General features: G+C 33.5%; 56 protein-coding genes and 1 riboswitch (1 of these 57 running past the window's edge). Of the genes, 43 read left to right on the plus strand and 13 right to left on the minus strand.

Annotation, left to right across the window (positions count from 1 at the left end; translation table 11 throughout):
• Window positions 1-291 precede the first annotated feature (291 nt).
• The 10 genes from Q0F04_RS02055 to Q0F04_RS02100 all read left to right on the plus strand — a co-directional run bounded on the left by Q0F04_RS02055 (window position 292) and on the right by Q0F04_RS02100 (window position 12,220).
• A complete protein-coding gene (locus Q0F04_RS02055; protein ID WP_295749707.1) occupies window positions 292-1,386 on the plus strand; it encodes an ABC transporter permease in 1,095 nt (364 codons plus the stop codon).
• Window positions 1,387-1,400: 14 nt separating this feature from the next.
• On the plus strand, window positions 1,401-2,036 hold the full coding sequence (locus Q0F04_RS02060; protein WP_295749566.1) for an ABC transporter ATP-binding protein: 636 nt from the start codon (window positions 1,401-1,403) through the stop codon (window positions 2,034-2,036).
• 1 nt (window position 2,037) lies between these two features.
• Window positions 2,038-3,402 carry an ABC transporter permease gene (locus Q0F04_RS02065; protein ID WP_295749569.1) on the plus strand — a complete coding sequence of 455 codons (1,365 nt, stop codon included), beginning with the start codon at window positions 2,038-2,040 and terminating at the stop codon, window positions 3,400-3,402.
• Window positions 3,403-3,404: 2 nt separating this feature from the next.
• Complete coding sequence (locus Q0F04_RS02070; protein WP_295564684.1) at window positions 3,405-4,046, plus strand: response regulator transcription factor; 642 nt, start codon at window positions 3,405-3,407, stop codon at window positions 4,044-4,046.
• Window positions 4,043-5,311: a HAMP domain-containing sensor histidine kinase gene (locus tag Q0F04_RS02075; protein ID WP_295749572.1), complete on the plus strand. Its 1,269-nt coding sequence runs from the start codon at window positions 4,043-4,045 to the stop codon at window positions 5,309-5,311. The genes Q0F04_RS02070 and Q0F04_RS02075 overlap by 4 nt, the downstream gene beginning before the upstream one ends.
• A 138-nt stretch (window positions 5,312-5,449) precedes the next feature.
• A complete protein-coding gene (locus Q0F04_RS02080; RefSeq protein ID WP_295749575.1) occupies window positions 5,450-6,442 on the plus strand; it encodes an IS1595 family transposase in 993 nt (330 codons plus the stop codon).
• Between the two features lie 148 nt (window positions 6,443-6,590).
• Window positions 6,591-7,187 carry a hypothetical protein gene (locus Q0F04_RS02085; RefSeq protein WP_295749577.1) on the plus strand — a complete coding sequence of 199 codons (597 nt, stop codon included), beginning with the start codon at window positions 6,591-6,593 and terminating at the stop codon, window positions 7,185-7,187.
• Window positions 7,171-8,034 (plus strand): nucleotidyl transferase AbiEii/AbiGii toxin family protein, encoded by an 864-nt coding sequence (locus Q0F04_RS02090; RefSeq protein WP_295749580.1) that lies wholly within the window; start codon window positions 7,171-7,173, stop codon window positions 8,032-8,034. The genes Q0F04_RS02085 and Q0F04_RS02090 overlap by 17 nt, the downstream gene beginning before the upstream one ends.
• Window positions 8,035-8,093: 59 nt before the next feature.
• Window positions 8,094-8,189, plus strand: a riboswitch (cyclic di-GMP riboswitch).
• An 81-nt stretch (window positions 8,190-8,270) separates the two neighbouring features.
• Window positions 8,271-10,004, plus strand: coding sequence for an extracellular solute-binding protein (locus Q0F04_RS02095; protein WP_295749583.1), 1,734 nt, complete (start codon window positions 8,271-8,273; stop codon window positions 10,002-10,004).
• Window positions 10,001-12,220, plus strand: a complete 2,220-nt coding sequence (locus Q0F04_RS02100; RefSeq protein ID WP_295749586.1) for an ATP-binding protein — start codon at window positions 10,001-10,003, stop codon at window positions 12,218-12,220. The genes Q0F04_RS02095 and Q0F04_RS02100 overlap by 4 nt, the downstream gene beginning before the upstream one ends.
• A 26-nt stretch (window positions 12,221-12,246) precedes the next feature.
• Here Q0F04_RS02100 and Q0F04_RS02105 read toward each other — a convergent pair whose 3' ends face one another.
• On the minus strand, window positions 12,247-13,134 hold the full coding sequence (locus Q0F04_RS02105) for a tetratricopeptide repeat protein (protein WP_295749589.1): 888 nt from the start codon (window positions 13,132-13,134) through the stop codon (window positions 12,247-12,249).
• Window positions 13,135-13,139: 5 nt separating this feature from the next.
• Window positions 13,140-14,267, minus strand: coding sequence for a hypothetical protein (locus Q0F04_RS02110; protein ID WP_295749592.1), 1,128 nt, complete (start codon window positions 14,265-14,267; stop codon window positions 13,140-13,142).
• A 119-nt stretch (window positions 14,268-14,386) separates the two neighbouring features.
• Here Q0F04_RS02110 and Q0F04_RS02115 point away from each other — a divergent pair, with 119 nt between their 5' ends.
• Entirely contained in the window at window positions 14,387-15,904 is a 1,518-nt protein-coding gene (locus Q0F04_RS02115; RefSeq protein WP_295749595.1) for a hypothetical protein, read from the plus strand.
• A 10-nt stretch (window positions 15,905-15,914) separates the two neighbouring features.
• Entirely contained in the window at window positions 15,915-16,847 is a 933-nt protein-coding gene (locus Q0F04_RS02120) for a hypothetical protein (protein ID WP_295749598.1), read from the plus strand.
• A gap of 56 nt (window positions 16,848-16,903) precedes the next feature.
• On the opposite strand, the gene Q0F04_RS02125 is transcribed toward Q0F04_RS02120, so the two are convergent.
• From Q0F04_RS02125 to Q0F04_RS02135, 3 genes are all read right to left on the minus strand, one after another.
• Window positions 16,904-18,076 (minus strand): amidohydrolase family protein, encoded by a 1,173-nt coding sequence (locus Q0F04_RS02125; RefSeq protein WP_295749600.1) that lies wholly within the window; start codon window positions 18,074-18,076, stop codon window positions 16,904-16,906.
• Window positions 18,073-19,233: an amidohydrolase family protein gene (locus Q0F04_RS02130; protein ID WP_295749602.1), complete on the minus strand. Its 1,161-nt coding sequence runs from the start codon at window positions 19,231-19,233 to the stop codon at window positions 18,073-18,075. Before Q0F04_RS02130 ends, Q0F04_RS02125 begins: the two co-directional genes overlap by 4 nt.
• Window positions 19,234-19,333: 100 nt before the next feature.
• Entirely contained in the window at window positions 19,334-21,421 is a 2,088-nt protein-coding gene (locus tag Q0F04_RS02135; RefSeq protein ID WP_117572022.1) for a glutamine synthetase III, read from the minus strand.
• Between the two features lie 138 nt (window positions 21,422-21,559).
• On the opposite strand from Q0F04_RS02135, the gene Q0F04_RS02140 reads away from it, so the two are divergent.
• Together Q0F04_RS02140 and Q0F04_RS02145 are read left to right on the plus strand one after the other, a co-directional pair.
• Window positions 21,560-22,225, plus strand: a complete 666-nt coding sequence (locus Q0F04_RS02140; RefSeq protein WP_295749605.1) for an Rpn family recombination-promoting nuclease/putative transposase — start codon at window positions 21,560-21,562, stop codon at window positions 22,223-22,225.
• A complete protein-coding gene (locus Q0F04_RS02145; protein WP_295749608.1) occupies window positions 22,210-22,485 on the plus strand; it encodes a hypothetical protein in 276 nt (91 codons plus the stop codon). Before Q0F04_RS02140 ends, Q0F04_RS02145 begins: the two co-directional genes overlap by 16 nt.
• Before the next feature lie 13 nt (window positions 22,486-22,498).
• On the opposite strand, the gene Q0F04_RS02150 is transcribed toward Q0F04_RS02145, so the two are convergent.
• Window positions 22,499-24,112: a CTP synthase gene (locus Q0F04_RS02150; protein ID WP_295749611.1), complete on the minus strand. Its 1,614-nt coding sequence runs from the start codon at window positions 24,110-24,112 to the stop codon at window positions 22,499-22,501.
• Between the two features lie 132 nt (window positions 24,113-24,244).
• Here Q0F04_RS02150 and Q0F04_RS02155 point away from each other — a divergent pair, with 132 nt between their 5' ends.
• From Q0F04_RS02155 to Q0F04_RS02230, 16 genes are all read left to right on the plus strand, one after another.
• Window positions 24,245-25,402 carry an AI-2E family transporter gene (locus tag Q0F04_RS02155; RefSeq protein ID WP_295749614.1) on the plus strand — a complete coding sequence of 386 codons (1,158 nt, stop codon included), beginning with the start codon at window positions 24,245-24,247 and terminating at the stop codon, window positions 25,400-25,402.
• Window positions 25,403-25,462: 60 nt separating this feature from the next.
• Window positions 25,463-25,801: an ankyrin repeat domain-containing protein gene (locus tag Q0F04_RS02160; RefSeq protein WP_117924810.1), complete on the plus strand. Its 339-nt coding sequence runs from the start codon at window positions 25,463-25,465 to the stop codon at window positions 25,799-25,801.
• A gap of 13 nt (window positions 25,802-25,814) precedes the next feature.
• Window positions 25,815-26,774, plus strand: a complete 960-nt coding sequence (locus Q0F04_RS02165; protein WP_295749619.1) for a WYL domain-containing protein — start codon at window positions 25,815-25,817, stop codon at window positions 26,772-26,774.
• Between the two features lie 33 nt (window positions 26,775-26,807).
• Window positions 26,808-28,277, plus strand: a complete 1,470-nt coding sequence (locus Q0F04_RS02170) for a DUF2779 domain-containing protein (RefSeq protein WP_295749622.1) — start codon at window positions 26,808-26,810, stop codon at window positions 28,275-28,277.
• Window positions 28,270-29,244 carry a zinc dependent phospholipase C family protein gene (locus tag Q0F04_RS02175; RefSeq protein WP_117572029.1) on the plus strand — a complete coding sequence of 325 codons (975 nt, stop codon included), beginning with the start codon at window positions 28,270-28,272 and terminating at the stop codon, window positions 29,242-29,244. Before Q0F04_RS02170 ends, Q0F04_RS02175 begins: the two co-directional genes overlap by 8 nt.
• 251 nt (window positions 29,245-29,495) lie before the next feature.
• The gene (efp, locus tag Q0F04_RS02180; protein WP_117572030.1) at window positions 29,496-30,056 is read left to right on the plus strand and encodes an elongation factor P; all 561 of its coding nucleotides are present in this window, start codon (window positions 29,496-29,498) and stop codon (window positions 30,054-30,056) included.
• Window positions 30,057-30,122: 66 nt separating this feature from the next.
• Window positions 30,123-30,887 (plus strand): hypothetical protein, encoded by a 765-nt coding sequence (locus Q0F04_RS02185; protein ID WP_117572031.1) that lies wholly within the window; start codon window positions 30,123-30,125, stop codon window positions 30,885-30,887.
• Between the two features lie 11 nt (window positions 30,888-30,898).
• On the plus strand, window positions 30,899-31,549 hold the full coding sequence (gene cmk / locus Q0F04_RS02190) for a (d)CMP kinase (RefSeq protein ID WP_117572032.1): 651 nt from the start codon (window positions 30,899-30,901) through the stop codon (window positions 31,547-31,549).
• A 20-nt stretch (window positions 31,550-31,569) separates the two neighbouring features.
• Window positions 31,570-32,874, plus strand: coding sequence for a ribosome biogenesis GTPase Der (der, locus tag Q0F04_RS02195; protein WP_295749625.1), 1,305 nt, complete (start codon window positions 31,570-31,572; stop codon window positions 32,872-32,874).
• Between the two features lie 16 nt (window positions 32,875-32,890).
• The gene (locus Q0F04_RS02200; protein ID WP_295749628.1) at window positions 32,891-33,886 is read left to right on the plus strand and encodes an NAD(P)H-dependent glycerol-3-phosphate dehydrogenase; all 996 of its coding nucleotides are present in this window, start codon (window positions 32,891-32,893) and stop codon (window positions 33,884-33,886) included.
• 1 nt (window position 33,887) lies between these two features.
• Window positions 33,888-34,175 (plus strand): HU family DNA-binding protein, encoded by a 288-nt coding sequence (locus Q0F04_RS02205; RefSeq protein WP_295749630.1) that lies wholly within the window; start codon window positions 33,888-33,890, stop codon window positions 34,173-34,175.
• A 38-nt stretch (window positions 34,176-34,213) separates the two neighbouring features.
• Window positions 34,214-35,584 carry an LTA synthase family protein gene (locus Q0F04_RS02210; RefSeq protein WP_295749633.1) on the plus strand — a complete coding sequence of 457 codons (1,371 nt, stop codon included), beginning with the start codon at window positions 34,214-34,216 and terminating at the stop codon, window positions 35,582-35,584.
• Between the two features lie 161 nt (window positions 35,585-35,745).
• Window positions 35,746-36,174, plus strand: a complete 429-nt coding sequence (locus Q0F04_RS02215; protein WP_295749636.1) for a hypothetical protein — start codon at window positions 35,746-35,748, stop codon at window positions 36,172-36,174.
• Between the two features lie 70 nt (window positions 36,175-36,244).
• On the plus strand, window positions 36,245-36,571 hold the full coding sequence (locus Q0F04_RS02220; RefSeq protein ID WP_295749639.1) for a YolD-like family protein: 327 nt from the start codon (window positions 36,245-36,247) through the stop codon (window positions 36,569-36,571).
• Between the two features lie 163 nt (window positions 36,572-36,734).
• Window positions 36,735-37,055 carry a helix-turn-helix transcriptional regulator gene (locus Q0F04_RS02225; RefSeq protein WP_117572039.1) on the plus strand — a complete coding sequence of 107 codons (321 nt, stop codon included), beginning with the start codon at window positions 36,735-36,737 and terminating at the stop codon, window positions 37,053-37,055.
• Window positions 37,055-38,305: a type II toxin-antitoxin system HipA family toxin gene (locus tag Q0F04_RS02230; protein WP_295749643.1), complete on the plus strand. Its 1,251-nt coding sequence runs from the start codon at window positions 37,055-37,057 to the stop codon at window positions 38,303-38,305. The genes Q0F04_RS02225 and Q0F04_RS02230 overlap by 1 nt, the downstream gene beginning before the upstream one ends.
• Window positions 38,306-38,331: 26 nt before the next feature.
• On the opposite strand, the gene Q0F04_RS02235 is transcribed toward Q0F04_RS02230, so the two are convergent.
• A complete protein-coding gene (locus Q0F04_RS02235) occupies window positions 38,332-39,591 on the minus strand; it encodes a DNA repair protein (protein ID WP_295749644.1) in 1,260 nt (419 codons plus the stop codon).
• A 152-nt stretch (window positions 39,592-39,743) separates the two neighbouring features.
• Between Q0F04_RS02235 and Q0F04_RS02240 the strand changes: the two genes are divergently transcribed.
• The 5 genes from Q0F04_RS02240 (at window position 39,744) to Q0F04_RS02260 (ending at window position 43,901) form a co-directional block, all read left to right on the plus strand.
• A complete protein-coding gene (locus Q0F04_RS02240; RefSeq protein ID WP_295749647.1) occupies window positions 39,744-40,334 on the plus strand; it encodes a helix-turn-helix domain-containing protein in 591 nt (196 codons plus the stop codon).
• Between the two features lie 10 nt (window positions 40,335-40,344).
• Complete coding sequence (locus Q0F04_RS02245) at window positions 40,345-40,920, plus strand: histidine phosphatase family protein (RefSeq protein ID WP_295749650.1); 576 nt, start codon at window positions 40,345-40,347, stop codon at window positions 40,918-40,920.
• A gap of 43 nt (window positions 40,921-40,963) precedes the next feature.
• Complete coding sequence (locus tag Q0F04_RS02250) at window positions 40,964-41,998, plus strand: alcohol dehydrogenase (RefSeq protein WP_295749653.1); 1,035 nt, start codon at window positions 40,964-40,966, stop codon at window positions 41,996-41,998.
• 184 nt (window positions 41,999-42,182) lie between these two features.
• On the plus strand, window positions 42,183-43,037 hold the full coding sequence (locus Q0F04_RS02255) for a YitT family protein (protein WP_295749656.1): 855 nt from the start codon (window positions 42,183-42,185) through the stop codon (window positions 43,035-43,037).
• Between the two features lie 201 nt (window positions 43,038-43,238).
• Window positions 43,239-43,901, plus strand: coding sequence for a hypothetical protein (locus Q0F04_RS02260; RefSeq protein WP_295749659.1), 663 nt, complete (start codon window positions 43,239-43,241; stop codon window positions 43,899-43,901).
• Here the strand turns inward: Q0F04_RS02260 and Q0F04_RS02265 are convergent.
• On the minus strand, window positions 43,898-44,782 hold the full coding sequence (locus Q0F04_RS02265; RefSeq protein ID WP_295749662.1) for a DMT family transporter: 885 nt from the start codon (window positions 44,780-44,782) through the stop codon (window positions 43,898-43,900). The genes Q0F04_RS02260 and Q0F04_RS02265 overlap by 4 nt on opposite strands.
• A 42-nt stretch (window positions 44,783-44,824) precedes the next feature.
• Between Q0F04_RS02265 and Q0F04_RS02270 the strand changes: the two genes are divergently transcribed.
• The 5 genes from Q0F04_RS02270 to Q0F04_RS02290 all read left to right on the plus strand — a co-directional run bounded on the left by Q0F04_RS02270 (window position 44,825) and on the right by Q0F04_RS02290 (window position 48,820).
• Window positions 44,825-45,025, plus strand: a complete 201-nt coding sequence (locus Q0F04_RS02270) for a hypothetical protein (protein ID WP_295749665.1) — start codon at window positions 44,825-44,827, stop codon at window positions 45,023-45,025.
• 54 nt (window positions 45,026-45,079) lie between these two features.
• Window positions 45,080-45,361 carry a hypothetical protein gene (locus Q0F04_RS02275; protein WP_295749668.1) on the plus strand — a complete coding sequence of 94 codons (282 nt, stop codon included), beginning with the start codon at window positions 45,080-45,082 and terminating at the stop codon, window positions 45,359-45,361.
• Window positions 45,362-45,369: 8 nt separating this feature from the next.
• A complete protein-coding gene (locus Q0F04_RS02280) occupies window positions 45,370-47,109 on the plus strand; it encodes a molecular chaperone HscC (RefSeq protein ID WP_295749671.1) in 1,740 nt (579 codons plus the stop codon).
• Window positions 47,106-47,744, plus strand: coding sequence for a J domain-containing protein (locus Q0F04_RS02285; RefSeq protein WP_295749674.1), 639 nt, complete (start codon window positions 47,106-47,108; stop codon window positions 47,742-47,744). The genes Q0F04_RS02280 and Q0F04_RS02285 overlap by 4 nt, the downstream gene beginning before the upstream one ends.
• Before the next feature lie 143 nt (window positions 47,745-47,887).
• Window positions 47,888-48,820 (plus strand): ROK family glucokinase, encoded by a 933-nt coding sequence (locus tag Q0F04_RS02290; RefSeq protein ID WP_295749677.1) that lies wholly within the window; start codon window positions 47,888-47,890, stop codon window positions 48,818-48,820.
• Window positions 48,821-48,874: 54 nt separating this feature from the next.
• On the opposite strand, the gene cls is transcribed toward Q0F04_RS02290, so the two are convergent.
• On the minus strand, window positions 48,875-50,395 hold the full coding sequence (gene cls / locus Q0F04_RS02295) for a cardiolipin synthase (protein ID WP_295749680.1): 1,521 nt from the start codon (window positions 50,393-50,395) through the stop codon (window positions 48,875-48,877).
• A 465-nt stretch (window positions 50,396-50,860) separates the two neighbouring features.
• The gene (locus Q0F04_RS02300; RefSeq protein WP_295749683.1) at window positions 50,861-51,343 is read right to left on the minus strand and encodes a hypothetical protein; all 483 of its coding nucleotides are present in this window, start codon (window positions 51,341-51,343) and stop codon (window positions 50,861-50,863) included.
• A gap of 322 nt (window positions 51,344-51,665) precedes the next feature.
• Between Q0F04_RS02300 and Q0F04_RS02305 the strand changes: the two genes are divergently transcribed.
• Together Q0F04_RS02305 and Q0F04_RS02310 are read left to right on the plus strand one after the other, a co-directional pair.
• Complete coding sequence (locus Q0F04_RS02305) at window positions 51,666-52,151, plus strand: phosphohydrolase (protein WP_295749686.1); 486 nt, start codon at window positions 51,666-51,668, stop codon at window positions 52,149-52,151.
• A 7-nt stretch (window positions 52,152-52,158) separates the two neighbouring features.
• A complete protein-coding gene (locus Q0F04_RS02310) occupies window positions 52,159-52,611 on the plus strand; it encodes a hypothetical protein (RefSeq protein ID WP_295749689.1) in 453 nt (150 codons plus the stop codon).
• A gap of 67 nt (window positions 52,612-52,678) precedes the next feature.
• On the opposite strand, the gene Q0F04_RS02315 is transcribed toward Q0F04_RS02310, so the two are convergent.
• The 3 genes from Q0F04_RS02315 to Q0F04_RS02325 all read right to left on the minus strand — a co-directional run bounded on the left by Q0F04_RS02315 (window position 52,679) and on the right by Q0F04_RS02325 (window position 56,786).
• On the minus strand, window positions 52,679-53,428 hold the full coding sequence (locus Q0F04_RS02315) for a hypothetical protein (protein ID WP_295749692.1): 750 nt from the start codon (window positions 53,426-53,428) through the stop codon (window positions 52,679-52,681).
• 32 nt (window positions 53,429-53,460) lie between these two features.
• Window positions 53,461-54,123: a hypothetical protein gene (locus tag Q0F04_RS02320; RefSeq protein ID WP_295749695.1), complete on the minus strand. Its 663-nt coding sequence runs from the start codon at window positions 54,121-54,123 to the stop codon at window positions 53,461-53,463.
• Window positions 54,124-54,734: 611 nt separating this feature from the next.
• Complete coding sequence (locus Q0F04_RS02325) at window positions 54,735-56,786, minus strand: DUF6273 domain-containing protein (protein ID WP_295749698.1); 2,052 nt, start codon at window positions 56,784-56,786, stop codon at window positions 54,735-54,737.
• A gap of 358 nt (window positions 56,787-57,144) precedes the next feature.
• On the opposite strand from Q0F04_RS02325, the gene Q0F04_RS02330 reads away from it, so the two are divergent.
• On the plus strand, window positions 57,145-57,671 hold the 5' portion of the coding sequence (locus Q0F04_RS02330) for a hypothetical protein (RefSeq protein WP_295749701.1). Its footprint extends 250 nt past the window's final position; 527 of the gene's 777 nt are visible here — the first part of the coding sequence; the start codon lies at window positions 57,145-57,147; its stop codon lies off the right edge, out of view.

The raw sequence follows: 57,671 nt of genomic DNA on the forward strand, positions 1-57,671 counted from the left end.
TGAGTGTTTTTCTATACTTCAAAATGCTTGAATGTATAGTGTTTATGCGGATAATTGAAAATTAGATATAAAATTTACATTAATTATCGTAGAAAAATGTAAAAGACACTAGTTCACCCCACCAAGGATTACTAGTGTTTTTTGAAACGAATTAATTGAGAGTGATCACTGTATCCAGTGGTTTTTCTATTTGGCTTTATGCAAGAATATACTTTTTTAAATTTATGACTTTATTTCATACACATTTCATAAATGATTGCTAGTATAGTGTCGGATAAGGAGTTGGTTATTTTGATACATAATGCTTATGCATATATCACAAGAAAGAAAGTAAGAACGGGTATCTTGTTTTTGATACTTATGGTGATCTTGATCAGTCTTTATGGATGTTTGAGTATACTTTCATACAATGCACAATTGGAACGGTCTTTATATTCTGCAAGTCATAGTTCGATTGTAATACAAAAAAAAGATGGTTCTGAATTTGAACATACATCTTTTGAAAATTCAGTGTATGAATATGAATTTGTTTCTAAGTTAGAAGATGCTAAGGTCGTTTCTATTAAGCAGGGTGTAACACTGGATTCTTTACCTGAAGAATATAAGAATGTGGTTTCAGTAGTTGGAACAAATAACACTTCAAAACATGTTTTATTTCGTAGTGGCGTGTTTACTTTAACTTCCGGAAAAAATATTGATTCTAAGGATAAAAACTTTATTCTTATTCATTCGGATCTAGCTAAAAAGAATCATTTAAAAGTAGGGGATACAATATGTTTGAATTCACATACTTATACAATCAAAGGTATTTTTGAAGGTAAGAAACATGAAACATATACAGGTTTATCTTCCGATTTAAGTGAGAATACCGTATTTGTAGATTATCATTCTTTAAATTCAAATCTGGTTAATAAGATGACTGTATTTTCTAAGGATAAAACTACGTTTAAACAAGTTCAATCCTTATATCCATCAAGTGAATATGTTGTATCTAAAGATACGAATGCCTATCAATCATCTTTAGAATCTGTACAAAGTATGAAGCACATGATTCAAATTCTATCTTTTTCCATCATTGCGTGTGGACTTGTTGTGTTATCTCTGGTATTAGTTCTATGGCTAAGAGATCGCATCCATGAAATTGGTATCTTGTTGTCTATAGGTAAAAGTAAGATTGAAATTATTTTCCAGTTTGTTTTAGAACTTATCTTTATATCCATTCCTTTAGGAATTGTAGTATGTGTTATAAGTTTGGTTTTTAATCAAGTATCAAGCTTTTTGTTGAGCTATGGCTTGTTGATGAGTATTATTATCGTTTCTGTACTAATCGCGAGTCTTATGATCATGATCAAAAAGCCAAGAGAAATATTATCGAAATTGAGTTAGGAGAAAATTTACTTATGAGTATATTAGAAATAAAAGATGTAACGTATGGTTACACAAAATTAGAACATGTTTTATTTGAAGTGAATCAAAGCTTTGAGTGCGGAAAATTTTATGCGATTATTGGAAAGTCAGGTGCTGGTAAATCAACCTTATTATCTTTACTAGCCGGACTTGATGAGCCAGACTCTGGTGAAATTTTATTTGAAGGAAAAGATATTTCAAAAACGGGATATACAAATCATCGTAAGAATCATATTTGTCTAGTATTTCAAAACTACAATTTGATTGATTATTTAACACCATTAGAAAATGTACGCTTAGTCAATTCTAAAGCTTCGCCTTCCATTCTTTTAGATTTAGGGCTTGAACAATCCCAAATCAATCGTAGTGTAATGAAACTATCGGGTGGTCAGCAACAAAGAGTTGCGATTGCCCGTGCACTTGTAAGTAGCGCACCGATTATTTTAGCGGATGAGCCAACGGGAAATCTAGATAGTGATACGGCTAGTGAAATTATTGATATTTTAAAAGCTCGTGCTAAAGAAAGAAATAAGTGTGTGATTGTTGTGACACATAGTAAAGAGGTAGCAGATGCCGCTGATGTTGTATATGAATTAAAAGATAAAAAGTTAAAGAAGAGGGGGAAATAGAATGTTTAAGAATGCATTTAAATATGTAACTCGAAAAAGTGTGAAGTCAATCATTCTATTTCTTGTTGTTCTAATTATGTCAAGCCTTTGTCTAGTCGGACTATCTATTAAAGATGCGACAAACAAAGCGTCCAATACATCATTAGGCTCGATTACCAATAGTTTTACAATGGAAATCAATCGCCAAGTCAATTTTGGTACGCCTAGAGGTGCAGGCAATGTAAAAGGCAAGGATATTGAAAAGATTTGTGCTTCTAAAGACATTGATTCCTATGTGAAAAGAATCAATAGTGTAGCTGACTTAGTCGATCATGATATTGTTTTAACTTCAAATGAAAATAAGGAGCGTCTTTCTAAGTTTAAATCAACCGTGATGCTTACTGGAGTCAATGAATCAAAAAAAGAAACAAAGTTTGTATCGGGTGCCTATAAATTGGTCGAGGGTAAGCATCTAAATAGTAAAGATAAACATCAAATCTTGATGCATAAAGATTTAGCGGCAAAGAACCATTTAAAAGTGGGGGATAAGCTTTATCTACGCTCAAATATCTATGATGCAGATAATGAAAAGGGTGCGGATGAAACAGTAGAAGTAACCATTAAGGGTTTATTTGATGGTCATAATCAAGGTGGTGTTACAGCTGCACAAGAATTATATGAAAATAATCTAATCACGGATTTGGATACGGCTGCCAAAGTTTATGGCAATACACCAAAGACAGCTGTATATCAAGATGCCACATTCTTTGTAAATGGGAATAAAGACTTGGATCAAGTCATTAAAAATCTAAGAAAATTAGATATCAACTGGAATGAGTATGTCTTAGTAAAAAGTACATCGAATTATCCAGCTCTACAAAAATCAATACGTGGTATGTATAGTGTCGCAAATAAAATGTTTATTGGATCTTTGATCTTTGCGGGTATCGTTGTCACTTTATTGTTGCTTATGTGGATGAATGCAAGGAGAAAAGAAATCGCAATCTTAATGGCTTTAGGTATTTCTAAAACGAAAATCTTTATTCAATTTGTTCTAGAACTATGTATGGTAACCATTCCAGCCTATATCTTTGCGTATTTTATAGCTAGTAAAACTGCATCGAGTTTAGGTGCAAAAGTATTGAACAATGTAAGTACGGGTGTTGCCAAAGAAATTGCCAAAGAATCCGCTTCAAATCAACTTGGTGGTGGAGCTGAAGTGGATGGCTTTAATAAGATGTTGACACATATTGATGCAACTGTTGAACCAAAATATATGGTGTATGTTATTATATTTATGTCAATTGTAATGTTAGTTGCACTCGTTGTTTCTACAATGCATTTGTTAAACAAGAACTGCAAAGAATTATTAAATGAGGAAGAGTAGATATGAAAATATTGGTAGTGGAAGATGATACACTGATTCGCGAGGGATTGAGTGAATTCTTATCGGAGTCTGGATATAGTATTATTCAGGCAAAAGATGGTAAAGAGGCATTGGAAAAGTTTAATACAGATATTCATTTGGTGATATTGGACATTCAAATTCCATATATCAATGGATTGGACGTATTAAAAGAAATTCGTAAAGAAAGTGATTTGCCTGTTTTAATCTTAACGGCTTTCAGCAATGAAGAATTCAAAATTGATGCCTATACAAACTTAGCGGATGGCTATATTGAAAAACCATTTTCACTACCTGTATTAAAAGCTCGTATTGATGCGCTTCTTCAAAAACAAGATATTTTTGAATATAAAAATGTTTGTGTGAATTTCAAAAGCTATACAGCCAAAATAGATGGCAAAATGATCGATATCAATGCCAAAGAACTAGAAATCTTAAAATACCTTTTAGATAATGCAGGTATCGCATTATCTAGAGCTCAAATTCTAGATCATGTATGGAAGGAAAGTGAAGACGTTCCTTATGATCGTGTTATTGATGTATATATTAAAGAATTACGTAAGAAACTAGGTTTAGATTGTATTACGACCATTCGTAATGTGGGCTACAAATTGGAGAAATCATGAAAAACTTAAAGATATTTCCTAAAATATGTATACAAACATTCAGCGTCATCGCAATTATTGTCTTGTTTATCCATCTCTTTGTATATTTGATTTTTCCTAGAACCTATTTGGATGTAAGAAAAGAAGAAATCTATACTAAGGCCAATGAAATTACAGAAAACTTAAATGGTAAATCTGTTGACTATATTGAACAAGCTTTAGATTTTTATTCCAACACCAATGAAATCAAAGCGTTTATTAAAAAGAATACTTCATCAAATGAAGTAGAAATCAAGAATGATTTAAATGTCGACTTAAAGAGTTCTAATAACTCTTTGATTATTGAAGAAAGAGAATTAAAGCTGGATACTGGTGAAAAGATTCATCTTCAATTTGTTTCAACAGCTGATATGCAAAGCCAAGCTAAAAATCTAAGTCTACAATTTCTTCCTTACTCTTTAATTATATCCCTATGCTTTTCGGCCATTGTCTCTTTGGTGTATGCTAAATCCATTAAAAATCATGTAGTTGAAATCAAGAGTGTAACCGATCAAATGATGGCATTAGATAAGAAGGCTCGTCTAGAAATTGATTCGAGTGATGAAATTGGTCAGTTGAAGGCACAAATCAATGATTTGTATGAAACACTTCTTGATTCGATTTCAAATCTTGAATTTAAAAATAAAGAGATTTTAAGATTAGAGAAAATAAAATACGACTTTTTTAAAGGAGCGAGCCACGAATTAAAAACGCCTTTGGCAAGTCTTAAAATTATCTTAGAAAATATGAAATACAATGTGGGTAAATATAAAAATAGAGATGTTTATATTGATGACTGTATTGATTTAGTCGATCACTTAACGAAGAATATCCAACAAATCTTATCTGTATATTCCATTGAAAATCTAAAAGACGATGAAGAAGTGGTTTGTATCAAGGATGAATTAAGTAGTGTACTTCAAAAATATGATGTATTGATTCATCAAAAGGAATTGCATATTCAAAATGATCTGCAAGATGAAACAATGTATATTGGTAAGACAGCTCTAAATATAATTTTATCCAACCTAATAAGTAATGCGATCAACTACACGCATGAAAAGGATACTGTTCATATTGGAATCGAACAAGACTGGTTCTATATTCAAAACAAACAAGATTCAACCCAACCTAAAGGAAATGGTCTAGGTTTATATATTGTTCGAAATTTATTGGATAACTATAAAATTCCATATGAAAAGATTAAAGATGAAGAATTTATCTTTAAGATTCAATTGAAACATTAGATCCTTATTATGAGGATCTTTTAATTTATATTTAAAAATATTTTGTGAGTACCCATCTAACAACCCTATACACTAAATAGACATCGATATTGTCAATTTAGCAGGTACTATATCCTTGTACAAAGGATGGTGCTAGTTATGTATTACAAAAGAAACAATAAACGTTTGTCTGTTAGTGGTCGTGGAGACTATATATCTACTTCTGATTTCATTGTTCAATATTACACAAATTTAGATGCTTGTCGTAAGTTTTTCTTTGACATTAAATGGCCTACTGGCTACTATTGCGAAAAATGTGGCTGTACTCACTACTATTTTATGAAAACCAAGAACTGCTATCGTTGTGCTAACTGCAAACATGATGAAAGATTGTTATCCAATACGATCTTTCAGGATAACAAACTGCCATTAAACGTTTTATTGTACGGTTTGTTTCTAATCTTTACGGCAAGTAATGGTATTTCTAGTTTGGAACTTTCTAAAGAATTGAAGGTCAATTATAAAACAGCCTGCTTATTACAGACTAAAGCTCGTATACTTATGAAAAATTCGAATTCAAAGAAATTTTTGGATTCGAATTTTTATGAATCCGATGTAGCCTATACAGGAGCTCCATCACATAACGGAAAGCGAGGGCTTGGTACTGATAAACAGCCCTTTTTAATAGTGCTTGCAACAGAGCAAGAGAACCAATATCCATGTTTTGTAAAGATGCAGGAAGTGGCAACAGATTCAAGCAAGATTGTTGAGGAATATTTTGAGAAGTACGTAATAATGTCTAAAGAGAGAAAATTGAATACTGACGGTAAAACGACATACAACATCTTAAAGAATAGAATGGAAGTAAACAATGAAGCAATTGACTATGACAATGATAACCATCGATTATACTTTCTAAACAAGATTATATCCAATTTAAACAGTCAGTTTATTGATAGATTCCATGGTGTTACCAAAAGAATGTTGCCCTTATATTATTCTGAATTCGAATGGAGATTCAACCACAGAAGCTGCAAATCAATCCTGGATAAAATCAAGAATTATATAATGCAATCCAGCATAGCCACCCGAAAAATGATTCGTGATTCAATGGACCAATATGCCACGGCTAGAGGATTGGAAAATGCCTAGGGTTATCAGATGGGTACTCACAAAATATTTTGGAAGTTAATAATGTTTTCACATTGGATCTTTATAATAGGTCTTATAGTAGATTTATAGTTAAAATTTGTTGAATTTCACCTCATACTAACATAAAATGTTAGTGAGAGGTGAAAACATGATAGTTACATATGAAATGTTGAAGGAAAGTCTAACGGATTATAAGGCTAAAGATATTAAAATTAAACGGATGAGTGATAATAAAGAAATTATTAAGTTGACTAAAAATTTGTATGAGACAAATAAAAATGCACCTGGCTATGTTGTTGCGAATGCGATTTATTCACCATCATATTTATCATTTGATTATGCCTTAGCATATTATGGCCTTATACCTGAAGCAGTCTATACATATACAAGCGCAACTTTTGGTAAGGGTAAAAAGAAATTGTATAAAAATGATTTTGGTACTTATACATATCGAGATGTACCAGCAAATATTTATCCTTATTGTTTACAAATTTTTCAAGAACAAGATTATTCATATGTAATGGCAACACCTGAAAAAGCATTATGTGATAAGTTATATACTTTAAAAGTAGTGCGTAATAAGAAAGATATGTATGATTTATTATTTAATGATTTACGTATGGATATGGATGTCTTAAAAAAACTAGATTTTAATGTTTTATATACACTCTGTGATAACTATGGATCTACAAATATGAAATACTTAAAAAAAGTATTAGGAGATCTAGATGAAAACAATTCTTGAACAAATGGTTGAGGCGTATCAACCAAAAAACAATGAAGAAAAGCGAAATGTTGTTAAAGAAGTTATGCAAGAAATTACACTTTGTGCTTTGAGTAAAGCTGGATTCTTTGATGTGGCCGCATTTTATGGCGGTACTGCATTAAGAATATTTTATGGACTTGACCGTTTTTCTGAAGATTTAGATTTTTCATTAATGATGAAAAACAAAGACTTTGATCTTAGTACATACGTTCCGTCTTTAAAACGGATTGTACAATCATTCGGTTTAAATGTGGAGGTTGAAATTAAACATAAAACTTTAGATTCTGCCATACAATCTGCTTTTCTAAAAGGTGATACAATTGAACAATTCTTATTGTTTTATCCAAATGATTTAGTTACTGGCATAAATAAAAACGAAAAAGTGAAAATTAAATTTGAAATAGATACCATGCCTGCAAGTCTTGCCACATATGAAACAAAATATCGCTTATTACCAATGCCTTATAGTATTAAACTGTATGATGAAGCTTCCTTATTTTCTGGAAAGATACATGCGGTTATTTGTCGTTCATGGAAATCTAGAGTAAAAGGTAGGGATTTATATGATTATGTTTTCTATCTAACAAGAAATACAAAATTTAATTTGGATCATTTAAGAGAAAAATTAAACGAATCTCACTATATATCTCAAGAAGATAAATTTGATGTGGACTTTGTGAAGGCGCTATTGATCGCAAGATTTAATGAAATAGATTTTAATGATGCGAAAAAAGATGTTTTACCGTTCATTACAGATACGAGTATATTGGATATCTGGAGTAAAGAATTCTTTATCTCAATCACATCACAATTAAGTAATGTATAAAATAGATTCTTAATATTTTTTCTTGTTTTAATGTAGGTATAAATTGTATAATTAAACATATAAATTAAGAGCAAACTTATCGAAAGGTAAGGACGCAAAGCCATATGGAGCTAAAACTATGATGAATATTATAGTCATGCTAGCCGGTTGCAACATTTGTGCAATTTGTTTAGGAAGTTTCCATGTTATTTTGCGTGAACTTCCTTTTTTGTTTGAAGAAATTAGGGTAATGGATTATGAAATTCAAAAAAATATTAAGTGCAATTGTAGCACTGTCTTGTCTAACGGGTTGTGTTAGGACAAATTTTTCAAGTGAACACGAAGCTATCACAATCATGGCTCCATATTTGGATTGTGACAAATTTGAAAAACTGGTACATGAAAAGTATCCGGAAATCAATTTAAAAATTGTTTCTTATTCAGGTGCCAATACGACAACTTATTTACAGAATATGTCTGCAGCGAATGATTTGCCGGATATTTGTACACAAACTATCTATGATCCACATGTGAATGATATGAGTGATAAATTAATTGATCTATCTGGTTATGGCTTTACAGATAATTATGTGGAATCAAGATTACAGGAAGTTTCGGATAATGGTGCTATTTATATGTTGCCATCCGCCTATAGTTGTTTGGGAATCACATATAATAAAACATTGTTTGAAAAGTATGGGTGGTCTTTACCTACAAATTATGGTGAATTAGAAGAATTGTCAAAGAAAGCTAAAGAAGCTGGGGTACAATTTGCGCTATGTCAAATTGAATATCCGGGTTATGGCTTTCAATATATGTGTAATATTGCCGATACTGGTTTTTTAGGAACTTTACAAGGTAAACGGTGGCAACTTGATTATTTATCAGGTAAAGCGAATATTAGTAACACTAAAGAAATGCTTGACTGTATGGAATACATTAAGAAGTGGAAAGAATTAGGTATGTTTTCTTTAAGTAAGAATCCTCAAGATGATGATTTAACACGCCAAGAATTTATGGAAGGAAACACATTGTTTCTTTTGGGAAGTAAAAATAGCATTGGTGAAACGGACGACACAAAGGATAACTACGGCTTAATGCCATATATTTCAAAGGATGGCAGTCAAAACGTATATATTTTAAATATCTCTCGATTTCATGGCTTAAGTAAAAAATTAGAGAAGGACCCACAAAAATTGGAAGACGCATTAAAAGTCATGGGAATTTTATCTTCTGTAGAAGGAATACAGGCTTTATATGATGATTCCACATTAAAGGCTTCTATTTTACCTTTTAAAGATTGGAACGCAAAAGACACATATTATGCGGATATAGCCGACGATATTAATAAAGGCAATACGGCACCACTAATTTATGCTGGATGGGAGAACACTTTAGTGAATACAGGATATCGTATGCTGGAGTATATTCAAAATGAGGCAAGCATTGAAGATGTCATAAAACAACTTGATGTTGATCAAGAAAGTGTAGTGAATCATAAACCAGATGTAATCACGAAAACTACAGAAATGATTTCGCAAAAGAGTTGTGCAAAGTTGATTGGACAATGTTTTATGGAAGCTACTGACAGTGATGCTTCATTGATTTCATTAGGGAAATGGATACGTGGAAATAGTAAGGATCAAAATAGTGATGGTGTAAATGGAAAGCTTTATGCGCAAGACATTGCTGAACAAGATCTTTGTACGATTCTTCCTACAAGTTGGTATGGTACGATTCAAACGGTAAAGTTAACAGGTAAGGAAATTAAGGAACTTCATAAAGAAGGCTATGACAAGTATGAAACAGGTAAGACCTATCCTTATGTATTGATTAAAAATAAGAAATTAAAAGATAATCAAACCTATAAAGTGGCCATCTGTGGAGCTGATAGGGATTTAGAATTAGAAGATAGTGGTGTTGTGGGAATGGATGCAGCCAAGACCTTCTTTTCACGATATAAAACATTAAGTGAGGCCGATGCACAATGACAAAATCAGTAAAGAGAGTTGTATTTGGAAGTTTTATCACCATTTTGATCATGGTACTCGCATTTGTGCTTTTATATCAAACTTATATTCAAGATGTAATTTATAAGGAGCGATTGTCTCAGATGGAAGAAGTTACACACCAAATGTTTCATAACTTAGAAGATGTGATGGATTCTAAATGGAATGAAGTTAGTGTACAGTGCAATCGTTTATTGACAAAAGATATTCAGACATTAGATGAATTTACTTTAAATATGGAAAAGTCAAGTGAAATATCGAATTATAGCGCATCCAAAATTACACTGATAGGAGTGGATACAGATGGTAAGTATTATACAAAAGAAGGAAGTGTCGGATTACTAAGAGATTGTGACTATTTATTAGATGACTTAGACCAGATTAGCTATGTGTCTAGTTCAATGATGAGCAATTCGAGTCAAATGGTTTTTTTAAAAAAACTAGATGAACCATTATATCTTGAAAGTGATCATGGACTAGTTGTCATGAATTATTATGGAATGTATCAAGATATGAGTATGTTGAATGCATATTTTGGTTGTGATGCATATGATAAACACAATAGTGTATATGTCTTAGACAATAATGGTTTTAAGTTGTTTAATGGCAATGAGTTTGAATTGATTAAAGGACATAATGTCTTCAATGTTCTTAAAAAGATGGAATATCTTCATAATTCTTCATTCGAAGAAACACAGAAAAAATTGAATGAAACCGGATCAAGCTATTCAAATGCGATACTTGATGGAACAGAATATTTCTATGCTTTGAAACAAATGGATAATACGCAATGGACCTTATTGTTTTTGGTGCCCGCAAAATATGTAGCTACCAATACAGTCAAACTTGTCAATTTTGTGATACGATTCATCATAGTATTTTCGATTGTAGCTGCATCTTGTTACATATTCGCTATTGTATCTGTATTAAAAAAGAATCAGCGGGAAGCGATTCAAAAGGAAAGAGAAAATACGGCCAAACTTGAAACAATCAATGGTGAATTAAGACAGGCTAAACAAGCAGCAGAACAAGCTTTTGAAGTGGCGCGTGATGCGAGTCAATCGAAAAGTCTTTTCTTAGCCAATATGTCCCATGATATTCGTACGCCAATGAATGCGATCGTTGGTATGACGGCATTAATTGAGCATGATGCGGATAATGAAGAAAAAGTAAGGGAATATGCTAGAAAGATAGATGTATCTTCTAAACATTTGCTAGGCATTATAAATGATGTGTTAGATATGAGTAAAATTGAAACAGGACAAACGACATTAAATAATATGGACTTCTCTATTTCAGAAATGATACAAGAAGTGAATGCCGTGTTCCGTCCACAGACAAGTGTCAAGTATCAATCTTTTGTGATCACAAGTAAAAATATTGAGCACAAATGGGTGAACGGAGATGTCGTTCATTTAACACAAATTTTGAATAATCTATTGTCCAATGCGATCAAATATACGCATGAAGGTGGTAAGATTCAATTAATTATTGAAGAATGTGAAAGTCATTCGAATGTATATGCCAAATACCGAATCCAAGTTATTGATAATGGTATGGGCATGAGTGATGCATTTAAAGAAAAGATATTTGATGCGTTTACCCGTGAAGAAAACAGTATGACCAATAAGATTCAAGGAACTGGTCTAGGTATGGCTATCACCAAAAATTTGATTGAAGCTATGGGTGGAACAATCGATGTCGAAAGTATAAAAGGCAAGGGAAGTTGTTTTACAATTCTTTTAGATTTAAAGATTGCGAAAGAAACAACTATGAATATGCATAATAAAGAAAAACAAGATGTACATGTATTAAAAGGTATGAATTTCTTGTGCGCAGAAGATAATGTGCTTAATGCAGAAATCTTATGTGAACTTTTAAAGATTGAAGGTGCAACATGCACAATTTGTGAAGATGGACAAAAGGTTCTAGATGCATTCAAACAATCTAAACCACAAGAATATGATGTCATATTGATGGATGTTCAAATGCCAAATATGAATGGATATGAAGCTACAAAAGCTATTCGTAATTCAAATCATTCATGTGCTAAAACGATTCCAATTATCGCAATGACCGCAAATGCTTTTTCAGAAGATATTCAAAAATCTTTGGCAGCCGGTATGAATGCCCATGTATCAAAACCTGTTGAAATGAAAGTCTTGGAAAAAACAATTTTAAATATTTTGGTAAGATAAAAGACACTCGCTTGAGTGTTTTTGTTTTAATCTAACATTTCTATATAGTTCACATTTACATATTGACTATATAAAGGCTCATCATGGATCATGGCATTCTGAAAGAATTGATCGACATCTTCATAGTTTTTATCATCCATGGAGATATAGAATAAACCATCTTCATATTTGGCTTCGATAATGTGATCCTCTCCATTAATTTCTAAGGCGAGTTTACAAGGCTTTTGTAGAACGTAATATAAGTCAAATAGATCCATATAGTCTGCATCAAATTGAATGAGAGAATATAAATCAAGAACGATATGTTTCATGATAGTAAGATCACCAAAGAAATCCGAATAGATCAGTCTTTGAGACTGAAATTCTTTCGCAATCAACAACAATTGAATGGCTTGATCTTCATTGCCTTCTTCGACATAGATCTTGGCCAGTCTAGAATAGACTTCGGGAACAGGATCAAACGTATTTGTTGCACCTTGAAGTAAAGGATATAAGCCTTTGATAATTTGTACATACTTTGGATAATCCTTCTGTACATAATAGCCATTCTTATACATATCTGCTAGTTTATAGGCTGCCACGATATTTCCTTGATCACTGGCTAGCTTATAGTAGTGAAAGGCCTTCTCATAATCGGGCTGACCGACACGTCCATAATAGTAGATGTAGCCTAAACATTCATAGGCATCTACATAGTTTAATTTAGCGGCCATTAAATAATAGTCTTCCGCAAGATCGAACTGCTTTTGACCATAATACCAACCACCCAGTTCCACCATATATTCTGGATTGTTTGTTTCTTGGATTAAAAAGTCTAGGGCATGTATAAATTGAATATCATCCTCAAATTTGGGATGTACCAAATCATAATAATCATCTAGAACTTGTTTTGCACTTTCAATTGTGAATGCCATACTATCTAAACCTTCTTTACTTTCTTATATTCGATTTCAAAAATTGGAATAAAAGGCTTGTTGATCTCTTTATTCCGTGATTTCTTGCTTAAGAAACCCTCCAACATCTCTTTTATACCATTTTCAGTTAATTCATCCTCCACACAATAATATTTGGGACTATATTGCCAAACTGAATAATTATCATTATACATTTCTTCTAGCCTTGCACAATAGGGGCGTTTGCGATAATTAAATAAATATACAATTTCTTCATCTGTATTCATATCTCTTAATATGGTTCCTAGTGGATAATAATTGTAGTATTGTACATTTTTAGAAACGTAAACATCTTCTTTTAATTTCAATACTTCTTTGTTTTCTTTTTTTAACTGTTTATTCACATAGCGATTCACATTCGTGTTAAAAACATATTTTAAACTATGTGGATTTGGCTCGATTTTTCTTTCTATATCTGTATTAATGAATAGATTTAAACCTTTTAATTCAATATCACCATTTGTTTTTGAACAAACATATCCATATATTTTATCGCCTTGAATTTTTGATAAAAAGTAAAGGGAAGATTTATATTCCACTATATCTCCTATTTCAAATGTAAATTCAATGTTTTCAAATCCTTCAATATGTTGTACATCACTATTTTTCAATAATTGAATCTTTCTTTGAATTTGAATTAAATCTTTGTTTGAGACCTGTTTTAAAATTCCCTTGATATTTTGAATGGGAATTCGATACACATTGTTTAAATACAGATAGGAATCGCTAAAAGCACCTGTTTTCTTATCTTTATGTCCATCTTTTAAAGTATATTGAATCTTTGGATTCTTTTTCTTTGTGCTTCCTGCATACCCATATAAATAGTCTTTATCCTTTTTGATAATCAAATACGGACGAATGCGATGGGGGCTATTGATATCTACCAAATTGTCTTCGCACACTGGCATACGACAAAAGACAAGGTGTCCGGGTTGGATTGTTTTGAATAAATCCAATTGTTCATCTAAATAATTTGTTGATTTTGCGACATACGTTTGTTTCATTTTTTTTGGTGGATTTAAATCATTCTTTTGTTTGATCTCAATTGGTTTTTCACGATGAAATAATCGTTTAATAAATTCAATAATGCGCATACTTTTTCCTCTTAGGTATAATTCTAACACATAGGTTCAAATTTTTTTGATTACATACTATAATAATTATAACAATCATATGAAGATTTTAAAATTTGATTGAAGAAGGAGGAGTTTATTTGGTACGATTATTAGAACACGCAAATCGTTATAGTAAAGAAAAGGTTTTTGATTATTATAAAAGAACATGTCAAAACGATTATTGGGACTATGATTCCATGACAAGAAAAGAAATGTTTGAACGTATGATTGAAACCTATACCCCTGAATATTTAGTTTCTATTTGCACAACATGGGAATTAAAGGCATTAAGAAGATTATTACGCAACCAAGACTTAGAAGACGATCGCTATCGCTTTGAAAGACATGCATTAAGCTCTAAGTTTTTATATTTTGATAAAGAATTACCCGAAGAATTCAAAAAGAATGTCAAATTAGCTGTTAAAGATATTGATTTGGATCAAAAGGCAGAAAAAGATGAACCAAGCCTTGTCATTCTTGGAATCATACGAGCATTCGGCATTATTGAACCATCTTTGATTCAAGCTGTATGTATGGCTTGTGCATACGATTATAAAGCCATTATTGAAGGGGAACTCTTCAATTTCTGGGCGTATCTTAAAGAGGATTATCGTTTGATTGATGACAGTTTTGCGAATGAATATGTATACTGGGATTATAATGATCTTTTGTATGATATTCGCAATTGTCGTATTCAACGCGAAAGATTCGAACCGAAATTCTTGGATCGAGATAGCTACATTTCTATTTTCTATCATGGTTTTGATGCGACAAATCCAGATATTAAGAAGTTCTTTACAGCCGTTAAAAAAGAAGTGGCGGACATCACAAAATTTAAAGATGACTTATTCAACAATTTACTTCGTGGCACTGTAAATGAAGAAAAGATTGATTTAATTCCATTGTTTAATGGATTCTCCGATTCTTTGACAAAACGTTATCGCAAAGCTGTGGTACAAATTTCATTGCCAAACTATTATGGACTGAGTATGAAAGGCTATAAAGAAGCACATGAACATGTGTCTTTTAATGATAAGCTTCGTGCTTTAAATGAGAAACAAACTTATGCGTATTTAGATCAAAAAGATACTCGGCTATTCTATAAGTTATACTTTAGTGTCTTAGATTATGTGAATCAACAAGAAAACATAATCCCAAATAAGAAAATAGATCCAAATAATTATATTGAACCCGATGAACTAGTGAATGTTATTGAAGTGTTCTGGAAGGGAAAAGATCGTTTTATTGATGATTATGTTCAAAAGAATCCTTTGAATCTAACATATCGTAATTTGAATATTATAAAAGATTTTAAATATGGCATGCGCAAAAACTTCTTATTGGCCGTTTATGAAAAGAACTATACAGTCTTAAATGATGAAGGCATCAACTATATGGTTAAAGGTTTAAATGAAAATTTAGATCAGTTTATTCCAGCTGAAAAAACACCAATGTTGATACAAACAGCCATTATGCCATTTAATTCAATGATCATTTATGATGGCTTTATTTCAACGGCAGATATGCAGCTTAGCCAAGAACTGGTTTCAAAGGCATTTGAAGATTATAGTTATGGACAAAAGATTTATTCGTTGTTGCCAAAAAAGATGAATTAGAAGAGGGAGTATGAGCTCATTATTACAAGAAATCAATCATTATCCAAAAGAATCTGTATACAATCATTTTTTTCGGATTTGTTTTCCGGATGATGTGTTTTATGACAAAATTACTCGTAAACAAATGGTTGAGCTAATCATTCAACAATATACACCAGAAAATATTGTCGATGTTTGTACAGTAAAAGAACTAAAACTTTTAAAGCGAATTGTTGAAAACAATTTTAAAGAAGTGGATGTTCATAGTATGCCATTCGAAAAGGTGGCGCTTTATCGAAAATATTTGTTGTTTGAGGATGAAATTCCAGATGAGCTGAAGAAAAATGTTGTGGAAGCTTTAAAACTCGTGGATTTTGATCAAAAAGAAAAACAAGAGAAACCAATTCTTTGTCTAATTGGATTTATACGGAGTTGTGGTGCCATTGATCCAATGGTTGTTCAAATGCGAGCCCAAAAGTATGGCTTGGATCTTAGAAGTTTAGAAACAAATCCATTATTTAACTTCTGGACATACTATACATTTGATTATTTAATGCCAGACGATACTGATGGAGAAGCTATTGTATATTATGATTCAATTCCATATATGGATGCGATTGCGAACACACGTTTAGATTATGAATTAATTGCACCCGAGTTCTTGAAACCAGAAAGTTATTTATCTATTTTTTACAACGGATATGATGATACAGATCCAGATGTTCATGCGTTATTTGATCATTTTAAAAAGAGTGAAGATGTGTTTGATTCATTTAAAATGGAACGCATTCTTGAATGTATTGAAACATGTCGTATGACTGAGCATTTGATTGCATTTTTTCCAAAGTTAGAAGAATTCGATCCAAGGACGACGGAATTATTTAAAAAAGCTATATATAAAATGCCAATGCCATATTTAACAGGTATGACATTGCAATATTATCAGTCAAAAATGAAAAGGTAGAAATCGAAAATTAGATTTCTACCTTTTCATGTGGTTTTAAATGGATAGGAAAGTTCTTATCTTGTATTTTGTACTACAATTCTTCCAGATTGAATGACTCGATTGATCTTTCTAACATTTGAAATGTTCTCTAAAGGATTCTCGTTTAAACAAACGAAATCCGCTTTTTTACCCACTTCAATCGAACCATAGTCTTTTTCAACGCCAACACATCTTGCGGAATTGATCGTTGCCATCTTTAGGATATCCATATTTGAAATGTTGAGTTTAGATAAAAGCTCCATTTCATAAGCTGTATTTGAATGATAATTAAATGGCGTACCTGCATCGGTACCTAAGGCAATCTGAATACCTTTTTCGTATGCCTTTTTTACACTTTCAACATGCGCATCTTTGACTTTTAATGTCTTATCCACCATATATTGGGCTACACCATTTTCTACACCCTTATCGATAATGCATTGAGGAGCACAAAGGGTAGGAACTAAGAATGTGTTTTGTTCTTTCATAAGTTCAAGACATTCATCATCTAAAAAACAACCATGTTCAATGGAATCAATACCTGCATATAAAGCGTTTTTAATACCTTGTAAACCTTGCGCATGCGTAGCCGTTTTTCTTCCTGCCTTATGAGCCTCTTCAATCATGACCTTCATTTCATCGACAGTAAACTGGGCATTACCAGGCTCAACGCCCTTGGTCATAACGCCTCCTGTAGCCATCATTTTAATAAGATCCACACCACTTCTAAGCTGAGTACGAACGGCTTTTAAACATGCATCTTTACCATCAGCTTCAATACCTTCTTGCCATCCATGACCGCCTGTCATACAAATGACTTTACCTGCACAATACATGTGGGGTCCTTCAATCACATGATTTTCAATGGCCTCTTTAACTTGTAGGTCATAGTTTTCTTCTGTTCCAACAACACGAATAAAGGTAACACCCGATTCTAGATATTCTTTACAGTGTTTTTGGGCATAGAAAGCTTTTTCCATTAAGGTGAATTCTTTATTTTCGCCAAATCCAACCGGATACAAAATGTGTACGTGACAATTGAAGAAACCAGGTGTCACAACATTTTCATGAATGACATCTTCATTGATTTCATAATAATCTTCAATTTGAATGATTTTATCATCTTCAACTGTAATTAATTGATCATACTTAGGTGTATCACTAATACCATCGATTAAAGTTTGGGCATGAATATATAGCTTTGTCACTTTACAATCACTCCATCTTTAATGACTTTATCAATCTTACGAACGTTTGAAATATCATCCAATGGATTTTCTTCTAGACAAACTAGATCGGCATGTTTACCCACTTCTAAAGTTCCATACTCATCTAAGACACCTAGACAATCAGCTGAATTGTGTGTCGCAATCTTTAAAATATCCATACGATCTACACCGTATTTTTCCATTAATTCCATTTCATAAGCGGTGTTGTTGTGGTAATTGAATGGGGTACCACCATCTGTACCTAGGGCAATCTTTAATCCTTGGGCATAAGCCTTTTTAAAACTTTCTACGTGCGCATCCTTTACATAGATTGCCTTTTTAACCATGTAGTCAGCAATACCGGCTTCAATACCATTTTCAACAATACATTGAGGAGCAACTAAAGTAGGTACTAAATATGTGCCGTGTTCTTTCATAAAATCCAAACATTCTTGATCTAAGAAGATTCCGTGTTCAATCGAATCAATACCGGCATATAGCGCATTTTTAATACCTTGTGTTCCTTGGGCATGGGTCGCTGTTTTTCTTCCGGCTTTATGGGCTTCTTCAATAATGACAGCCATTTCTTCTTGTGTTAATTGAGCACTTCCTGGTTCAACACCTTTGGTCATAACACCACCCGTTGCCATGATCTTAATTAAATCTACACCTTCTTTTAAAAGCGTACGAGCTGCTTTTCGACATTCATCGACTCCATCGGCTTCAATTCCATCTTGCCAACCATGACCGCCTGTCATACAAATGCATCTTCCAGCACACAACATATGTGGTCCTTGAATCAATCCAGAATCAATACAATCGCGAACCTGCATATCGTAATCGTTGGCAGTACCTAAAACACGAATAAAAGTAACACCCGAGTGAAGATAGTCTTCACAGTGTTTTTGTGTATAGAAAGCTTTTTCCATCAAGCTAAATTTTTTATCGGTTCCAAAACCAACAGGTTCCATGATATGAACGTGGCAGTTAAAGAAGCCAGGTGTAACGACATTGGCATGAATCACATCTTCATTTGTTTCATGATAGTCTTCAATGGAAACGATTTTTCCATCTTCCATTGAAATCAATTGATCCTTTTTTGGTGCATCACTCACACCATCAATCATTGTTTTTGCGTGTACGACTAATTTACTCATAATTAAAACTCCTTTTTAAGTGATTATGAACCTTGAAAGAGAATTATGCAAGTGGTTTCAGAAAATAAATGAAAAAGAAAAAAGGGAATCCTTGGATTCCCTAAAGCATGGATTTAAATAAAATGTCATTATAGTCTGGTAAAGGCCAGTCTTCTTTAGAAACATTGGTTTCAATTACATCTGTCAATTGACGAATCGTTTCCATCAATGGAAGTAATTCATCGGCCGCAAAACGAGCAGCTTGTTTTTCCGTTGTGGTTGCTTTGTTGATTAATGTTTCTAATGTATCTAGATGATTAGATACTAATTCTAAAGGTGTATTGATGTTTTTTAAGATTTTAACTTCTAATGGAGCATCAATACCACTTGATTTCTTTGTTTGAATGATTTGAGCTAGTTTAGCTTCATAACTAAAGATAGCTGGTAAGATTTGTTTTCTTAACATATAAGCCATAGTCTTTGCTTCAATTTGAACGACTTGATAGTAGTTTGTAAGTAGGATACTTTCACGTGCATGCAATTCACTAGCTGAATATACATTGTGTTTTTCAAACAATTGTAGATTTTTAGGATCTGTATAGTGAGGAAGTGCATCCGCCGTTGTCTTAAGTTCTAATAAGCCACGTTTTTGTGCTTCCTTTTTCCATTCATCTGAATATCCATTTCCAGAGAAGATGATACGTTTATGATTTCTTAATGTCTTTTGAATCAACGCAATCAAGGCCTTTGTCATATCTTCTTGTTTTACACATTCCAATTCGTCCGCAAACTGTGTTAATTCTTCAGCAACGATTGTATTTAAAATAGTGTTTGGACAAGAAATGTTTAAGTTGGATCCAAGCATTCTGAATTCGAATTTATTACCTGTAAATGCGAATGGAGAAGTACGGTTACGGTCTGTAGAATCTTTTGCGATTGGAGGAAGGGTAGAAACGCCTAATTCCAATTTACGATCGATTGTATCTACATATTCGTTTCCAGCTTCAATGGCTTCAAGGATAGCTGTTAATTCTTCACCTAAATAGATAGAGATAATAGCTGGTGGAGCTTCATCGGCACCTAAACGGTGGTCATTTCCAGCGCTCGCAACTGAGATTCTTAATAAATCCTGGTATTCATCTACACCTTTGATGATGGCAGCTAGAACAGTTAAGAAACGAATATTGTCTTTTGGAGAATCACCAGGTTCTAGAATATTTTCGCCCTCTTCTGTACAGAAAGACCAGTTGTTGTGTTTACCACTACCATTGACACCATCAAATGGCTTTTCATGTAGTAAACATACCAATCCATGATGAGAAGCAACTTTTTGTAGAACTTCCATAGTCAATTGGTTTTGGTCATTCGCAATATTTGTTGATGTAAATACGGGCGCTAATTCAAACTGGCATGGAGCTACCTCTTTGTGTTCTGTCTTGGCATACACACCTAATTTCCAAAGTTCTTCATCCACTTCTTCCATATAGGCTTTTACACGTTCAGACAAACTACCAAAATAGTGATCATCTAATTCTTGCCCTTTTACAGGTGCTGCACCAAATAATGTTCTTCCTGTAACCAATAGGTCTAGACGATTTTTAAACATCTCTTCATCAATCAAAAAATATTCTTGTTCGGGTCCTACAGTTGTTTTAATTTTATGAATGTTATAACCCATAATATTCAATAAACGAACGGCTGCTTTATTTAAGGCATCATTACTTCTTAATAATGGTGTTTTCTTATCTAAAGCACTACCATCGTAAGAACAGAATAAAGTTGGAATATATAAAGTCTTTTCTTTGACAAAAGCTAGAGAAGTTGGATCCCATGCGGTATATCCTCTGGCTTCGAATGTGGCACGCAATCCTCCACTTGGAAAACTTGAGGCATCGGGTTCACCTTTAATTAATTCTTTTCCTCTAAAATCTGAAATAACAGATGTTGGCCCTGTTGGATTGATAAACGCATCATGCTTTTCGGCAGTAATTCCTGTCATTGGCTGGAACCAGTGCGTATAGTGAGTTGCACCCTTATCCATAGCCCAGTCTTTCATGGCATTTGCGACTACATCTGCGATTTCTTTAGGAAGTTCCTTTCCTTTTTCCATCACATCCATCATTTGTTTGTAGACGGCATGAGGCAAATATCTTTGCATAGCAGATGTACTGAATACGTCACATCCAAAATATTCATCGACAATTTTCATTTTTCTAGTATCCTCCTGTCGCGTATATAATATCATTATTTTCACAAATGTTTTGAAGAAATTTTCTTTTTTTCAAAAAAACTCCATTTTTTTACGTATATGAGTATGTAGGAAATGCCTACTAGAAAAGAGGTGCTCATGCGTAGCGCAAATTTATTAAATGATTTCGCCTTTAAGTATGTCTTTGGCGAAGATTGTAAGGAGGCCAATGATGCCTTAAAATCATTACTCACGGTATTTTTAGAAAGGAAGGTGAATAGTGTTGTTGTAAAGAATTCAGAAATGGTAAAAGACTATACTAAAATGAAAAGTCCTCGTTTGGATCTATTGGTCGAATTTGATGATCGAACAACAGTAGATTTAGAAATGCAGTTAAGACAAACCAAAGATAATTTAATGAATCGATTTACTTATTATTTGGCTAGGCTTCATGGTTCACAAGACATGGAAGGAAAGAGCTACGGTCGATTAAAGGAAACTATTGTAATGATTTTCTTTAATGTGAATATTGTTGAAAATGACAATATATGTAATACATTCAGATTGAAATGTGATGGTGATTTACCTCTAGTAAAAGAAAAAAAAGAAGATCGTATGAAGTTAATGACAATAGAAATGCCAAAAATGGATTTAAATAAACCACTTGAAGACATGAATGAACAGGAGAAAATGATTTATTACTTTTTGAATTGCCATAAAGGATTGGATGATAGTAAAATTAAGGTGATGATAGAGAAGGATGGGGTGATTCAAATGTTAGAGAAGCGTGTAGAAACGATATCGGATGATTGTGGAAGAAAATAATAGAAGATTTTCAAAAACTACATGAAAATGAAGAACGAATTGAACTACAGCTTGAACTTGAAGAAGCTCAAAAAGCAAAAGAAGAAGTTGAAAAGAAATTTGAAGAAGCAAATAAACAAACTGAACTTGAAACGAAAAGAGCGGATGCAGCAGAGAAACAGATTCAAGACATGATCCTTCGTCTTTCTAGTACAATGGATGTAAAAGCAATGGCTACACTATTGAATATGTCTGTGGATGTAATTAAAAAGTATCTATAAAAAAGAAAAGTCACTATTTGTGACTTTCTTTGTTTTCTAGACTTGCCTTAATTAAACCAACAAACAATGGGTGTGGACGGTTTGGTCTAGATTTAAATTCAGGATGATATTGTACACCAATATAGAATGGGTGATTTTTATATTCAATTGCTTCCACTAATTGTTTATCTGGACTTGTACCTACAATCATCATATCGTTACGTTCAAATTCAGAGCGATAGTCATTGTTGAATTCATAACGATGACGATGTCTTTCATCAATCATATCTTTTTTGTAGCAAGCCCAAATATTTGTATCTGCCCTTAATGAACATGGATAAGATCCTAAACGCATCGTTCCACCTTTACGAATATCATTACTTTGATCTTCCATGAAATCAATGATGGTATGTTTACTTTGTGGATCAAACTCATAAGAGTTGGCATCTTCAAAACCTAAAGCACTACGCGCAAAGGCAATGGCCGCAATCTGCATACCTAAACAGATGCCTAAATAAGGAATTTGTTTTTGTCTTGCATAAGTAGCCACACTGATCATACCTTCAATACCACGATCGCCAAAACCACCTGGTAAGATGATTCCATCAGTATCTTTAAAGACTTCATCTAAGTTGGCATTTTCTAAGCCTTCTGAATCAATCCACTGAATGTTGACTTTGGCATGATTTTCAAAACCACCATGATACAAGGCTTCACTGACAGATAAATACGCATCGTGTAAAGCTACATATTTACCAACTAAGGCAATATTTACAGGTTTTGTGCTTGCCTTAATGTTATCGACAACTTGTTGCCACTCACTTAAATCTGGCTTACGAATTTCAAGACCCGTCTTTTCACAGACGATATCTGCAAGATTTTGTTCTTCTAACATAAATGGTACTTCATATAGAGAAGGAAGTGTCTTATTTTGGATAACACAACGTTTTTCAACATTACAGAACAATGAAATTTTGTCTAATACAGACTGCGGAATGGTTTCATCACAACGTGCCACAATGATATCTGGGTTGATACCATAAGATTGTAATTCTTTTACAGAATGTTGCGTTGGTTTTGATTTATATTCCTGTGAACCTGAAATATAAGGAATGTAAGTGACATGGATAAATAAACAGTTTTTACGGCCAACCTCTAAGGCAACCTGACGAATAGATTCTAGAAATGGTAAGCTTTCAATATCGCCAGTCGTACCACCAATTTCGGTAATTACGACATCGGCAGCTGCATGTTCTCCAGCACGAATTACGAAACTCTTGATTTCATTGGTAATATGAGGGATAACCTGAACGGTTTCACCAAGATATTTTCCATCACGCTCTTTATTAATGACATTCCAATAGACACGTCCAGTGGTAAGGTTAGAATATGTGTGTAGGTTTTCATCAATAAAACGCTCATAATGACCTAGATCCAGGTCGGCTTCTAATCCATCATCTGTGACATATACTTCACCATGTTGAAAAGGGGACATGGTTCCTGGATCCACATTGATATAGGGATCGAGCTTTTGACTTGTTACTTTGTAGCCGCGGGACTTTAAAAGACGGCCAAGACTAGCTGCACTGATACCTTTACCTAGACCAGAAACAACACCTCCTGTTACGAAAATGTACTTTGTACTCATTTGTTTCACCTCTACTTTTTTCTTTTAACTCGGCAATTTTACACCTATGAAAAAAAGATGTAAATAAAAAATTTAAAAAAATGATTTTCAATATAAAAGATAGTATAATAAATTCGATTTGAGGTGGTTTTGATGGACCTACATGAAAAAGAAAAAATGTACCAAAGACTCATTATTTTTACTTTATTGATTGGCATGGTCATCTATTATTTTGAAAAAATCGTTGATTTTATGGCATGGATTGGAACAATGTGTCTGCCATTTTTATTTGGCGCTGGACTTGCCTTTGTGTTTAATATCATATCGAATAATCTCATGCGCTATTTGATCAAATGGTTTGATATTAAAGATACAAAAATCAAAAGAGTCCTATCCAATATTTTAGCCATCCTCATTGTGTTTGCCGTATTTGCCGCCTTTGTCGGTATAGTCATACCTAAGATTTTATTCTCCATTCAATTGTTGGTGTCAAACTTTCCACAAATGATCTATGAATTCTATATCTGGCTTTTAGACATCACAAAACACGTAGATGTTGTTCATGACTTTTTACAACACTTAGATATCAATGCCTTTAGTACATTTGCGATTGATAATGTTAGTAAAAAAATCAGTTCCTGGTTAGTATCCGGAGGAGCCAACGACATATTTGGATCCATCTTTACGATTTTATCCACTACATTTTCTTGGTTTGCGCAAGCATTCATCGCCATTGTATTCTCGTTTCTATTGTTGTTTAATAAAAAACAAGTGGTTCGTGAAACAAAATCTTTATTAAAGGCCTATCTTCCAGAAAAGGACTATGAAAAAATACGCCACGTATTAAAACTGATTATTCGTATTTTCACGAGCTATGTAGGCGGAACTTGTTTGGAATGCTTGATTTTAGCTAGTTTAGTTACTGCAGGATCTTTGATCATGAAGATTCCTTATGCGTTTTTAATAGGCTTGGTTGTAGGCATTGGAGCCCTTGTGCCTATGTTTGGCGCCTTGGTTGCTGCTTTACTATGTACATTCTTTATTGCGATGACATCCCCAGTACAAGGATTTACCTTTATTGTGATGTTTATCTGCATTCAACAAATCGAAGGAAACTTTATCTATCCGCACGTTGTAGGTAAGTCGGTAGGCTTTCCACCTATGTATATCATTGTAGCTATTACCATTGGAGCAAATGTGGCAGGAATTATTGGAATCATTATTTTTATTCCAATCTGTTCATGCATTTATCAATTAGTAAGTGAAGATGTATTAACCAAACTTCAAAAAGTAAAAGAAGTATCCGATTAATTTGACATAAATAATGTCTATATAAGTTGTATCCTTTGAGTATAGAAAGAAGGGTACAATATGAACGCAGAAAAAAGATTAGCTATGGATTTATTAGATGCTGTATGGAAAGAAGATGTACAAGGAGTTGAAAACTGCCTAGAACTTGGGGCCAGTCCAAGCTGGGTATTTAATGGATATCCTATTTTGATGCATGCTATCAGCATTGGAAATGAAGAAATTGTAAATATTTTAATTGATGCCGGAGCCATTCAAAAACAAGAAGCTTTAGGTTTTGCGCTTGAAAGAGGGATTGGTCAAATGATACGTCCACTTGTATTTCGTGGTATTGTTCCTAAACATTTTGAACCAAAAAAAGGCTTTGGCTACTATCCCCAAAGGTTTTGCAGCACGCACTAAAAGGAGATAAGAGATGAATCGAACAAACTTATGCATTCGCATGTTACAACTATTAAAGGTAAGAGGGAAAATGAACACAACACAGCTTGCCACAGAATTGGAAGTCAATCCACGTAACATTCGTGAATTTAAAAAAGAGCTTGTACTAGCTGGATATAATGTAGAAGAAGTAAAAGGGCGCTATGGAGGATATATCTTAAATGATGAATATGATCTTCCAGTCACTATTTTTAGTGACGAACAAAAGGATGCTTTGGTGCAATCTTATAAGTTTATGCGTACACAAAAAGACTTTAAGCCCCTTCCATTATACTGTGATGCGATGGATAAGATTATTTCGACAAGTAAGATTTCATCCAACGATTCCTTACACTATATGTCCAATTCTATGGAAATCGATGAAAAGATCTCAAGTATGATCGATAAGACGCAACAAGCCATGAACCATGGTCTTTGCGTCCTTTTGTCGTACCAGTCTTTACAGGATGAAGCCCCTAAACAATTTGAGGTGGAACCCTATGAAATCATCCACTACCATAAGTCTTATTATTTAATCGGTTTTTCTTTGTTGAGAAAAGACTATCGTATGTACCGCTTTAGTTCACAACGTATGTTTTCATGTGAAATTTCATCGAGACACTTCATTCGTGACAATCACTTCCATTTAAGCAACTACATTGGAGAACATTCTTTGATTCCTTTGGATTTAAAACAAGTGCAAGTACGTGTCTATCATACAGAAAATGGACTTCGTTTATTTAAAGAAAAATATTGGGGCAATAAACTACAAGCCATCCATAAACAAGAAACATATACAGATTTTGAATTCTATACAGACGACATGTCAAACTTGTATCAATCTTTGTTTTCTATGAGTGATCAAATGAAAATTTTAGGGCCTGAAGATGTAAAATCTGCCTATTTGACTCGTGTTCAAAAAATATTAAATGCGTATAGGGATGAAAAGAATTAAAAATTGAAGTACAATAGATATGGTGAAATTTTTATGTTACATGTATCAGATTTAATGCGTGAAATGAAATGTGACTGTTTTTGTTGGAACAGTGCCCACAATTCACTTCACCAGGAAAGTTTTTATAAAATGGATTGTCCGTTTTCCGATCTATGGAGAAATTATTTAAATGCGAATGAATGCGGCTTAGGCCACTCTATGGATTCAAATGAACAATCTTTACAATTATTAGAAGAAAATGAAGTCGTATGTTTTGCACGCTTTGAATATAAGGAGTGTCGTACAAAGATTCCATATCTAAAAAAATTAGAGAATGGATATATGGCTGTATACCCACATTTAAGTGCCTATCCAAAAGAGAATGAAGCATTGATCATGAAGGTCAATCAAATCATTTTGGCACATTGTGGGGTTCGTGTGGTTGAAAATCGCATTGTTTATTTAAATAAAGAATATGTTCGCCAGGATGAATTGGATTTAAATGAACTCTTATGTATGAGTGACAAGCTATTCAATAAGCGTAATCACTTATCAAAAACAATTGATGAATGCATGGATGAAGTGGATATTGATTTGGATAGTTGGATTGAAAGAACAAAAGAAATTCTAAGTCGACCAAGTGTTACGCCAGTTCGTACAAAACAATGTACAGCATTAAGAAGATGCAACTACTATTCTGTATGTTTTGATGAATCCAATGAACCGGACGATTCGATTTTATTCTTTACAACCAATCAACATAAGTTAGATGCATATGATCGTGGTATTCGTCATATTCATGAGTTGCCATTGAACCAAATCGAAGGATTCCGGCTTCAATATGCGCAATATATGGCGAGTAAAACGCAAAAACCATTTATGGATCGTGCAGCCTTACAAGTATGGATGAAACAAATCAAATATCCAATTTCGTATTTAGATTTTGAATGGGATACTTTTGCGGTACCACCCTATAAGAATATGAAACCTTTTGATGTATTGTGTTTTCAGTACAGTCTTCATGTTGAAACTTCGGATGGCAATTTAACGCATTATAACTTCTTTGAATCTAAAGATTGTCGCCGCCATTTTGTCGAACAATTGATCAAAGACCTTCCTAAAACGGGAACGATTCTTGTTTATAATATGGAGGGGGCTGAAAAGCTAAGATTGAAACAATTGGCGAGTCAATTTGAGGAATATAGAGAAGACTTAGAGTCGATTTGTGCAAGAATGGTGGATTTATCAAAACCATTTGAGGCAGGACTCTACTACAATTCAAAAATGCGCGGGCATTATTCATTGAAGAGTATATTGCCTGTATTCTCAAAAGATGTTTCTTATCATGATTTGGATATTCAAAATGGTTTAAATGCCGTATTTGCGTATCGTACATATGATGAGAAGAATGAAGAAGAGAAAAAAGAAGTAAAAGAAGCCATTTCAACATATTGTCAGATGGATACATATGCAGAATATGTTGTATTTCATGGCTTGATCAAGGAGGTCGAAAAAGATGCCTAATATTATTACTCATACTTTATTTGCACAGGAAATTTTTGATAAGGTGGATGAAAATACGCATGATTTATTTGAACCTAGACTTCACTTATTGGAAATTGGTTCAAATGGACCTGACTTTTTGTTCTTTCATGGTATGAATCCAAAGGATTTCTTTAAAAAGAGTGATTTACGTGTTTCTGGTTCTATGTTTCATGCAGGTCATGTGAATGAATTTTATCAAAAAGCCTTGATTTCCGTTCGTAATGAAGCCAATGAAGACATTAAAAAAGATATGATGACCTATGTTTGTGGACATTTATGTCACTGGGCATTGGATGCGACAAGCCATCCATATGTGTTCTATCGTACAGGAACTTGTAAAGGCAAGAGTGCATGGTATCATCATCGTTTTGAATCGTTGATTGATGCGATCATGTTGAAGGTGAAAAAAGAATGTACGATTGAAGATTTTAAATTCTATGAAATTAGTGATGCATCGAAAGAAGAGGCGCGTGCTATTGCACGTATTTATGTGCCAGCAATCCGTCAAATTCTAGGCTTTCAAATCAAACCACACCAGATCATGGAAAGCTTAAAGGATTGGCATTTTATAGAATCCTTATTCTATGATGCTTCTGGAGATAAGTTAAAGGCACTTCAAACATTAGAGACTTTCACAAAAGCCTACAATTCATTGTCTGGATATATCGTACCAAATGAGCCGGATGATCCATATGATGTGATGAATTTATTACATACTCGTTGGGTGCATCCAAGTGATGATACGTTTGTTTCAACAGAGAGTTTCTTTGACTTATACGATAAAGCACAGCTTCTTGCGATGGAGGCCATTCGCTTATTCTTAGCGGCGTGTGAAAATCCAGATTTAGATGGCGACTTATTAAATTTGATTAAAGATCGAAACTATAATTTGGGTACAAATGATCACAAGGAAATGACAAATTTTGATTTAATTTGGGAAAAATAGGTGGAAGGGTTTACAAGTTTACAAATTAGGCGTATTATAAAGACGGTAAGAGAGAGAAAGTATGGCTCACCTTTCGACTCAATATCCATCTTGTGTGTATATATCCTTCCTTAAAACACATAAGAAATTACTTTATCGATCCTTTCGATGAGAGAAAGCACTTCGGTGCTTTTTTTCTTTTTCTTGACAATTTTTTTGCGTGATATAAAATAATTTAGGTTATACATACAATTTAAAAGGAGTTAATAAACATGATTAGTTCAAATGATTTAAAACCAGGTCTTACAATTTTAGTCGATGGCGAAATCTATACAGTTTTAGAAGCATCCCAAAATAAAACAGCTCGTAGTGCCATGGTTGTTAAGGCAAAAGTTCGTAATATTCGTACTGGAAGTAATGTTGAATTGTCTTGGGGTGGTGGCGAAAAGGTTGAACCAGCTCAGATTGAAAAAAGAGAAATGCAGTACTTATATGATACAGATGATGCTATGGTATTTATGGACAATGAAACATATGACCAGGTTGAAATTCCTATGGATCGTTTAAAATGGGAAAGAAACTTTATTGTTCCAAATTCAAACGTAAACATTTCTAGCTATGAAGGTGAAATCTTAGGTGTTATTTTACCGGATAAGGCAACATTAAAAATCGTTGAATGCGAACAGGCCGTAAAGGGTGATACAGCTACTAGTGCAAGTAAAAATGCGGTATTAGAAACTGGATTAGAAGTTAAAGTTCCTTTATTCATCAACCAAGATGAAATGATCGTTGTCAACACAAACGACGGAAAATATTCAGGACGTGCAAAATAGGCAATCGCCTATTTTTCTTTTTTTGCGAGATAGTGTATAATAGTAAGGAATGTTTAGGAGGTACTTATGACTCAACTTTCAAGAAAACAAAAGTATCAAGAACTTAGAGATCGTTTAGATGAAGAAACAACGGCTGCTCAAGCGCAGCCAGTGAAACTACAAAGATTATCGCGCGTAGATAGTGGCTCACATGCCAACAAACCATTGTATCCACATGATACAGTGCGTGTTTCGCCTACTGTAAAAGAAATGCCTACATCTCCAGTGATGGAAGATCTACTTGGAGAAGTGAAACAATATAATATTGATAATGGAAACCGTATCACAGATGATACGCAGATCAATATTTTAAAACAGTTAGACACAACAAGCAGTGATACAATGAAGAGAAATCAACATGTGATTCCTATGGATACAGATGATGAAGATCTAGGCTCAACAATGAAGATTTCAAAACCAAGACCGACAATCACTCGTCAAGAGCCTAAGGAAGAAAAAATCGTTCTTACAAGTCAGGATGTAGAGGATGTTAAAAAGCCAGTGGATGATGAATTGGATTTGATGTATCTTTCTCATGATGATTTTGATAAAACGGAAGAACAGCCTAAAAAGGATAAGAAGAAAAAGTCAAAGCGCAAAAAAGAAAAGCGTGATGAACTTGAATCTATGCCTAGCGCAAAAATGCGTATGAAAACTTCGGATTTTGAAAAGGCTAGCAGCCATAAAGAAAAGAAGAGTTCAGAAATCGTATTGAATGTCGTATTAGCTGTATTGATTTTAGCTTTAGTTGCGATCATCGGCTATTTAGTATGGACATTTAAGAATATTTAATGAGGATGGACATGAAAAAAATTAATATTGCGATTGATGGCCCTAGTGGGGTCGGTAAAAGTACGATTGCGGATATTGTTGCAGAAAAGTTGAATATGCGACACTTAGATACGGGTGCTATGTATCGTTGTGTGGCATATAAGACATTAAAAGATGGAGTTAATATTCAAGATGAAAAGGCAATGAGTGATTTAATGGATTCCATTGATATTCATTTTGATGAAGACAACCATGTATATTTAGATGGGGAAGATGTATCTAAAGAAATTCGTATGAACAATGTATCTATGCAGGCAAGTAAAACGAGTCAGCTTGGTATTGTGCGTAAAAAATTAGTGAATCTTCAACAAAAAGTATGTGCCAATAAAGGCTTTATTGTAGATGGTAGAGACATTTGTTCCGTTGTTTTGCCAGATGCAGAAGTAAAGATCTTTATGAGTGCATCGAGTAAGGCTAGAGCCCAAAGAAGATATGATGAATATATTTCAAAGGGAATCGAAGCCGATTATGAAACGATCTATCAGGATATTGTCGCAAGAGACTATCAGGATACGCATCGTGAAATTTCGCCTTTAGTAAAAACAGAGGATGCGATTGAAATTGATACTTCTGATTTAACAATTGATGAAGTCGTTTCAAGAGTATTAGATATAGTTGGATAATGTAGAAAGGGGACCACAATATGATTCGAGGTACTGTGGCCATCGTAGGTCGGCCAAACGTCGGAAAATCAACGATATTCAATCGTTTGATTGGACAAAGAAAAAGCATTGTAGATGATACACCCGGAGTAACAAGAGATAGAATTTATGGTGAAGTGGAATGGCTGACACAAACTTTTCGCTTGATCGATACGGGTGGTATTCAAATTGAGGACCAGGCATTTGCCCAGGAAATCAATATGCAGGTAGATATTGCGATTGAGGAAGCGGATGTCATTATTTTCTTAACTTCTGCCAAAGAAGGAGTCATGACAGATGATACGATCATCGCAAGAAAGCTGCAAAAGTGTAAAAAGCCAGTGATTTTAGCTTGCAACAAAGTGGACAATCCAGAAATGCAGATGAATGTATATGAATTCTATGCATTAGGTCTTGGAGATCCAATTGCGATTAGTGGTGCACACGGCATTGGACTAGGAGACTTGTTGGATGTCGTGATGGAAAAACTTCCAGAAAAAGACATCGCTCCATATGAAGGAATCACTTCATTCTGTTGTATTGGTCGTCCTAATGTTGGTAAATCAAGTTTAGTCAATTCCATCTTAAAAGAAGATCGTGTAATTGTATCCAATGTAGAAGGCACTACGCGAGATGCGATCGATACGCCATTCTTTGTGGATGACAAAGAATATATGATCATTGATACGGCAGGTATTCGTAAAAAGGGTAAGATCTATGAAAATATTGAAAAATATTCAATCTTACGTGCTTTAAGTGCCATTGATCGTAGTAATGTCGTATTATTCTTGATTGATGGTGAAAAGGGGATTCGTGATCAAGATAAGCACGTAGCAGGTCTTGCACATGATGCAGGTAAAGGTGTTATCATTGTCTACAATAAGTGGGATACTGTTGAAAAAGATGAGAAGACCATGGCTAAGATCGAAAAGGAAATTCGTGCTCAATTCTTGTATTTGAATTATGCACCAATTGCGTTTACTTCTGCACTGACAGGAAGTAAAGTGAATCAATTGATTCCTTTGATTGATCAAGTACATGATGCATGTACATTACGTATTCCAACCAATGTATTAAATGATGTTATTTTGGATGCACAGATGATGAATCCGGCAAAACCTCACTTGGGAAAACAATTAAAGATTTATTATGCGAGCCAAGTTGCGGTTGAGCCACCAACAATTGTCTTATTCGTCAATGATCCAGAATTATTGCATTTTAGTTATGCTCGTTATATTGAAAATAAATTAAGAGAAGCATTTGGCTTTACGGGAACTCCAATTAAGATTTTGGCTCGTAAACGCTAATAGTAAGGAGTTAAATATGCGTACAGTTGTGATTGGTAGTGGAAGCTGGGGTACAGCTTTAGCTCAAGTATTACAAGATAATCATCAAGAAGTTTTAGTGTATGGTGTTGCAGAAGCTGAAGTTAATGATATTAATGAAAATCATAAAAACTCAAAATATTTTGGAGATGTTGAATTAAATCCAGAATTAAAGGCAACAACCGATATTCAATGTGTCAAAGGTGCTGATATTGTATTGTTGGCAGTACCAACAATTGCGATTGATCCAATTTGTCACCAAATCAATGATATCTTAGATAAAAAGACAATTATTATAAACGTTTCTAAGGGATTCCACCCAGAAACAAATGAAAGAATGTCTGAAGTGATTCGTCGTTGTATTGATGAAGATAAATTAAGCTCAGTTGTAAGTTTAATTGGTCCAAGTCATGCAGAAGAAGTTGTCATTCGTTTATTAACTACTATTGATGCGATCAGTTTAAACAATGAGGATGCCGTAGCTGTTCAAAACTTATTCTCAAATCAATACCTACGTATTTATACAGGAAATGATGAGATTGGTTCTGAACTTGGTGTAGCCATTAAAAACGTTATGGCTATCGCATCAGGTATCTTATCTGGTTTAGGCTATCAAGATAATACGCGTGCAGCTTTGATTACACGTGGATTACAGGAAATGATTCGTTATGGTGTTCATTTTGGTGGGCAACAAAAAACATTCATGGGTCTAACTGGTATTGGAGACTTGATTGTAACTTGTACGAGTGTACATTCTCGTAACTTTGAAGCGGGTTATCAAATTGGAAAAGAGAATTCGGTTGAAAACTTCTTTAAGAACAACACAAAAACAGTAGAAGGTGTTCGTACCGCAAAAATCGTTCATCGTGTTGCGAAAGAAAATGGTATTGATATGCCAATTTGTGAAGAAGTTTACCAAATTTTATACAATGGAAAACTTCCAAGTGATTGTGCACAAGATTTAATGATTAGAGATTTAAAGAAGGAATTTTAATATGGGTAAGTATGTAAATAAAGAGTCTTTAACACAGGCTTTATCAATCAATTTAAATTTGTCTAAAAAAGACGCAGCATTTGCGGTAGACTTGATTTTTAATGAAATGAGTGATGCCTTGGCAAATGATGGTCATGTAGATATCACAGCTTTTGGTAAGTTTGAAATTTTTGATCGTAAATCAAGAATGGGAATCAATCCAGTCACAAAAGAAAGAATGATGATTCCGGCTACAAAACTTCCAAAGTTCCGTCCAAGCCAGACTTTAAAGAATAAGTGCAACAAATAGGTCATATGACCTATTTTTGTCTTTAGAAAGGATTGATTATGAGCTTATTGATTGTGACTTTAGGCTTTACATTAGCTATTTCAAGTAAGTGGGCCTATTCTTATTTTGGTTTATCGAGTTTTGAACAAATTGTATATCACATCAAAGTCCCATTGGAGGGAACCAATACGCAATTTATTTTTGGATGGATGAAAAAGTGTTTATTACCTGGTTTTATTTTTGGCCTGATCTTTAGTTGGACCAATAAAAACATCGCAATTCTCATGCTTTTACTTTGTTGCATATATGGACTTTGTCAGATTCATTTCTTTTCATATGTTTTTAACCAATTTAAAAAGACAGATTTCTATGATCGACACTATGTGGAATCTGAAGTTATTTCTCCGGATAAGAAGATGAATTTTATTCATATCTATTTGGAATCAATGGAAACAACGTATGCCAAAAAGGAAGATGGGGGCAATGCAGATGAAGATTTATTGCCTTATCTTACCAAGCTTACTAAAGACTCTGTCTCTTTTTCGCAAAATGAAAAAATAGGAGGGGCTAGAGTCTTAACCGGAACAGGATGGACAACAGGAGGTATAGTGGCGAGTACTTCAGGGCTTCCTTTGATTTTTAGTTTAAAACATAAATTCTGTAAGGAAAAAGTTCCATTTATGCCTAATGTAAATACGCTTGGAGATATTCTAGAAAAAGATGGATATCATCGTGTCTTTATGATTGGTTCGGATGCGACATTTGGCGGAAGAAGAAGCTATTTTGATCAACATGGTCATTATGATATACAAGATACAGTATCCTTAAAAGAAGAAGGAATTCTTGACAAGGATTATCATGAATTCTGGGGTTTTGAAGATGATAAATTATTTGAATTTGCGAAAGAGAAGATTTTAGATTTATCTCAATCCTCTAAACCTTTTGACTTTGAAATGTTGACTGTCGACACGCACCATCCATATGGATATCAATCTAAATCTTGTAAGAATGTATTTAAAGAATCTTTATCGAATTCAATTTTTCATACAGATGAAAATTTAAAAGATTTTATGGAATGGTTGAAGAAACAAGATTTCTACAAAGATACTGTCATTGTGATTCAAGGAGATCATACAAGTATGGCGGCTGAATATATTCATAATACATATTCCTCAAATTTTGATCGTAGAGTTTGGAATGCGTTTATTCATTCTAAAGTAAAGCCGATAAAAGAAAAGAATCGTGACTTTACGACGATGGATTTTTATCCTACAATATTAGCGGCTTTAGGATACAAGATCAAAGGGGATAAATTAGGTCTTGGTACAAATCTATTTAGTGACAAGCCAACGCTTACAGAAGAAATCGATGCAGATCTTGTTGATCAAGAAATCAAAAGAAAATCAGATCGATATAGGAGGCTCATGTGAGAAAAAAATTACGCAGTTTCATTATTATATTAGTCGTGGCGTTCATCGTTTTCTCGATGCTGATAACGACCTTCATGCAGATGCTACGATTCTAACATTCCTTAGTGGAATGTTTTTTCATTTTAAAGTAAAATGTAAATAGATGAATCGAGGTTTTAATTATGACAAAGAAACAAAAAATCAAATTTATAGCGTTATTATCGACTACCGCTTCTTTAGCTGTTGGATCTTACTTCTTTAAAAAGAAAGTAGAGAAAATGAAAGAGAATGGAACCTTTAATACGATGGTTTTTAAAAAGCGTTTAAACCAATATTTAAAGGCAGCTAAAAAAGATGAATTAACTTTAGAAATCATTGACGGCTTATTAGCTGAATTGGATAAAATGAATGATTTTAAAGCGAGTCACGAAGGTTTTGAATTAAATCTAGATACAGATAAGTATATGGAACTACAAGACTATCTAGATGCTTATTATTCTCGATTGGCTAGTTCAAATCATTTTAAACAAGCAGATACAAATGAAGATAATACGCAAGTGCGTTTAAGAAAGTGTTTGAACACACAAAAATACATTCTAGAAAATTTCTAAAGAAAGTCTCAAATCTATCTTGAATTTATATAATAAATACGTATTATATCTTTGTAAGGATGTGATACGCATGGATTTAATACATAAGAAAAAAGAAAATCGAGCTCAGATCTTTCAGAGCTTTGATTCTTTAAAAGGCTTTAAAGAAATGATTCAAGAATGTGAAGTGGAAATCGTCAGTCCAAGAATTTTATCGCAGGATGATTATGAAATCTTAGACGAAAGAGTGCATCAGATTCAAAAGGGTATGATTGTCACAATTGAATATTATGATCGTATCAATTATAAAAGAATCACAGGTGTTGTTTCTAAAATCAATCTGGATACGCAAATACTTCAAATCGTAAAGACAAAGATCAACCTGAAACAAATTAGTTACATAGAATTAGAGGAGTGAAAACTCCTCTAATATGCGTTATGGCCACCAATACTTTTTCCTGGTGTTACTTATTTTAAAATTTAGCAGAGAATAGATGATTTATATGTTATAATGTTTATAAATATAAACATATATGTATTTTGTGTTTATAAATATAAACGTTAACATGGAGGTGGTATACATGGGTAAAAAGGCCGTAACTGTTTTACCAAGTACTGAAAAAATTCTGATTACTATGGGTGAACAAATAAAATTAGCTAGACTACGCAGACAACTATCTGCCCAACTTGTTGCCGAAAGAGCGGGAATAAGTCGTGCAACTTTGTGGAGTGTTGAAAAAGGTAGACCATCAGTAGCAATTGGAGTTTATGCTGCTGTTTTACATGCTTTAAATAATTTGGATAAAGATTTATTGCTTGTCGCAAAAGATGATGAATTTGGTAGAAAAATGCAAGATTTAAAAATGCAGGTCAAAAAACGTGCGCCGAAAGGAGATAAATGATGGAACGGAAGATATTAGTATATGAGAACTTCAGTTCTTCAGAACCAAAAAAATTAGGTATTTTATATGTTGATACACTTCGCGGTATTGAACATTATTCATTTGAATACGATCAAGACTGGTTAAAACAATCTAAATTTTCTTTTTGTTTAGATCCGGATATTTCAATGTTTAGTGGCCGACAATATACTGAAAAGAACATTTTTGGAATGTTTGCAGACGCTTCTCCAGATCGATGGGGACGAGTTCTCATGAAGCGTCGTGAAGCAATTAAAGCTAGAACTGAAAGCAGAAAGCCTAATAAAATGTATGATAGTGATTTCTTACTTGGAGTATATGATCAAACGCGTGTTGGCGCACTTCGATTTAAAGAAAATGAAAATGGTCCGTTTCTTTCAGATGATAAAGAAACGGCAGCACCACCTTGGGCAACACTTCGCACTTTAGAAGAAGCGTCTAGGCAATTTGAAAAAGATGATAATTATTTAAATGATAAATGGCTTAAGCAATTATTAAAACCTGGTTCTTCTTTGGGTGGAGCAAGGCCAAAAGCCACTGTTGAAGATGAACAGGGTAATTTGTGGATTGCAAAATTTCCATCAAAAAATGATGAGTATAATGTCGGGGCATGGGAGAAAGTAGTTCATGATTTGGCAAAATTATGTGGTCTAAATGTACCTGAATCAAAAGTTGAAAAGTTTTCTAAGGATGGTAGTACATTTCTTGTTAAACGATTTGATCGAGATGGAGAAAAAAGAATACACTTTGCTTCGGCTATGACAATGCTAGGAAAAAATGATGGAGCTTCATCGGACGATGGTTCAAGCTATGTAGATATAGTTGATTTTATTAAAGCCTATGGTGCTAGTCCAAAAGATGACTTAATTGAGCTTTTTAAACGCATTATTTTTAGTATGGCTGTATCTAATACAGATGATCATTTAAGAAATCATGGATTTATCTTAAATGACAAAGGGTGGAAATTATCTCCACTTTACGATGTGAATCCAGTTCCTTATGGAGATATGCTCTCCTTGAATGTTGACGCCTATGATAATAGTATTTCGATTGATTTGGCTATTTCGTCAGCTTACTTTTATGATATAACAGAGCTTGATGCTGAAGCTTATGCAAATGAAATATTAACGATTGTCAAAAATAATTGGGAACAATTGGCCATAAAATACGGAATTAATCGTGATCAAATCGAAGAAATGCGTCCTGCCTTCAGTGTATGTTACGAATTTTAAAAAATTAGAGGAGTGAATAAACTCCTCTAATATGCGTTATGGCCACCGATAAGAGTATTTCTTTTCTTAGCAGTTGCAAAGTCTAATGCGTTCATTCCTTTTAAGATGGCATTCTTACCATAGCGATGCTTGATTTGAACTAAGGTTTCTTGTAGCTTTTTTTCTCGTTCTACTTTTTCTACGTCTGTAAATAAATTGTAGTTCTCATAATAATATTCATCTTTCACATCTTGAAAACTAATCGCAATTTGGCGAATGGGATAATTGGGATTCACAATGCGGATATAGAGTCGTTTAAATTCTTCTAATAAGATGGAATAAGAATTTGTACAATTGGTAATCTTGCATGAGCCACAGCTTGGTTTGATGCAGTCTTTGGAGTAGCCAATCATTAAAGAGATTTGTCTTGTCACCAAATGCTTTTCAGTTAATGTCAATACATTTTGATCGACCATTTCTTTCATGACCACAAAGGCATTTTGATAGGAATAATCATCAAAAAGAATTTGTGAATTGGATATAGAATGTTGTTTCGATTTATAATTTTTAATGTCTTGAATGGTCGTAGGCTCTTTGCCCCAGGCATGATCAATGATATATTCGGCGTTGACACCAAATTCTTTATATAATATTTCAATCTGGAATTGGCACAAGTCATACATGTCATAAATGCCTAATTTGTGTAATCTTCGTTCAGTTCCATTTCCAAGCATCCAAAAATCGGTCATAGGAGTATGGTGCCATAATGTCTGACGATATAAGTCTTCATTTAAATAAGCCATGCGATCGGCGTTGTGCTTGGCAGATATATCCATCGCAATCTTAGCTAAATATAAATTGGTTCCAATGCCAACAGTCGCTGTAAGACCTGTCTTTTCATAGATACGATCTAACATTTTTTTGGCGAGTTCTTTGGCAGTGACTTGATAGAGTTTTAAATAGCTTGTGATATCTAAAAAAGATTCATCAATGGAATAGACATGAATGTCTTCTTTGGCAATAAATTCTAAGAAGACTTTATAGACTTTGCAGCTATATTCCATATACAAATGCATTCTAGGTGGCGCAATCATATATTCAATAGACGGATCAATCTCAAAGATACGGCCTCGACTAGGTACGCCTAATTTTTTTATGGCGGGTGTTGCAGCTAGAGTAATGGCACCACCACCTCGAGTAGGATCTGCCACCACAAGGTTGACTTTAAAAGGGTCAAGGCCGAGTTCAACGCATTCTACGGATGCATAAAAGGATTTTAAATCAATACATAAATATGTTTTTTGCATAAATACCTCCACACCCCATATCGTTCGTATTAAATCATAGTTAAAAGTAAATAAAAATTCAAGATAGATTTGAGACTTTCTTAAAAAGTTTATAAATTTTCACTGGTATTTTATTTAAATTTTGATACTATATAAGTAAAGGTGGTGTAACTATGCAGTTAAGACAATTATTACTACAATATGAGATTGAAAATAATATTAAACATGATGAGGCAGCAAGACGCATTGGGATTGGTCGTGCCACATATTTTCGTTGGTTAAAGGGTGAAAGTACGCATTTAAAAGCGAACACACTAAAGAAATTATCAGACATGTTGGATTGTGATGTCAAAAGTATTTTGGATGAAGAAGAAAGAATCAAACCTATCGTTGGTAGTGTAAAAGCAGGGTATGATGGTTTTCCAATGGAAGATATTGAGGGGTATATTGAGTTAAATCGTCATGATGGTAAAAAAGGTGATTACTTTTTACGCGTGCGTGGAGATTCTATGGTCAATGCCCATATCTATGAGGGCGATCTTGTCTTTGTGAAACAGACCAATGAAGTAGAATCTGGAAGCATCGCAATCGTACTTGTGGGTGAGGAAGCTACATTAAAGCGTGTTTTATATAAAAAGGGTTTAATGATTTTAGAGGCTGCCAATCCTAAGATTGACACTAAGGTTTTTACGCCTGAAGAAGTAGCTGAATTGCCGGTAAAGGTTATTGGAAAAGTTCTATACGCTCGTAGAGACTTTGATTGAGGATCAATGAATGAAGATTTGGATTACTAGACATGGCCAAACGGCTTTAAATAAACAAAAATTAATGCAGGGACTTACAGATGAGCCGTTAAATGAAACGGGAATTCAACAAGCTAGAGAAGCGCGTAAAAAGATTGGTGACATTCATTTTGATGCCGTATATGCAAGCCCACTTCAAAGAGCGATTCAAACTGCAGCCATTATTGGCAATGTGGATAAGAAAGATGTAAAGATCGATTCGCGTATTATTGAAGTAGATTTTGGTGATTATGAATTGAGAAACTACTTTAAATTGGGATTAAAAATGACTTCCTATTGGACATTTCCTGAATTGTTGCCGAACCCTAAGTCGGTTGAATCTGTAGAGAGTATGATCAAACGAAGCCATTCTTTCTTAAAGGAATTGGAATCAAAGAATTATGAAAACGTATTGATCGTATGTCATGGTGGAATCATTCGTTCTTTATGTGGTTATTTAGAAGATCGTAAAAATGGTATTAAATGGAGACCAAAGCCAAACAATTGTGAGATTCGTGTCTATGAATCCAATCATGATAAGCATACATTCATTAAGACATATAAGTAGAGGATGTATAGATTGCGTTTAGTGGCAAAAAGGAGTAAAAAGTATGTTGACATATACTTATTTAGAAAAAGGGAAATTTGCGTTGATAGAGAAACCAAAACCAGTACTTCTTCATGAAAGGGATGCGATTGTTAAAGTGACACTTGCGAGCATTTGTTCAAGTGATCTGCATATTAAACATGGCAGTGTTCCTCGTGCGGTGCCTGGTATTACTGTGGGTCATGAAATGGTTGGTATTGTAGAAGAAGTAGGCAATAAAGTAACGCATGTAAAACCTGGAGATCGTGTAACAGTGAATGTGGAAACCTTTTGTGGTGAATGTTTTTTCTGCAAGAATGGCTATGTAAATAATTGTACAGATGAAAATGGAGGATGGGCTCTTGGATGTCGTATTGATGGTGGACAAGCAGAATATGTGCGTGTACCTTTTGCAGATCAAGGATTGAATAAAATTCCTGAACAAGTTAGTGATCGACAAGCTTTGTTTGTAGGGGACGTCTTAGCTACAGGATATTGGGCAACACGTATTTCGGAAATCAAAGAAGAGGATACGGTATTGATTATTGGAGCAGGTCCTACAGGTATTTGTACTTTACTATGTGTCATGCTTCAAAAGCCAAAAAGAATAATCATGTGTGAAAAAGATGAACATCGCATTGAATTTATCCATAAACATTATCCGGAAGTTTTAACAGTCACTCCAGAAGAATGCAGAAACTTTGTACTAGAAAATAGTGATCATGGTGGTGCAGATGTTGTTCTTGAAGTTGCAGGCGTACCATCTACTTTTCAGCTCGCATGGCAATGTGCAAGACCAAATGCGATTGTGACAATAGTTGCATTATATGATGAACCACAAGTTTTACCACTTCCAGACATGTATGGAAAAAACCTAACATTCAAAACAGGTGGTGTTGATGGTTGTGATTTTGAAAAAACTTTACAATTAATTGCGGAAGGTAAGATCAATACAGAACCTTTGATTACACATACGTATCCTCTAAGTAAAATTGCGCAAGGGTATGATTTATTTGAAAATAAAAGAGATGGTGTAATTAAAGTTGCAATAGAGTGTTAATTTCAAGCATAGAAAAAGGAATCCGATAATCATGGGTTTTAACATGACTTCTGGATTCCTATTTTGTTTTTCGGTCATTGATTTTAATTGAAAATAATCACACATACAAATCAATTTTCTGGCATGGAATGTAACTTCACTTTTTGATAAAATAAAGATATTGAATTACTAGGAGACAATTACGATGAATACACAATACAATTATACAAATATCATAAAGGAAACTCTAATATTGACTGTTGCGGTTGGAATTATTGGTGCAGCCGTCTATTTTTTTCTTGTGCCCAGTCATACTTCTGTTAGTAGTATTTCAGGATTGGGTATCATATTATCTAATTTTGTACCACTACCATTATCTGCCATCACCATGATTTTAAATGTTGTTTTATTGATTGTTGGCTTTTTGACTTGTGGTAAAGAATTTGGCATAAAAACAATCTATACAAGTATTATGTTACCTATATTTCTTGCCCTGTTTGAAATTGTATTTCCTAATTTTGAATCGTTTACGAACAGTCAAGAATTGGATGTATTGTGCTACATTCTTGTAGTGAGTGTAGGATTAAGTATTCTTTTTAATCGAAATGCTTCATCAGGAGGTCTAGATATTGTCGCTAAGATCATGAATAAATATCTGCATATGGAATTAGGTAAAGCTATGTCATTATCGGGTATGTGTGTTGCCTTATCAGCCGCTCTTGTTTATGATAAAAAGACGGTTGTGTTAAGTATTTTGGGCACTTATTTTAATGGCATTGTTCTAGATCACTTTATCTTTGATCATAATATTAAACGAAGAGTATGTATCATCACTTCAAAAGAAAAAGAACTTCGTGAATTTATCATTCATGAACTACATAGTGGAGCAACCGTGTATGAAGCTTATGGTGCATACAATATGGAAAAGCGTCATGAAATCATCACAATTGTAGATAAAGTGGAATATCAAAAGTTAATGAAATTCATTAACACGCTGGATTCAAAGGCATTTATCACTGTATATAATGTATCGGATATGCGATATCAACCAAAGATTTGAGTAAGGCAAGACCTTACTTTTTTTCCTTTTAAATGACCTATTTGGACAATACATTTGATTCTAAATAGCTAAATGACTAATATGTAGTTAAGGAGATAGGGTATGAATAAAAGGGTAATTATTACTTATCTAAAAATATAAGTTTAATTGTGAGTGGCATTATTTTGATTGTTGGCTGCTTAATAATGTGGAGGTTCAACCATGAATATCGATGAATATATTAAATTTGATGATATAAATAAAAAATTTACTATTCCATCTGGTAGATATTCGTATAGTGATGTAGTTCGTGTTTCAGTCTTAAATGAAAAAGCTAAGTATAAAGGAAAAGGTGTTCCTTTTACGGCTATACTTCCTTCTGGACCATTACCATCTGGGATTCTACAAGATCCATATTTATTTGTAGGAGTTAAGGTTGTATTAAAGGATGGAACGATTTTGGCTATTTATGTTTCAAAAGAAAAGACGATGGTCAATACGAATCAATATATTCAAGATCGTAAGGTTGCAGAAAAGATAAAAGAGGTGATGAAAATGTGTGTGAAATTTAAGGATGAATATTTAGAAGTTGATGGTAAAAGATATTTGTATTCAGATATTTTAAAGTGTTCCATTCAAAATGAAGATGCCAATTTTAAAGGGAAAACAAAGCCATTCACTCATACCATACTTGGTGGAACCACATTTATGGCTGGTGCAGTAGAGCCTATGATGTATGTGGGAATTAAATTGACTTTAAGAGACGGTAGTGTAATACCAATATATGTATCGAATGAAAAGGTATTATTTAATAGTGATAAGTATTTAAGTGATTTAAAAGTAGCTGAATCAATCTTGTCTAAAATAAAAGAAAGAGTCGGTTAAGATTCTTTCTTCTTGTATTCTGAAATAATCAATCCAGATAGAGTTAATATGGTTCCAAGAACTATAAATGGTGTGATTCTTTCGTGTAGGATAATTGCCGAAAATATAATTGTGGCAATGGGATTTAAATATACATATTGATTGGTTCTGACACTTCCTAATACGGAACAAGAATAGTTCCATATCACAAAACAGCCAGCACAAGCTATTACACCTAAGAAAAGCAGATTTAATAGATTGACTGGGATTAGAATCTCATTCATGGATACATCAAATCCTAAAAAGGGAAGGCTTAAAGCCATAAAGAAGAGTCCCCACGCAAAGATTCGTTTCGTATTTTGAATGGAAGTATGTCCTAACTCATTGACTTTCTTTAATACAACACTATAAATAGCCCACATCATGGCTGCCACAATTGTAAGAATGTCTCCTTTTGGCGATAGGTGCATTTGTTTGCCATTGAAGCTAATAAAGAAGATTCCAATAAAGGCCACAATAAATCCAATCGCAAAGTTGATCTTAAAGGGTTCATCTTTAAAACATAAATAGGCAAGTATTGAAGTAAAGAATGGAGCTATGGATATAATGACACCAACATTAGTGGCATAAGTGTAGACTAGAGCTGTACTTTCTAGAAAGTAATATAAGAAGACACCAGTCAATCCACTTAGGATGTACCAAATTTCATCTTTTCTATTTTCTAATTTTAATATTTTAGGACTTAAGATGCATAGGGTTAAAAAGCCAATAAAAAAGCGTATAAATAACAGTTCAATAGGTGTAAATGAATCTAAAAGAATCTTACTGGATACAAATGTAGAACCCCAAATCATAATGCACATAAAGGCTAAAAAGTGTCCGATCATTGTTTTATTTTTCATACTTGTCTATTATATCAAGAAAGTGAAGGGAAGTGTAAATATATGAAGAAATTAGATCCCGTTGTGATTATTGTCGATGTATTACTACTTGTTGGATGTGGATGCATGTTCTTGTATGGAAAGATGTCAGCTCATTCCTTGTTCATTGTTGGCATTGTATTGATTGCATTTTTAGTCATTTATCTTTATGTCACAAACTACAAAGACAATCATTATGGTGGAAGATTCCACAAAGATTTCTAGGCGGTAGAAATACCGCTTTTTGTATGCTATAGTGGAGTTAAAGAGGGCGATATTATGGGCGGATTGTGTGTATTACTATTAATGATGTTTTGTGTAGGATGGATCTTATGTGTGTTCTTTCTATCGATGTTGATTCCACTATTGATCATCTATAATGGAATTGTTGGTGTTGTATGTGTAATTCTATATTTTGTACTACGCAAAAAAAGAATTTTCATTAAATATACAGAAGGCTATAAACATGTATTATCCATTATTTTAAAATATTTCCTAATTGTATATGGAAGTATTTCATTAGTGTTTAGTATCATTTTAGCTATTTTAAACTTTTGTTAGGAGAGAATATGACAATATTAGGTGTGGATTTAGGAACAACCAACAGTTTAGCGGTTGTCTATAAAGAAGGAAAACCGGCACTCATTCCCAATGCGTTTGGTGAATATATAACGCCAAGTGCAGTCAGTATCTTGGATGGAAAAATCGTTGTGGGAAAACTAGCCAGGGAAAGATTAATTACGCATCCAGAGTGTAGTGCATCTTTGTTTAAGCGAAATATGGGTACAGATGTTACGTATACATTAGATAAGAAAGAGTATGATGCAGCTACACTTTCTTCTTTTATCGTAAAACAATTGATTGAAGATGCACAAAATTATCTGCATGAAGAAATATCTGAAGTTGTGATCAGTGTTCCAGCTTATTTTAATGCGCGTCAAAGACAAGATACAAAACGAATTGGAGAATTATTAGGTGTTAAAGTAGAGCGTTTGATCAATGAACCAAGTGCAGCCGCCATCGCATGCCATATGGATGATGAATATGAAACATTCATTGTTTTTGACTTTGGTGGAGGAACATTAGATGTTTCGGTCGTTGACTGTTTTGAAAATGTGATTAGTATCAATGCGATTAGTGGAAACAATCATTTGGGTGGTACAGATTTTGATCGTGCTATGGCCGAATATTTTTGTTTGAAAAACGGGTTAAACTATAATGTCTTAGACTCTTCTTTTCAACAAAGCATCTTGCGTGCTTGTGAACAAGCCAAAATCAAGTTAAGTACACAAAGTGTGGTTGAAGTATCTTTAGTTCATTTAAATAAGAATTATAATTGTATATTTGATGAAAATGTATTATTCAATATTACACATTCTCTACTAGAATCTTGTAAGAATGTGATTGGTAAAGCTGTTAAAGATAGTGGCTTCTCAGCTAGTGAACTTGATAGTTTGATTCTTGTAGGAGGCTCAAGCCAAATGCCGGTACTTCAACATTACTTATCAGACGCTTTAAATATTCCTGTATTAAAAGAGGAGAATATGGATTCTTTAGTCGTACTTGGACTTGGAAAATATATTGGCATTAAACAAAGGGATGAAAATATTAAAGATCTGGTTGTAACGGATATTTGTCCTTTCTCATTAAGTACGTCTACGTATAATGAACAAAATCCAGATTTGGAACTATCGACTGTGCTTATCCCTAAAAACTCGGTTCTGCCGACAAGTAAAAAGATGACTTTACGTACAGTACATAAGGGACAAACCAAAGTCAATATTAGTGTGTTTCAAGGGCAGGCTATGTATGCCAAGGAAAACTTATTTCTAGGCCAAGCTTTTATTCATGTTCCTAGAAATATGCATGATTATGAATCTTTTGATTTAATATATTCGTATGATATTAATTCTATGTTGTATGTAGAAGCTATTGTACATTCGACTAAGGAACATTATATTTTTAGAGTATCGAAAGGCGATTTGTTAGAAAAGGTGGATGCTTCTGTTCGTTTAGATTCCATCAAAGAAGTATCTTTAGCTTTATACCAAAATAATGAAGTGGATGCTCTGCTTGCTCGTATTGAAAGAATCTATCAAGAAGTGGATGAAGAAACACAAGAGTATTTAATGCGTCTTCATGCGGACTTTACAAAAGACATGGATACTTTGATCAACAATATCCAAAAAAGAAATCGTCTTATTCATCAAGTTTCGCAAATTTTAGATCAGATTGAAGAAAGTCAAAATGTAGATCAACTAGATATCTTTAGTCAAGAAGAGGATGAAGAAGGAGAGTATCTAGCATGAATTGTTGGGAATTATTAGGAATTGAGCCTACAAGTGATAAAAAAGAAATCAAGAAAGCTTATGCGAGACTTTTAAAGCAGTATCATCCGGAAGAGAATCCAGAAGAATTTAAACAAATTCAAGCAGCGTATCAACAGTGTCTGCATCCAGATCAAGAAGTAGAATCTGTTTCATACGAACAAAATGTAGACATTAAACAAGATATTAAAACAGAACCCATTTCAATGAAAGAAGATGAGATTACACCTCCGCCTGTTCCTAAAGTAGAAACATTGTTTGTGAATAATGAAAAGGATGTAGTTGTATATCAAGATATATTGAATTCGATTGAAAGAAGTTTACCTAAAAAGATTGGTTCCAAAGAGATCATAGATGTCTTTACAGATCCAAAAGTTATGCCATATTTAGAAGATGAATTGTTTAGTAGAAGATTAGAAGACATAGTATTGTCTCGCAAATTAAAATGCATTAAGAATTCAAGAGATCCTATATATATGTATTTAGGAAAGTATGGCATGTCAAAATTATCAAATGCTATGGATTATTCAAATGTCCCATTTTATAAAAGACCAGCCTTTGCAGCTTTTATTGTAGTAAGTGTCATTCTTTTAGAGGTGATATTGGGTATTGTTTAACAATCGCAAGAAAAAAAACAAGAATCTTCATTTATATATCATGTATGATTTGTATAAAGAAGATTCTTTTTAAACAAGTGTGCTAAAGTGATTGATTCTTTTTGTGAATTCGAATAAGCTATTATTAAAGGAGAAATTTAAATATGAAATATGGATTTGGAGTCGATATTGGTGGTACTACAATAAAGATTGGTTTATTTACAGTGGAAGGGAATTTGATTGAAAAATGGGAGATTCCTACAAATAAAACAGATAATGGAAAACATATTCTTACTGAAATTGCTGATTTTATTAATCGTATTATTGAATCGAAAGACATCGAAAAAAGTGATGTGATTGGTGTAGGTTTAGGAGTACCAGGACCAGTGAATAAGAATGGCTATGTGAGTGTATGTGTGAATTTAGGATGGAATTCAATCAATGTTGAAGAAGAATTTCACAAAATTTCAGACCTTCCTGTAAAAGTAGGTAACGATGCCAATGTTGCAGCACTTGGTGAAATGTGGCAAGGTGCTGGGAAAGGATATCAAGATGTATTGATGGTTACACTTGGCACTGGTGTTGGTGGCGGTTGTGTTTTAAATGGACAGATTGTTTCCGGAATTCATGGTGCTGGTGGAGAAATCGGACATATGCCTGTTAAGGATGATGAGAAAACTCCATGTAACTGTGGAAATCATGGGTGTTTAGAACAATATGTTTCAGCTACTGGAATTGTTACTCAGGCTAAGAAGATGTTAGAGAATGATGAGCGTCCTTCTAGTTTACGTGATTATGATTGTTTAGAAGCTAAACACATTTATGACGAAGCTAAAAAAGGGGATGTTGTCGCTAATGAATTAGTGGATTCCACTTGTAAAATTCTCGCAAAGGCATTGGCACAAGTTTGTAGTGTGATTGATCCAGAAATCATTGTGATTGGTGGCGGCGTTTCAAAGGCTGGAGATATTTTGACTTCAAGAATCGCGCAATTCTTTAAAAAATATGTATTTAATGCGTGCGCTCAAACACCTATCGTTTTGGCTAAACTTGAAAATGATGCTGGAATGTATGGTTGTGTAAAATTATTATTTTAATTCTAATAAAAATGCAAGGCTAAACATTAGGTTAAAACCTTGCATTTTTATTTTCTATAATAATGGTGAAAAGATTCGAATAATGCTTAAGAATAGACCTTTCACAATATTGACATGCGTATCTTCGATTTGAATTTCTTTACACTTTTCTAATGTATCCATAAAGTTTTGTTTCACATCTAGGATCTTCTTCGATTTATATAATAAAGTTCCATTCTCAAAATGAAGATATAGTGAACGATAATCTAAGTTGATTGTTCCAACTGTGGCATATGTATCATCACATACAAAGACTTTAGAATGGACAAAACCAGGTTCATATTCATAGATTTTAACACCACCTTGAATAAGTTGTGCATAATATGTAGTACCTAAATCATGAACAATTTGTTTATCGGCAATACCTGGCATGATAATTCTAACATCAACACCTTTTTTAGCGGTATGAATCAATGTGTTGATCATTTCTGAATCTATGATTAGATAGGGAGTCATGATATAGACATATTTATTAGCGCTATTTAACAAATCTTCATAAACGGATTGTCCTGTCAATTCTTCATCCAATGGAGTCTCGGCATATGGAGCTATATATCCATCAAACGAACTCTCTTCTACAATGTCTTCATTTTTGAAAACAGAATAATCAAAGTCTTCATGGCGTAAAGCGTTCCAGTTTGTTAAAAACATGACTAAATAAGACCAGACAGCTTTACCTTTAATACAAATGATGTTATCCATCCAATGACCATGTTTTACTTTCTTATTGATGTATTCATCAGCCAAATTTGCACCACCACTAAAGGCTACTTTACCGTCAATCACTAATATTTTACGATGATCCCGATGATTCATAATTGTATTAATGATGGGTGAGATACGATTGAAGGAAACAGCCTTAATGCCTTTTTTCTCTAATTGTTTGGCATAAGAAGCAGGAAGTGTACCTAAGGATCCCATATCATCATACATGATACGTACTTCTACGCCTTGCTTTACTTTTTCTTCTAATATAGAAAGAATTGAATTAAACATAATACCTTCTTCAATAATGAAATATTCCATAAAAATGTATTTTTCAGCCTTCTTTAATTCTTCCAGCATAACATTAAATCCATTTTCGCAGGGCGCATAATATTCAAAATCTGTATTGTGATAAAAAGGGAAGCCCTCTTCATGTAAAAACGCCAGCTGCGATACATAGTCTGGATTGTCTTTGCGAATTTCATCCATGATAGATTCATCTTGTACATAATATGTGGATGCCTTTTTCTGTTCTTTAATAATATTGCGGAATGTCTTTCCAAATAATAAGCTTAGTAACATCAATACATAGACAAATGTACCAAAGACAGGGAATATGACAATCAACATGATCCACATCAAATCTGAAGATAGGTGTCTGCTTGTACGTACGATATTTAATACAATCAAAATGGATAGAATGTGTAGAACAATTTCAACAAACACAAAAGATGTTGTGAGCCAATTAAATAGGTTACAGTATAATACAATTTCACCCAATGCGATAATGACTAAAGGAATAATTCTTCCAATCCATATTTTCAATTTCATAAATATCCACTCATTTCTTGCATAGAGTAATATACCATTTTCAAGCAAAATAAAAAAGAGCCAACAATGATTGGGTGGGTCATGCTGGCTCGAAAAAATATATACCGAACAGGTCTAATCAGAAAGGAAAAGAAAAAACCTATCGGCAAGACATAGTATACCACTCGTATTTTTGATTTCAAAGAAAAAACACAAAAAAATGAAACCTATACACTAGGTTTCATGAAACAATCTATAAAAAGAGGAGAGAACTAGTGTATTAGTGTTTTTTTTGAGGAGACTAGTTCTCTAATCGACTGTTAGATGGAATCACACATGAGATAGTTGGCGTTGTTTATGTGTGACGTATTATTATTGTTTGTTGGCTTATAAACATTCATCTAACTGCCAAAATTATACCATGTTTGTTTGAAAAATAAATTGACATTTGTCATATTTATGAAAATATTTTCTGAAATGTTCTAATTATCCCTTTATATATGGCAACATCAACTTCTTGATTTCTGAAATAGTTTTCTTACGAGCTAAAGTGTCCGCATTACTTGTGGCTGTATATCCATATAATAAATCAATCATAGCTTTAAGAAGATCTTCATCCGACATTTCTTCAAAAATAGATGAAGATACACTTTCACAAGATAAGAGTTCAATATTGAAAAGTGTTTTGTTGAAGATGGAACTTTCAAATACATCCTTATGATACGTTGTTAGATAGCGTGTTAATGCACTGATACTTCGTGATGGATTGGTTAGGGAAGTTTTAGATGTTAATTTTAGAATCAATTCCTGCTTACTTAACTGTTCAACAGAAAAGGATTTACCATCTCGCTTAAAGGTAAGTCCTGCATTAATGTCTTTGATAGCTTCAAATACAAATTCATTGCATTGCATGAAATCAAGTGTTGTTTTCTTTTTGGCAAACATCAGCTTAAAAGTATAGGTATACATCGTAACACCTCCTAAGTACAACTTCATTATAGAAAGAATTAAGTAACTATTCAAGAGAAGAGATACTGATATAAAAGTTCAAAGAACTTTATGAGAGTGTAAGTAAGTCTTACGTTAAACTTGTACTTATTATTAAAAGACCAATGCGAAAGAAAGGGTTTAAAAAATTGCATTGGCCTATATACGCTAGATAAAATTGAGATAAGTCAAATAAAAAGGTTTCTTTATCTAGTATTGCCTAGTATATCACCATGAATTTGTGTTTGCAAAAGATATAACTATGATGATAATATAAAAAAAACGAAAGGATTATGTATTCAATATGATTAATAAATTACATCTAGCAATGATTGAACTGTATAAAGGTGATGCCAAAAGAATTCAACATTTTTGTAAGGTTCATAGCTACGCAAAATTAATTGCGGAATCAGAACATGTTGATGAAAGAACGCTATTTATTATTGAAGCATCAGCATTAACACATGACATTGGAATACATATTTGTGAAGAGAAATATGGAGATTGTAGTGGTAAACTACAAGAAAAGGAAGGTCCAGCCTTGGCTAAAAAGCTATTAAAAGAACTTGGCTTTGATCAAGACGTATCCAAACGAGTACAGTATTTAATTGCTCACCATCATACGTATGATCATGTAGATGGTATAGATTATCAGATATTGATTGAAGCTGATTTTCTAGTGAATATTATGGAAGATCATTTATCAAAAGAAGCAGCAAAAAAAGCTTATGAAACTATATTTAAAACAGAGTGTGGTAAAACAATTTGCAGGGAAATGTTTGGGATATAGGTGAAACATGGAAAACAATAAGAAAATAATAAAGAATGAGTTTAAAAATGGGCATATTAATCATTACAAAGTGGGAGAAAAAGCTGTTTGTTCAAATAACATGATTGCAGAAATCATTGAATATAGAAACCACAAAGATATTGATGTGAGATATGAAGATGGATATATTATCGAGCATACAACGTATCAAAGTTTTTTTCAAAATAATTGTCCTAGACCTGATAAGAAACCTGTGATATGGTGTAGAGGTTTCAATGTCGTAAAAAAGATGATTGGAAAGAAAAGGCGAACTTTACATGGATATAGAACGTTACTCAACGTAAGAAATTATTTTGATGTTGATTATATCGACGATAATGGCGAAATTGTATATCACGAAAGCTTTGCGACATTTTTTTATAAACACACAGTACTTTACCGTTTTAAGCGAAACGGAGAAATCATTATTCGTGAACAATAATAAATTCTAGTCTGTGTCTATAATTATAATCAACATGAAAAGCAGCCTTTATAAGCTGCCTTTCATATTATTGACAAATTGTACTTCCAAAAAAGACAATTTTTGTAATCTTAGCTTGAGCATTATACCACACGAATCCGATGGCACTTCCATTTCTGATTATGTTAGTAGATTCATTTTCAGACAGTTTGTTATAGGTTGACTCTGTAATCATAGGTTCTTGAGATTGGTCTACATTATAAGTCCATAAATAAAATTCTGCATGATCTGACAATGTTTCTGAAAGCTCGTACTCTTTAAACTCAGGATCATCACCATCATAATCTGCAGGGGCAGTAGTGATTTTAGATCCATTTTTATTAAGAATCGCAAGATATGAACTAAAACCAGTAACAGTGTTATCTGTATCATACGCAAGATTTTTAGGTGCGCTTCCAGTGATGAGCTTATCCTTTTCATCAAAAAATTCCTTTATATCTCCATTGATATCCAGAAGAAGTCTAGACTTTTCATAGTGCAACACCTGAATCGATATATCACCCTTAGGTTTTAAAATAATCTTTGTACTATTCGAATTATAAGAATATTGATCATATAAGTCAGAATCTCCGACTGGACTTCCATCCGTAGTATAATACGCAAAATGACCATCTGTACCAAAACTGATTATCTCATCACATGCAGAATCATAGTGAATCCAATCATGTTCTGTTAAGAAATCATTATTTTTACATCCTACAAGCATTATTCCTAGTACAACTACTATAATTGTGACTGTCTTTAGTTGTCGGGAAATATCGGAAAATATGCTTTTCATGCCAACACCTCCATACAAAAACTTTCGAGTCTTTATTGATTGTTTCTAACTATAGTCCCGTATTTTAGTTGTCCACCATCATATACGAATGACCACTGTTGGTTTGCGTCGTCAATCTTACCATCTACATACTCAACATACACAGAAAACCACACTTCATCGTCAGTTTTTTGCTCAATATGGTCAAAATACAAATGGCTTCCTACTACGCCATCAATACGATAACGCTCATAAACTTGTCCATTTTCTTCCCAGAACGGAACCTCTTTATAGACATTTGTGTTTATGTCCATATATGGGATAGGGTATCTTCTAGAAAAATACTGATACCATACATTTTCAATGTCTTGTAACGAATGGATATTTGGATCCGTAATTAACGTATTGCCGAAATCTCCAGTACCTTCAAAGAATGTTCCGGCCATATAACAATAGTAAACATGCCAAAAATCATTAATATGATCATTTGCATAGGCTAAAAGTTCTTCATCTGTATATAAATCAGACAAAGTGGCATCAACAACATGTTTAGTCTCAGCTTCTTCAGGTAGACTAACTGCATCCTGTTTAACTTCCATAGTTTCTTTCTTCTTGTGAACCACTTTTTCATCTTTCTTTTCTTTATTATCAGTACTTGCACATCCTGACAACACCAAAGTTGTTGAAAGAGTGGCTATCATAAATCTGTTTCTCATAGTTTTCATGCCTCTTTAATTCAAGTATATCATATTGACCAGTCTGCAATACGGACAAATTTTTCACCCTAAACTTAAGAAACACCTAATTTTGATAAAATATGTGCTTATTATTGGCATGAAATAGGGGAAGGGTCGAAAATAAGTCCGAATTAGGCAACAAGTTACAAAAAAGGAACTGTCAGTAAAGATTACAACGCCTAAGAACCTGTGTGATTACATCTCGAATGCCTAGAACAAAGAAACATATAGTCTCTTTGTTTTTTGTACATTCACAAACGAGCAAAGCAAACTTTGGAAGTTGTTAGTTTCATAATGAAGAAACACGATAATTTCTTAAAAGAAGTTGTTAGTTTCACGAAAACATGATGTCCCCCTCAAACTAACAACTTCCATTGTTGGTCTTTTTTTTACGCTTATTTTCCGTTTTACAAGAACTTAACGACCCCTATAAGAAATCCAATCAGTCAGAAATGACTTTTTTAACCAAAGTAATAATCACCTAAGCAAAACCAAAACAGTACAAACGTGTCAAAACGGGAAAACTAATAGGGAACTGATAGGAGAGAAACATGAAAAAACAGAACCTCTTTGTTGAGATTCTGTTTTCTTTATTTGTAGTTTACAGAGCTTGTTACGGTGTAATCGACTTTTGAAAGGTCGATGACGAAAGCGGGACGCACGCCATACATCATGCCTACAGGGCTGTGATCCAAGCCACCCCAATAGGATTCTAGATACATCGCACCGTTAGCATAGTCTCTAGAGCTGTCTCTTGTCCAAATGTAAGTATCATCTTCTCTTTCTCCCGAATGAATGGGTACTAAGAATGCTTTTACTTTATCTGGATTTTTCAAGTCAACCGCTTTTCCAATCTCACTTACACTAGGTAAGAATGCATGACGGTCGATTGTGTTATATACTTGGCCGTTATATCCGGTTTCCTGTTTTGAATCTGGGTCATTAGATGTTGCATATGAAGCTTGTTTAATGCTTGTAGTTTGAATAGCCACCTTCATTGTAGAAGATAAACTGTTGTACCAATCATTTTCTAAGTAATTGTCAATTTCACTGTCTTCATAAGTACTAGCGTTTTGCCCATTTGGTCTTAAACCGGAACCCCAATCAAACTTTGATTGGAATGCTCTATCTCCAATACTATCAGCAGTCATAACCAACGCTTGATTGTTTTCTTTTTGTTCTAGAACTACATATTTAGCTCCTTCAATATCCAAAGTATCTCCTGCTGAATAAACTTTCTTTTCCCATTGAGCAATCGCCGTGATTGTATCACCGTCTATAGTTGTTGCATTACATGAGCGTTCTTCGTCTTTATAAAAATATTTTTCAACTCCTGAAGGTTGTTCATTATCTTTATACCATTGCCAGTTGTTATAAATATAATATATTTCTCCATTGATTTTCTTACTAAAAACCCAGCCAGAAAAGGAATATCCTGATTTTTTAAAAGTGTTTTTTCTTAAGTGAACAACACCAGACTCAGCACTTGACGCATGATAGATGTGTGTTGTGTTTTCCATAACCCCACTATCTGCACCGTTTGCATCATATTTAATTGTATATGTAATTGGAGACCATTGAGCGACAGCTGTAATCACATCTTTGTCGACAGTAGTTGCGTTAGAAGTTCTTCTTTCGTCTTCGTATAAGCATTTCTTAGTTCCAGAAGGTTGAACGCCTTCTTTATACCATTGCCAGTTATCATAAAGATAATATATCTCTTTATTAATCACTCGAGTTAAATACCATCCTTGAAACTTATACCCTGTTTTTGTAAATGTATTCTTTCTTAGTTTTATTACACCGTCCATTTTGTCTGATTTATAGTATTTATGCACAGTGTCTGCCATAGATCCATTTCCACCGTTAGAGTCGTATTTTACTGTATAGGTATTTGTATCAAACTTAAGAAAAATGCTTGAATACAATATACCTTTACTGTTTTCAACATGTTTCGTGTCGATTCCGATTTTACCTTTTAATGAAAAATTGTTTAGATTATTCTCTCCATCAGAAGCCCCACTGTAATGATGACCTGTTGTTCCTTTGATATCTTTTATCTCATAGGTGTCTCCATAGTGAACTTTACCACCCCAGTCACTGACATCATCTGCAACTTTTTTACCGTTGATATAAATATCAGCAGTACCATAATCATGAACAGAATAATTGTTTACACCGTCTAAAATTGAATTCAAATCAAGTTTATATATGTATACATTGCTTTCAATATTGAACGTTAACTTATCCTTATAACTTCCACTAAAATTCATGTCAGTATAACTTAAAGTTGCATCAAAATTCTCATTAAAACTTTTCATATTTGAGGACTTTATATTGTCAACATGAAATGATTGTTTATCTAAAGTATAATCAATGGATTTACTACCACATTTCAGCTTGTAGCCATTTTGAGAATTGACCGTTACATCTAATTTGGTCTGTGCATCCATTTTACCAGTAACCGCAAATGAACCTTTACCACTATCTTTATCTATATCAACATCAGATGGGATTGTAATCGTATAACCAGACGTATCAATTGTCTGCTCATTTATAGCTTCAGCTTTTACAACATCTACATCACCACAGGCAATTGATCCTAAGATTAAGAAACCACATAATGTTATAAATTTCTTCATGTTTTTCATCTCATCACAAATACCTCCTTACTGTTACATTGAACCACAATTCGAATCCAAACAATTTCTCGTCATTTCTATGGATAAACACAAACAAAATCCTTGCAATACAATCAAAATTCACGTCAACTCTTCTGAAAGACCTTCTCGTAGCCTTCGAATCTATATCCAGAGCAAAACATTACTATGCAAAGTGTGTAAATGAATAGGAAGTTAAGGGAAAGAGCAGGGAAAATGTTTGTTTTTAGGTTTTACGCCAGCGTAAACTCATTAATAGACGGGAAATTGTTTGGGTTTAACGGGATTTTGTTTGTTTTCTGTCTGAATGATATACTAGAAGTAGGGAAATGTTGAGAATATGAAAAGAAATAGGTTGATGATAGCTGTCTTGATAACTTCTTTGATGTTGTCTGGATGTGCTGCTTCTGAAAAGAATAAAGATAAGAAGGTTGATGAGAAAGCCTCTCATAAGGAGCGAGGTAAATCCGAAACAAAGAAAAAAGAGGCAGAAAAGAAAGCTAAAGAAGTAAAGAAAACTAAAGAAGAAACATCACAAGAACAGGAAACTCAGGCAAGTCAGGATGAAGAAACGCCTGTTGCTACGGGGATTTCGAGTATGTTTACAGATGATGAATTGTTTGCTTTTGCTGATGAAACCGTAAATACATTTTATGCAGAACGTATGTCGTATATTTGTGGAACACATTTTACTTCGTCATCAAACTTTGAAAATTATATTAAGAATGATGATGGAATTTATTATGAAGTCGATGATTCACAAGTCCAATCGTATAATGATATCGAAAATGTTTATTACCAGAAGTTTTCTAGAAGATATCCCATCTGTTATGATAGACCTTACAACTTAAGTCCATTGACAAGACT

It is taken from the genome of uncultured Holdemanella sp. (genome assembly GCF_934772795.1).
Taxonomy (GTDB): Bacteria; Bacillota_I; Bacilli_A; order Erysipelotrichales; family Erysipelotrichaceae; genus Holdemanella.

What these genes read in the sequence shown, in the direction of transcription:
- Q0F04_RS02060 (WP_295749566.1), top strand. Translation starts at nt 1,401, where the DNA reads ATGAGTATATTAGAAATAAAAGATGTAACGTATGGTTACACAAAATTA.
- Q0F04_RS02065 (WP_295749569.1), top strand. Translation starts at nt 2,038, where the DNA reads ATGTTTAAGAATGCATTTAAATATGTAACTCGAAAAAGTGTGAAGTCA.
- Q0F04_RS02070 (WP_295564684.1), top strand. Translation starts at nt 3,405, where the DNA reads ATGAAAATATTGGTAGTGGAAGATGATACACTGATTCGCGAGGGATTG.
- Q0F04_RS02075 (WP_295749572.1), top strand. Translation starts at nt 4,043, where the DNA reads ATGAAAAACTTAAAGATATTTCCTAAAATATGTATACAAACATTCAGC.
- Q0F04_RS02080 (WP_295749575.1), top strand. Translation starts at nt 5,450, where the DNA reads ATGTATTACAAAAGAAACAATAAACGTTTGTCTGTTAGTGGTCGTGGA.
- Q0F04_RS02085 (WP_295749577.1), top strand. Translation starts at nt 6,591, where the DNA reads ATGATAGTTACATATGAAATGTTGAAGGAAAGTCTAACGGATTATAAG.
- Q0F04_RS02090 (WP_295749580.1), top strand. Translation starts at nt 7,171, where the DNA reads ATGAAAACAATTCTTGAACAAATGGTTGAGGCGTATCAACCAAAAAAC.
- Q0F04_RS02095 (WP_295749583.1), top strand. Translation starts at nt 8,271, where the DNA reads ATGAAATTCAAAAAAATATTAAGTGCAATTGTAGCACTGTCTTGTCTA.
- Q0F04_RS02100 (WP_295749586.1), top strand. Translation starts at nt 10,001, where the DNA reads ATGACAAAATCAGTAAAGAGAGTTGTATTTGGAAGTTTTATCACCATT.
- Q0F04_RS02105 (WP_295749589.1), bottom strand. Translation starts at nt 13,134, where the DNA reads ATGGCATTCACAATTGAAAGTGCAAAACAAGTTCTAGATGATTATTAT.
- Q0F04_RS02110 (WP_295749592.1), bottom strand. Translation starts at nt 14,267, where the DNA reads ATGCGCATTATTGAATTTATTAAACGATTATTTCATCGTGAAAAACCA.
- Q0F04_RS02120 (WP_295749598.1), top strand. Translation starts at nt 15,915, where the DNA reads ATGAGCTCATTATTACAAGAAATCAATCATTATCCAAAAGAATCTGTA.
- Q0F04_RS02130 (WP_295749602.1), bottom strand. Translation starts at nt 19,233, where the DNA reads ATGAGTAAATTAGTCGTACACGCAAAAACAATGATTGATGGTGTGAGT.
- Q0F04_RS02135 (WP_117572022.1), bottom strand. Translation starts at nt 21,421, where the DNA reads ATGAAAATTGTCGATGAATATTTTGGATGTGACGTATTCAGTACATCT.
- Q0F04_RS02140 (WP_295749605.1), top strand. Translation starts at nt 21,560, where the DNA reads ATGCGTAGCGCAAATTTATTAAATGATTTCGCCTTTAAGTATGTCTTT.
- Q0F04_RS02150 (WP_295749611.1), bottom strand. Translation starts at nt 24,112, where the DNA reads ATGAGTACAAAGTACATTTTCGTAACAGGAGGTGTTGTTTCTGGTCTA.
- Q0F04_RS02155 (WP_295749614.1), top strand. Translation starts at nt 24,245, where the DNA reads ATGGACCTACATGAAAAAGAAAAAATGTACCAAAGACTCATTATTTTT.
- Q0F04_RS02160 (WP_117924810.1), top strand. Translation starts at nt 25,463, where the DNA reads ATGAACGCAGAAAAAAGATTAGCTATGGATTTATTAGATGCTGTATGG.
- Q0F04_RS02165 (WP_295749619.1), top strand. Translation starts at nt 25,815, where the DNA reads ATGAATCGAACAAACTTATGCATTCGCATGTTACAACTATTAAAGGTA.
- Q0F04_RS02170 (WP_295749622.1), top strand. Translation starts at nt 26,808, where the DNA reads ATGTTACATGTATCAGATTTAATGCGTGAAATGAAATGTGACTGTTTT.
- Q0F04_RS02175 (WP_117572029.1), top strand. Translation starts at nt 28,270, where the DNA reads ATGCCTAATATTATTACTCATACTTTATTTGCACAGGAAATTTTTGAT.
- efp (WP_117572030.1), top strand. Translation starts at nt 29,496, where the DNA reads ATGATTAGTTCAAATGATTTAAAACCAGGTCTTACAATTTTAGTCGAT.
- Q0F04_RS02185 (WP_117572031.1), top strand. Translation starts at nt 30,123, where the DNA reads ATGACTCAACTTTCAAGAAAACAAAAGTATCAAGAACTTAGAGATCGT.
- cmk (WP_117572032.1), top strand. Translation starts at nt 30,899, where the DNA reads ATGAAAAAAATTAATATTGCGATTGATGGCCCTAGTGGGGTCGGTAAA.
- der (WP_295749625.1), top strand. Translation starts at nt 31,570, where the DNA reads ATGATTCGAGGTACTGTGGCCATCGTAGGTCGGCCAAACGTCGGAAAA.
- Q0F04_RS02200 (WP_295749628.1), top strand. Translation starts at nt 32,891, where the DNA reads ATGCGTACAGTTGTGATTGGTAGTGGAAGCTGGGGTACAGCTTTAGCT.
- Q0F04_RS02205 (WP_295749630.1), top strand. Translation starts at nt 33,888, where the DNA reads ATGGGTAAGTATGTAAATAAAGAGTCTTTAACACAGGCTTTATCAATC.
- Q0F04_RS02210 (WP_295749633.1), top strand. Translation starts at nt 34,214, where the DNA reads ATGAGCTTATTGATTGTGACTTTAGGCTTTACATTAGCTATTTCAAGT.
- Q0F04_RS02215 (WP_295749636.1), top strand. Translation starts at nt 35,746, where the DNA reads ATGACAAAGAAACAAAAAATCAAATTTATAGCGTTATTATCGACTACC.
- Q0F04_RS02220 (WP_295749639.1), top strand. Translation starts at nt 36,245, where the DNA reads ATGGATTTAATACATAAGAAAAAAGAAAATCGAGCTCAGATCTTTCAG.
- Q0F04_RS02225 (WP_117572039.1), top strand. Translation starts at nt 36,735, where the DNA reads ATGGGTAAAAAGGCCGTAACTGTTTTACCAAGTACTGAAAAAATTCTG.
- Q0F04_RS02230 (WP_295749643.1), top strand. Translation starts at nt 37,055, where the DNA reads ATGGAACGGAAGATATTAGTATATGAGAACTTCAGTTCTTCAGAACCA.
- Q0F04_RS02235 (WP_295749644.1), bottom strand. Translation starts at nt 39,591, where the DNA reads ATGCAAAAAACATATTTATGTATTGATTTAAAATCCTTTTATGCATCC.
- Q0F04_RS02240 (WP_295749647.1), top strand. Translation starts at nt 39,744, where the DNA reads ATGCAGTTAAGACAATTATTACTACAATATGAGATTGAAAATAATATT.
- Q0F04_RS02245 (WP_295749650.1), top strand. Translation starts at nt 40,345, where the DNA reads ATGAAGATTTGGATTACTAGACATGGCCAAACGGCTTTAAATAAACAA.
- Q0F04_RS02250 (WP_295749653.1), top strand. Translation starts at nt 40,964, where the DNA reads ATGTTGACATATACTTATTTAGAAAAAGGGAAATTTGCGTTGATAGAG.
- Q0F04_RS02255 (WP_295749656.1), top strand. Translation starts at nt 42,183, where the DNA reads ATGAATACACAATACAATTATACAAATATCATAAAGGAAACTCTAATA.
- Q0F04_RS02260 (WP_295749659.1), top strand. Translation starts at nt 43,239, where the DNA reads ATGAATATCGATGAATATATTAAATTTGATGATATAAATAAAAAATTT.
- Q0F04_RS02265 (WP_295749662.1), bottom strand. Translation starts at nt 44,782, where the DNA reads ATGAAAAATAAAACAATGATCGGACACTTTTTAGCCTTTATGTGCATT.
- Q0F04_RS02270 (WP_295749665.1), top strand. Translation starts at nt 44,825, where the DNA reads ATGAAGAAATTAGATCCCGTTGTGATTATTGTCGATGTATTACTACTT.
- Q0F04_RS02275 (WP_295749668.1), top strand. Translation starts at nt 45,080, where the DNA reads ATGGGCGGATTGTGTGTATTACTATTAATGATGTTTTGTGTAGGATGG.
- Q0F04_RS02280 (WP_295749671.1), top strand. Translation starts at nt 45,370, where the DNA reads ATGACAATATTAGGTGTGGATTTAGGAACAACCAACAGTTTAGCGGTT.
- Q0F04_RS02285 (WP_295749674.1), top strand. Translation starts at nt 47,106, where the DNA reads ATGAATTGTTGGGAATTATTAGGAATTGAGCCTACAAGTGATAAAAAA.
- Q0F04_RS02290 (WP_295749677.1), top strand. Translation starts at nt 47,888, where the DNA reads ATGAAATATGGATTTGGAGTCGATATTGGTGGTACTACAATAAAGATT.
- cls (WP_295749680.1), bottom strand. Translation starts at nt 50,395, where the DNA reads ATGAAATTGAAAATATGGATTGGAAGAATTATTCCTTTAGTCATTATC.
- Q0F04_RS02300 (WP_295749683.1), bottom strand. Translation starts at nt 51,343, where the DNA reads ATGTATACCTATACTTTTAAGCTGATGTTTGCCAAAAAGAAAACAACA.
- Q0F04_RS02305 (WP_295749686.1), top strand. Translation starts at nt 51,666, where the DNA reads ATGATTAATAAATTACATCTAGCAATGATTGAACTGTATAAAGGTGAT.
- Q0F04_RS02310 (WP_295749689.1), top strand. Translation starts at nt 52,159, where the DNA reads ATGGAAAACAATAAGAAAATAATAAAGAATGAGTTTAAAAATGGGCAT.
- Q0F04_RS02315 (WP_295749692.1), bottom strand. Translation starts at nt 53,428, where the DNA reads ATGAAAAGCATATTTTCCGATATTTCCCGACAACTAAAGACAGTCACA.
- Q0F04_RS02320 (WP_295749695.1), bottom strand. Translation starts at nt 54,123, where the DNA reads ATGAGAAACAGATTTATGATAGCCACTCTTTCAACAACTTTGGTGTTG.
- Q0F04_RS02325 (WP_295749698.1), bottom strand. Translation starts at nt 56,786, where the DNA reads ATGAAGAAATTTATAACATTATGTGGTTTCTTAATCTTAGGATCAATT.